At 63.1% G+C, this 57,671-nt stretch carries 48 protein-coding genes, 2 tRNA genes and 1 pseudogene (2 of these 51 only partly in view); 33 read left to right on the plus strand and 18 right to left on the minus strand.

What is annotated here, in order from left to right:
- On the minus strand, positions 1-276 hold the beginning of the coding sequence (locus AB0N72_RS11395; RefSeq protein ID WP_363930514.1) for a macrolide 2'-phosphotransferase. The gene continues 936 nt to the left of window position 1, outside the view; only the first 276 of its 1,212 coding nucleotides appear in the window; it begins with the start codon at positions 274-276; its stop codon lies off the left edge, out of view.
- A gap of 182 nt (positions 277-458) precedes the next feature.
- On the opposite strand from AB0N72_RS11395, the gene nudC reads away from it, so the two are divergent.
- From nudC to AB0N72_RS11410, 3 genes are read left to right on the plus strand one after another with little or no spacing between them, the layout of a single operon-like run.
- On the plus strand, positions 459-1,445 hold the full coding sequence (gene nudC, locus AB0N72_RS11400) for an NAD(+) diphosphatase (RefSeq protein WP_363930515.1): 987 nt from the start codon (positions 459-461) through the stop codon (positions 1,443-1,445).
- Positions 1,442-3,574: an ATP-dependent DNA helicase UvrD2 gene (locus tag AB0N72_RS11405; RefSeq protein ID WP_363930516.1), complete on the plus strand. Its 2,133-nt coding sequence runs from the start codon at positions 1,442-1,444 to the stop codon at positions 3,572-3,574. Before nudC ends, AB0N72_RS11405 begins: the two co-directional genes overlap by 4 nt.
- Positions 3,574-4,194: a M48 family metallopeptidase gene (locus tag AB0N72_RS11410; protein WP_363930517.1), complete on the plus strand. Its 621-nt coding sequence runs from the start codon at positions 3,574-3,576 to the stop codon at positions 4,192-4,194. Before AB0N72_RS11405 ends, AB0N72_RS11410 begins: the two co-directional genes overlap by 1 nt.
- A 55-nt stretch (positions 4,195-4,249) precedes the next feature.
- Here AB0N72_RS11410 and AB0N72_RS11415 read toward each other — a convergent pair whose 3' ends face one another.
- Positions 4,250-5,677 carry a zinc-dependent metalloprotease gene (locus AB0N72_RS11415; RefSeq protein ID WP_363930518.1) on the minus strand — a complete coding sequence of 476 codons (1,428 nt, stop codon included), beginning with the start codon at positions 5,675-5,677 and terminating at the stop codon, positions 4,250-4,252.
- A 213-nt stretch (positions 5,678-5,890) separates the two neighbouring features.
- Here AB0N72_RS11415 and AB0N72_RS11420 point away from each other — a divergent pair, with 213 nt between their 5' ends.
- The 5 genes from AB0N72_RS11420 (at position 5,891) to AB0N72_RS11440 (ending at position 11,610) form a co-directional block, all read left to right on the plus strand.
- Complete coding sequence (locus AB0N72_RS11420) at positions 5,891-7,045, plus strand: S16 family serine protease (RefSeq protein ID WP_363930519.1); 1,155 nt, start codon at positions 5,891-5,893, stop codon at positions 7,043-7,045.
- 126 nt (positions 7,046-7,171) lie between these two features.
- Complete coding sequence (locus AB0N72_RS11425; RefSeq protein ID WP_363930520.1) at positions 7,172-10,162, plus strand: UPF0182 family protein; 2,991 nt, start codon at positions 7,172-7,174, stop codon at positions 10,160-10,162.
- Between the two features lie 131 nt (positions 10,163-10,293).
- Positions 10,294-10,367, plus strand: a tRNA-Met gene (locus tag AB0N72_RS11430).
- A 223-nt stretch (positions 10,368-10,590) separates the two neighbouring features.
- Positions 10,591-10,664 (plus strand) — tRNA-Met (locus AB0N72_RS11435).
- A gap of 133 nt (positions 10,665-10,797) precedes the next feature.
- A complete protein-coding gene (locus AB0N72_RS11440) occupies positions 10,798-11,610 on the plus strand; it encodes a GntR family transcriptional regulator (protein WP_363930521.1) in 813 nt (270 codons plus the stop codon).
- A gap of 77 nt (positions 11,611-11,687) precedes the next feature.
- Here the strand turns inward: AB0N72_RS11440 and AB0N72_RS11445 are convergent, their stop codons facing one another.
- Together AB0N72_RS11445 and AB0N72_RS11450 are read right to left on the minus strand one after the other, a co-directional pair.
- Positions 11,688-12,476, minus strand: a complete 789-nt coding sequence (locus AB0N72_RS11445; protein ID WP_363930522.1) for a PspA/IM30 family protein — start codon at positions 12,474-12,476, stop codon at positions 11,688-11,690.
- 99 nt (positions 12,477-12,575) lie between these two features.
- Positions 12,576-14,648 carry a TPM domain-containing protein gene (locus AB0N72_RS11450; RefSeq protein ID WP_363930523.1) on the minus strand — a complete coding sequence of 691 codons (2,073 nt, stop codon included), beginning with the start codon at positions 14,646-14,648 and terminating at the stop codon, positions 12,576-12,578.
- Positions 14,649-14,968: 320 nt separating this feature from the next.
- On the opposite strand from AB0N72_RS11450, the gene AB0N72_RS11455 reads away from it, so the two are divergent.
- The 6 genes from AB0N72_RS11455 (at position 14,969) to AB0N72_RS11480 (ending at position 21,454) form a co-directional block, all read left to right on the plus strand.
- Complete coding sequence (locus AB0N72_RS11455) at positions 14,969-16,648, plus strand: trypsin-like peptidase domain-containing protein (RefSeq protein ID WP_363930524.1); 1,680 nt, start codon at positions 14,969-14,971, stop codon at positions 16,646-16,648.
- Between the two features lie 228 nt (positions 16,649-16,876).
- A complete protein-coding gene (locus AB0N72_RS11460; protein ID WP_363930525.1) occupies positions 16,877-17,680 on the plus strand; it encodes an electron transfer flavoprotein subunit beta/FixA family protein in 804 nt (267 codons plus the stop codon).
- A 15-nt stretch (positions 17,681-17,695) separates the two neighbouring features.
- On the plus strand, positions 17,696-18,649 hold the full coding sequence (locus AB0N72_RS11465) for an electron transfer flavoprotein subunit alpha/FixB family protein (protein WP_363930526.1): 954 nt from the start codon (positions 17,696-17,698) through the stop codon (positions 18,647-18,649).
- A 5-nt stretch (positions 18,650-18,654) separates the two neighbouring features.
- Complete coding sequence (locus AB0N72_RS11470) at positions 18,655-19,434, plus strand: PIG-L deacetylase family protein (protein WP_363930527.1); 780 nt, start codon at positions 18,655-18,657, stop codon at positions 19,432-19,434.
- A gap of 74 nt (positions 19,435-19,508) precedes the next feature.
- Positions 19,509-20,054, plus strand: a complete 546-nt coding sequence (locus tag AB0N72_RS11475) for a gluconokinase (protein WP_363930528.1) — start codon at positions 19,509-19,511, stop codon at positions 20,052-20,054.
- Complete coding sequence (locus AB0N72_RS11480; protein WP_363930529.1) at positions 20,051-21,454, plus strand: gluconate:H+ symporter; 1,404 nt, start codon at positions 20,051-20,053, stop codon at positions 21,452-21,454. The genes AB0N72_RS11475 and AB0N72_RS11480 overlap by 4 nt, the downstream gene beginning before the upstream one ends.
- Positions 21,455-21,535: 81 nt before the next feature.
- Here AB0N72_RS11480 and AB0N72_RS11485 read toward each other — a convergent pair whose 3' ends face one another.
- From AB0N72_RS11485 to AB0N72_RS11500, 4 genes are all read right to left on the minus strand, one after another.
- Positions 21,536-22,366 (minus strand): anti-sigma factor, encoded by an 831-nt coding sequence (locus tag AB0N72_RS11485; RefSeq protein ID WP_363930530.1) that lies wholly within the window; start codon positions 22,364-22,366, stop codon positions 21,536-21,538.
- Position 22,367: 1 nt separating this feature from the next.
- Complete coding sequence (gene sigK, locus AB0N72_RS11490; protein ID WP_363930531.1) at positions 22,368-23,084, minus strand: ECF RNA polymerase sigma factor SigK; 717 nt, start codon at positions 23,082-23,084, stop codon at positions 22,368-22,370.
- 77 nt (positions 23,085-23,161) lie between these two features.
- Positions 23,162-23,629: a tRNA (cytidine(34)-2'-O)-methyltransferase gene (locus AB0N72_RS11495; RefSeq protein WP_363930532.1), complete on the minus strand. Its 468-nt coding sequence runs from the start codon at positions 23,627-23,629 to the stop codon at positions 23,162-23,164.
- A gap of 51 nt (positions 23,630-23,680) precedes the next feature.
- Positions 23,681-24,622, minus strand: a complete 942-nt coding sequence (locus tag AB0N72_RS11500; protein WP_363930533.1) for a J domain-containing protein — start codon at positions 24,620-24,622, stop codon at positions 23,681-23,683.
- 164 nt (positions 24,623-24,786) lie between these two features.
- Between AB0N72_RS11500 and AB0N72_RS11505 the strand changes: the two are divergent.
- A pseudogene (locus AB0N72_RS11505) lies at positions 24,787-25,673 on the plus strand (diacylglycerol kinase family protein).
- 66 nt (positions 25,674-25,739) lie between these two features.
- Positions 25,740-26,414: a hypothetical protein gene (locus tag AB0N72_RS11510; protein ID WP_363930534.1), complete on the plus strand. Its 675-nt coding sequence runs from the start codon at positions 25,740-25,742 to the stop codon at positions 26,412-26,414.
- On the opposite strand, the gene AB0N72_RS11515 is transcribed toward AB0N72_RS11510, so the two are convergent.
- A complete protein-coding gene (locus AB0N72_RS11515; protein ID WP_363930535.1) occupies positions 26,411-26,854 on the minus strand; it encodes a hypothetical protein in 444 nt (147 codons plus the stop codon). The two genes, AB0N72_RS11510 and AB0N72_RS11515, sit on opposite strands and share 4 nt — an antisense overlap.
- Before the next feature lie 91 nt (positions 26,855-26,945).
- Between AB0N72_RS11515 and AB0N72_RS11520 the strand changes: the two genes are divergently transcribed.
- Together AB0N72_RS11520 and AB0N72_RS11525 are read left to right on the plus strand one after the other, a co-directional pair.
- Positions 26,946-27,650, plus strand: a complete 705-nt coding sequence (locus AB0N72_RS11520; protein ID WP_363930536.1) for a helix-turn-helix domain-containing protein — start codon at positions 26,946-26,948, stop codon at positions 27,648-27,650.
- A gap of 4 nt (positions 27,651-27,654) precedes the next feature.
- Positions 27,655-28,878, plus strand: a complete 1,224-nt coding sequence (locus AB0N72_RS11525; protein ID WP_363930537.1) for a cysteine desulfurase family protein — start codon at positions 27,655-27,657, stop codon at positions 28,876-28,878.
- Positions 28,879-28,897: 19 nt separating this feature from the next.
- Here the strand turns inward: AB0N72_RS11525 and AB0N72_RS11530 are convergent, their stop codons facing one another.
- On the minus strand, positions 28,898-30,133 hold the full coding sequence (locus AB0N72_RS11530) for an FAD-dependent oxidoreductase (protein WP_363930538.1): 1,236 nt from the start codon (positions 30,131-30,133) through the stop codon (positions 28,898-28,900).
- A gap of 178 nt (positions 30,134-30,311) precedes the next feature.
- Between AB0N72_RS11530 and mnmA the strand changes: the two genes are divergently transcribed.
- Positions 30,312-31,433, plus strand: a complete 1,122-nt coding sequence (gene mnmA / locus AB0N72_RS11535; RefSeq protein WP_363930759.1) for a tRNA 2-thiouridine(34) synthase MnmA — start codon at positions 30,312-30,314, stop codon at positions 31,431-31,433.
- A gap of 93 nt (positions 31,434-31,526) precedes the next feature.
- Positions 31,527-33,152, plus strand: a complete 1,626-nt coding sequence (locus tag AB0N72_RS11540) for a hypothetical protein (protein ID WP_363930539.1) — start codon at positions 31,527-31,529, stop codon at positions 33,150-33,152.
- Between the two features lie 17 nt (positions 33,153-33,169).
- On the opposite strand, the gene AB0N72_RS11545 is transcribed toward AB0N72_RS11540, so the two are convergent.
- A complete protein-coding gene (locus AB0N72_RS11545) occupies positions 33,170-33,997 on the minus strand; it encodes a caspase family protein (protein WP_363930540.1) in 828 nt (275 codons plus the stop codon).
- A gap of 248 nt (positions 33,998-34,245) precedes the next feature.
- On the opposite strand from AB0N72_RS11545, the gene AB0N72_RS11550 reads away from it, so the two are divergent.
- The 4 genes from AB0N72_RS11550 to AB0N72_RS11565 all read left to right on the plus strand — a co-directional run bounded on the left by AB0N72_RS11550 (position 34,246) and on the right by AB0N72_RS11565 (position 39,824).
- Positions 34,246-35,874 (plus strand): ABC transporter substrate-binding protein, encoded by a 1,629-nt coding sequence (locus tag AB0N72_RS11550; RefSeq protein WP_363930541.1) that lies wholly within the window; start codon positions 34,246-34,248, stop codon positions 35,872-35,874.
- A gap of 127 nt (positions 35,875-36,001) precedes the next feature.
- A complete protein-coding gene (locus AB0N72_RS11555) occupies positions 36,002-37,093 on the plus strand; it encodes an ABC transporter permease (RefSeq protein ID WP_363930542.1) in 1,092 nt (363 codons plus the stop codon).
- Positions 37,094-37,095: 2 nt separating this feature from the next.
- Complete coding sequence (locus AB0N72_RS11560; RefSeq protein ID WP_363930543.1) at positions 37,096-38,121, plus strand: ABC transporter permease; 1,026 nt, start codon at positions 37,096-37,098, stop codon at positions 38,119-38,121.
- A complete protein-coding gene (locus tag AB0N72_RS11565; RefSeq protein ID WP_363930544.1) occupies positions 38,118-39,824 on the plus strand; it encodes an ABC transporter ATP-binding protein in 1,707 nt (568 codons plus the stop codon). Before AB0N72_RS11560 ends, AB0N72_RS11565 begins: the two co-directional genes overlap by 4 nt.
- Positions 39,825-39,895: 71 nt before the next feature.
- Here the strand turns inward: AB0N72_RS11565 and AB0N72_RS11570 are convergent, their stop codons facing one another.
- Entirely contained in the window at positions 39,896-40,552 is a 657-nt protein-coding gene (locus tag AB0N72_RS11570; RefSeq protein WP_363930545.1) for an NAD(P)-binding domain-containing protein, read from the minus strand.
- 92 nt (positions 40,553-40,644) lie between these two features.
- Here AB0N72_RS11570 and AB0N72_RS11575 point away from each other — a divergent pair, with 92 nt between their 5' ends.
- On the plus strand, positions 40,645-41,034 hold the full coding sequence (locus tag AB0N72_RS11575) for a chorismate mutase (RefSeq protein ID WP_281451158.1): 390 nt from the start codon (positions 40,645-40,647) through the stop codon (positions 41,032-41,034).
- A gap of 3 nt (positions 41,035-41,037) precedes the next feature.
- Positions 41,038-42,072, plus strand: a complete 1,035-nt coding sequence (locus AB0N72_RS11580) for a hypothetical protein (protein WP_363930546.1) — start codon at positions 41,038-41,040, stop codon at positions 42,070-42,072.
- Between the two features lie 11 nt (positions 42,073-42,083).
- On the opposite strand, the gene AB0N72_RS11585 is transcribed toward AB0N72_RS11580, so the two are convergent.
- The 6 genes from AB0N72_RS11585 to AB0N72_RS11610 are packed head-to-tail and all read right to left on the minus strand — an operon-like array spanning position 42,084 to position 48,358.
- Entirely contained in the window at positions 42,084-42,803 is a 720-nt protein-coding gene (locus tag AB0N72_RS11585; RefSeq protein WP_363930547.1) for a DUF4166 domain-containing protein, read from the minus strand.
- Between the two features lie 24 nt (positions 42,804-42,827).
- Positions 42,828-44,120: a DUF58 domain-containing protein gene (locus AB0N72_RS11590; protein WP_363930548.1), complete on the minus strand. Its 1,293-nt coding sequence runs from the start codon at positions 44,118-44,120 to the stop codon at positions 42,828-42,830.
- A 29-nt stretch (positions 44,121-44,149) separates the two neighbouring features.
- The gene (locus AB0N72_RS11595) at positions 44,150-45,244 is read right to left on the minus strand and encodes a MoxR family ATPase (protein ID WP_363930549.1); all 1,095 of its coding nucleotides are present in this window, start codon (positions 45,242-45,244) and stop codon (positions 44,150-44,152) included.
- Complete coding sequence (locus AB0N72_RS11600; RefSeq protein ID WP_363930550.1) at positions 45,241-46,440, minus strand: DUF4350 domain-containing protein; 1,200 nt, start codon at positions 46,438-46,440, stop codon at positions 45,241-45,243. The genes AB0N72_RS11595 and AB0N72_RS11600 overlap by 4 nt, the downstream gene beginning before the upstream one ends.
- Positions 46,437-47,129 carry a DUF4129 domain-containing protein gene (locus AB0N72_RS11605; RefSeq protein WP_363930551.1) on the minus strand — a complete coding sequence of 231 codons (693 nt, stop codon included), beginning with the start codon at positions 47,127-47,129 and terminating at the stop codon, positions 46,437-46,439. Before AB0N72_RS11605 ends, AB0N72_RS11600 begins: the two co-directional genes overlap by 4 nt.
- Entirely contained in the window at positions 47,126-48,358 is a 1,233-nt protein-coding gene (locus AB0N72_RS11610) for a glycerophosphoryl diester phosphodiesterase membrane domain-containing protein (RefSeq protein WP_363930552.1), read from the minus strand. The genes AB0N72_RS11605 and AB0N72_RS11610 overlap by 4 nt, the downstream gene beginning before the upstream one ends.
- A 221-nt stretch (positions 48,359-48,579) precedes the next feature.
- Between AB0N72_RS11610 and mtrA the strand changes: the two genes are divergently transcribed.
- From mtrA to secA, 7 genes are all read left to right on the plus strand, one after another.
- A complete protein-coding gene (gene mtrA, locus AB0N72_RS11615; protein ID WP_024817376.1) occupies positions 48,580-49,254 on the plus strand; it encodes an MtrAB system response regulator MtrA in 675 nt (224 codons plus the stop codon).
- 133 nt (positions 49,255-49,387) lie between these two features.
- A complete protein-coding gene (gene mtrB / locus AB0N72_RS11620) occupies positions 49,388-51,184 on the plus strand; it encodes an MtrAB system histidine kinase MtrB (protein WP_363930760.1) in 1,797 nt (598 codons plus the stop codon).
- On the plus strand, positions 51,181-52,899 hold the full coding sequence (locus tag AB0N72_RS11625; protein ID WP_363930553.1) for an LpqB family beta-propeller domain-containing protein: 1,719 nt from the start codon (positions 51,181-51,183) through the stop codon (positions 52,897-52,899). Before mtrB ends, AB0N72_RS11625 begins: the two co-directional genes overlap by 4 nt.
- An 83-nt stretch (positions 52,900-52,982) precedes the next feature.
- On the plus strand, positions 52,983-53,945 hold the full coding sequence (locus AB0N72_RS11630; protein ID WP_363930554.1) for a phosphoribosyltransferase family protein: 963 nt from the start codon (positions 52,983-52,985) through the stop codon (positions 53,943-53,945).
- A gap of 189 nt (positions 53,946-54,134) precedes the next feature.
- Positions 54,135-54,863, plus strand: a complete 729-nt coding sequence (gene raiA, locus AB0N72_RS11635) for a ribosome-associated translation inhibitor RaiA (protein WP_363930555.1) — start codon at positions 54,135-54,137, stop codon at positions 54,861-54,863.
- 26 nt (positions 54,864-54,889) lie between these two features.
- On the plus strand, positions 54,890-56,179 hold the full coding sequence (locus AB0N72_RS11640) for a crosslink repair DNA glycosylase YcaQ family protein (protein WP_363930556.1): 1,290 nt from the start codon (positions 54,890-54,892) through the stop codon (positions 56,177-56,179).
- Between the two features lie 42 nt (positions 56,180-56,221).
- On the plus strand, positions 56,222-57,671 hold the 5' portion of the coding sequence (gene secA / locus AB0N72_RS11645) for a preprotein translocase subunit SecA (protein ID WP_363930557.1). The gene runs 1,292 nt beyond the window's last position; only the first 1,450 of its 2,742 coding nucleotides appear in the window; its start codon is at positions 56,222-56,224; its stop codon lies off the right edge, out of view.

The raw sequence follows: 57,671 nt of genomic DNA on the forward strand, positions 1-57,671 counted from the left end.
CTGCCGGACGGTACCGGCAATGGTGGGAACGTGGAAGGGCAATTCGGCGCGGATTGCCGGGGCGAAGGCGCGGAGCACCATGAACTCGGTTTCCAACCGGGTGCTGGCTTCGGGATGTCGCGGAGAACGGACCCGCCAGCGCTTGCCCTCCGCGTCCAGCAGCAACGCAGAATCGAAGTCGGCGTCGTCGTCGGGGGAATAGGCTGTAGCCGTCGGCGCCAAACCAGGCACCGCCGCAGTTGCTATAGCGGCCAGTTCGAGCGGTGTTCTTCTCACCTCTCCACGGTAGATTGAGTGTGGCCTGTGGCCATGATGCAGTGCGGCGAGTCTTCAGATCTCCAGCAAATCCACAGGGGAAGAGGCCAAAAGGGGAGTGTATTTGCGCCTCCGCCCGCCGTCGTCCACAGGCGGAGACCTTCCAAATGTTTTTTGTCGGTGCGAGTCAGTACGGTAGATACATGAGTCATACGGAGTCGCCGGCGCTTGCCAACCACCTGATGGACACTGTTCTTCCCGTCCGCCCTGCCATGGTGGACCGCGGCTCGGGCGTCCGTATGAAGCCGGGCATGGTCCAGGACGTCATCGCCTCTGGTACGGCCAAAGCCATGGTTATTTCCCAGCGCAAGGCGTTGGTGACAGCCGATGGTCTCTGGTTCGGCGACGCCGCCGCCCTCTGGGCCGCCCTCCAAGGGCCCGACGCCGGTGCCGCCGCCATCTATCTGGGGACCACTTTGATGTCGTCCTCGTTGCCGGAAGGAACGCCGGTCCTCCTGTTCACCATCGCTGAGCCGCCGGCTGCGGGCCCCGCCACGATCCCTTCGGACGCACAGTGGGCGGGATTCCGTGACGTCGCGGCCACGTTGGACGCCATGGACACCGCCCTGTTCATTGAAGCAAGCGCTATCTCCAACTGGCATGCCACCCACACACATTGTCCGCAGTGCGGCACCCCAACGGATGTCGAGGCCGGCGGCTGGGTCAGGCGTTGTCCCAAGGACAATTCCGAGCACTACCCGCGCACGGATCCTGCAATCATCGTCACCGTGGTTGGACCCGACGGTCGCCTGCTCCTGGGCGGCGGCGGGCCGGTGGATGCCAAAAACTATTCCACTCTGGCCGGGTTCGTTGAGCCCGGTGAATCGCTTGAGCAGGCTGTGGTCCGGGAAATCGGGGAAGAGGTGGGTGTCCGCGTGACGGCCTGCCAGTACCTCGGCTCGCAGTCCTGGCCGTTTCCCGCTTCGCTCATGCTGGGCTTCACCGCCACCACGGACGACGCCGTTGCGCGGCCCGATGGCGTCGAGGTGACCCGGGCACGGTGGTTCAGCCGGGATGAGCTGCAGGACGCGGTGCTCAGTGGCGAAATCACCATCTCCACGCGGCTTTCGATTGCGCGTTCCTTGATCGAGCATTGGTATGGCGGCGTCATCGAAGACCTCCAGCCGTGACAGAAGTGTTTTTAGACGCCGAAGGCTCTCTCGAGGAGCGCATCCTCGGTGGCTTGGATGACGAACAACGTGAAGTGGCCAGTACCCTGACGGGTCCGATGTGCGTCCTGGCCGGCGCTGGTACAGGAAAAACGCGTGCCATCACCCACCGCATCGCCTATGGAGTCCACTCCGGGGTGTACAGCCCGCAGCGGTTGCTGGCCGTGACGTTCACGGCAAGGGCCGCCGCCGAGATGCGCAGCAGGCTCCGCGATCTTGGCGTGGCAAACGTCCAAGCCCGCACCTTCCACGCCGCCGCCCTGAGGCAGCTGCAGTTCTTCTGGCCTCAGGCGATCGGAGGAACCCTGCCGAATCTGTTGGACCACAAGGCCAATATGATCGCCGAAGCGTCCCGCCGGCTGCGCCTGAGCACAGACCGCGCCTCCATCAGGGACCTCGCGGCGGAGATCGAATGGGCAAAGGTGTCCATGCTGACGCCCGCCAACTACCTTGAGAACGCACAGGGCCGTGGTACGCCGGGCGGCTTCGATCTCACGGCCGTTTCCCGGGTGTTCCAAGCCTATGAGGACATCAAGACGGATCGTAACGTCATCGACTTCGAGGACGTTTTGCTCATCACCGTAGGCATTCTCCAAGAGGACCCAAAGGTCGCGGCCACCGTTCGTGAGCAGTACCGGCACTTTGTGGTGGATGAGTACCAGGACGTTTCGCCGCTACAGCAGCGGCTCCTGGATTTGTGGCTTGGCGGCCGCGACGAGTTGTGCGTGGTGGGCGATGCGAGCCAGACCATCTACTCCTTCACTGGAGCGTCCCCCAAACACCTGCTGGGTTTCAAAGCGCAATTCCCGGGAGCAACCGTCGTCAAGCTCATCCGCGACTACCGGTCCACGCCACAGGTGGTGAAGCTTGCCAATGACCTGCTGGGGTCGAGGCGAAGTGGCGGACCGGTCGCCGATGCCGCCTGGGCGCCGCCCCTGAAGCTTGTTGCCCAACGTCCGTCCGGTCCGGAGCCAAAGTTCATGGAGTGCCCGGACGACGAAGCCGAAGCGGCCGTCGTGGCGGGCAGGATTCAGGAACTGCTGAACGCCGGGGTCCAGGCCAGCGAAATCGCCATACTTTTCCGCACGAACGGCCAGTCCGAGGCTTACGAACAGGCGCTCGCATCTGCAGGTATTGGCTACCAGCTTCGGGGTGGTGAGCGATTCTTTGCACGGAAGGAAGTCCGCGACGCCATACTGCAACTTCGGGCCGCGACCCGTGCCGTGGCGGAGGGTCCCCAGGAGCCACTGGGGCAGATTGTTCGGGACATCGTAGCGTCCCTTGGATACACCGACTCTGCTCCCCACAATGGGGGAGCGCTGCGTGAGCGGTGGGAGTCGTTGGCAGCCCTTGTCGCCCTGGCCGATGAGTTGGCCGTCAGCCGCGGTGAGTCGTTCACCTTGGCTGAGTTTGTCAATGAGCTCCAGGAACGTTCGGTGGCCCAGCATGCCCCCACGGTCCAGGGTGTCACGCTCGCTTCCCTCCACTCGGCCAAGGGCCTCGAGTGGGACGCGGTGTTCCTGGTGGGCCTGAGTGAGGGACTGATGCCCATTTCGTTCGCCGATTCCCCTGAGGACGTGGATGAGGAACGCCGCTTGCTCTACGTGGGCATCACACGGGCACGGGAACATTTGAACCTGTCCTGGTCAACGGCACGTACCCCTGGCGGGAGGGCAAACCGCAAGCCATCCCGTTTCCTTGACGGGCTTCGCCCGGACTCCGTGGCGTCCGCAAACGCCCGCAGCAAGTCAGGTCCGGTGCGCCGAAAAGCCGCAGCGCCGGCGTCGTGCAGGGTGTGCGAAAGCATGCTGGCCACAGGAGCCGAACGGAAGGTGGGACGCTGCAACCAATGCCCGCCCTCCTACGAGGAGCAAACCTTTGACGCCCTGCGGCAGTGGCGCAAAGACGAGGCAAAGTCCGCCGATGTCCCGGCGTATGTAGTGTTCACCGACGCCACCTTGACCGCAATCGCCGAGGCCAAGCCGAGCTCCCTGGAGGAATTGGCATCCTTGGCGGGGATCGGACCGTCCAAGCTTGAGCGCTACGGCGAGGCGGTCCTGGCGGTCCTGGCCCAGAGCGCTGTTCTCTGATGGCGGGTCCACGGGCGGGGGATAGTGGCATTCCCCAGATGACCGAGGACGGTGCTCCGGTCGTGGTGCGTCGATCAAGCAGGCGCCGGCGTACCGTCGCCGCGTTTTGGGAAGACGGCAAGGCCGTGGTCGCTATTCCAGCGAGCTTCACCAAGTCCCAGGAACGCGAATGGGTACAGCGCATGCTGGCCAAGCTCAAGAAGCAGGGCGAGCAGCGGGCGGGCAGGAGCAAACGCCGCCCGGCCACCGATGATGCCCTCGCTGAGCACGCTGCCCATCTGTCCCGGACGTATCTTGGTGGCAGGGCCGTCCCCACATCGGTCCGATGGGTTGGAAACCAGAACTCGCGATGGGGTTCGGCGACGCCTGCAGATGGCAGCATCAGGCTCTCCAACAAACTCCAGCCCATGCCGCAGTGGGTTACGGACTACGTCCTGGTACATGAGCTGGCCCACCTGCTGGTTGCCGGACACAACGCGGATTTCTGGGCGCTGGTTGATGCCTACCCGGAGACCCAGCGTGCCAAGGCTTTCCTGGAGGGGGTGGCCTTCGCGACGTCCAGGGGTCTCGCAGGAGAATCCGGCAGCCAGTCCGGGCCTGGGGCGGAGCTGACCGATTAACCCAGCAACGGCCGCCACTCGTGGCGACCGTCGCTGATTCGTTCTCCCGGAGGCTTTACTTGGTTGGCGCCTGGGGATCGGTGTCGTCCGAACCAGGCTCTTCAGCCGGTGAATCCGGGGATCCGGCGTCAGGGGTGTCTTCGTAGCCGCCGTCCAGGAGCTTCTGGAGGGCATCATCGACTTCACTTTCGCTGGCTTCGGCCAGCCGGCGGCGTTCGGAGAAGCCCTTCGGATCATCCAGATCCTCGCCCGTAGGCAGCAGATCCGGGTGGTGCCAGATGGCGTCACGTCCGGCAATGCCACGCTCTTCCTTAAGGGTGGCCCACAAGGTGGCTGCCTCCCGAAGGCGGCGTGGGCGCAACTCCAGGCCCACCAGCGAGGAAAAAGCGTGCTCGGCTGGTCCGCCTGTGGCGCGCCGGCGTCGGACGGTTTCCCGCAGGGCAGTCGCGGAGGGCAGCACTTTGTCGGTTGCTTCAGCGGTCAGTTCATCAACCCAACCCTCAACAAGGGCGAGTGCAGTCTCAAGCTTTTCCAGGGCAGCTGTCTGGACCGGGGTGCGCTCCGGGGTGAAGACGCCTTGGGACAGCGCTGCCTGGATGCCTTCCGGGTTGCTGGGATCAAGGTCCCGTGCCAGGTCTTCGATGCGGGACATGTCGATGTGGATGCCGCGGGCGTAGGCCTCGATGGCCCCCAAAAGATGGCCGCGCAGCCACGGAACCTGTACGAACAACCTGGCGTGCGCTGCTTCACGGACTGCCAGGAACAGCCGTACGTCGTTCTCCGGCAGGCTGAGGCCTTCACCGAATTTGGCAACGTTGGCCGGCAGGAGTGCCATTTCGAGGTCCGCCAGTGGGACTCCGATGTCCGTGGAGCTCACCACTTCGGCGGACAGGGCGCCGATGGCCTGGCCCAACTGCATGCCGAAGATTGCGCCGCCCATGTTCTGCAGCATCGACGAGGCACCGCCCATCATGGACTTCATTTCCTCGGGCATTTGCTGGGTGAGCGCATTGGACAGGGCGTTCGCGATGCTGTTTGCCACCGGTTCGGTCAGGCGTTTCCAGGTTCCGAGGGTCGCCTCCACCCATTCAGCACGTGACCAGGCACGTCCAATCAATCCGGTGGCCGAGAGGTCGGTAACGGGGTCGAGCCAGAGTTCGGCAAGCCTCAACGCTTCGTCCACTTCCCTGGCCTGCTGGGCGTTGACGGAGGGGTCGCTCCCGGCGGCTGCCACCCGCCGGGCATTCTCATGCGCCAGCTGCCAGTTAACGGGTCCCTCGGAGGTGGAACTCATCATGGCCTGGACCTGCGCGAACATTTGCTGCAGGAGCTGGGGGTCGTTGGGGAGCCCGGCAGCCTTGGCCAACTCAGCGGGATCGATGTTGCCCATGCCCTGGCCGCCCATGAGGTTCTGCAGCATTTCCGCCAGCGGATCCTTGGGGGTCTCGTCGTCGTTGGACGGGTTGTTGGGGTTGGAAGTCATGGTGCCGCCGATCGTCGAACTGGCTGGTGATCCCTTTCACCGTACCGCGCTGCCGGAGGGCTGTCTGCCCGGACCCGGCGTCGTTCGCTGTAGGCAAAGCAGGACGGCAACGCCTGACCGCGTAGTGTTGATGCTTGGTATGTACTGCCGCTGCGGCTGCGGCGGCAGTAGCCACAGGAACCGGTCACGCCATGCCGGAAAAGAGAGGCCTCAATGCTTACTTCGCCCAGCCCCGAGGGCTCCTTCGCGTCGCGCCAGAACCAGGAGCAGGGCCAAGTGTCCGACGCCGATCCCGCCTTGGTGCCTCCGGCACCTCCGCATAACGGGCGGTACATGATCATGGTGATCTCAGGACTTCTGGCGCTGGGCCTTGGCATTGGGGCGGCGGCGTTGCCTGTCCCATATGTCATCGAGTCAGCAGGTCCGACGTTCAATACGTTGGGTAAGGACGGCGACAAGCCTGTCATCAGCATTTCCGGACACGAATCGTTCCCAGCCAAAGGTAGCCTGGATCTGACCACCGTTGTCATGACAGGTGGCCCCAAGACTCCTGCCACGATTTTCGACGTGTTCCGGGCCTGGCTGGACAACTCCAAGGCGATCTACCCCGAGGAACTGATCTACCCCAAGGGCACCACCGCCGAACAAACGGTCAAGCAAGGCGAAGTGGACATGGAAACGTCCCAGGAGAACGCCGTGGCCGCTGCATTGCGGCAGCTGGACATTCCCTTTGAGCAGAGGCTGGATGTCGCCGGCCTGTCGGACCCCTCGCCGTCCACCGGGAAAATCAAGGAAGGCGACCGCCTGAAGTCCATCAATGGAAAGGCCATCACCTCCATGGGCGTGGTGCAGGCGGAACTTGCGGCAGGGGCGGGAGCTCCTGTGACCGTGGAGGTGGAGCGGAATGGGGCCCTGGTCACCGAAACCGTCACCCCCACCAAGAACCAAGCTGACCGCTACGTTCTCGGCGTGCTGTTGGCGAGCGATTTCACCTTTCCGTTCGACGTCAGCATTTCACTGGACAACGTGGGTGGGCCGAGCGCCGGAATGATGTTCGCCTTGGGAATTGTGGACAACCTGACTCCGGGGGACCTCACCGGCGGCAAACACGTAGCCGGGACAGGCACCATCACCGCCGACGGTGCCGTGGGCGCGATCGGTGGCATAGCCCAAAAGATGATCGGTGCACGCCAGCACGGGGCCACAATGTTCCTTGCTCCGGCGGCGAATTGTTCCGATGTTGTGGGGCACGTCCCGGATGGCTTGCAGGTTGTCAAAGTGGAAACCTTGGCCGACGCTACCGCTGCCGTGGAACGGTTGGGGTCCGGACAAGACACGGCGGGCCTTCCCACCTGCACAAACAACTAGACTGGCGGTGGAACTTAGCTCCACCGCCACTCGTGGCATATATGACGGCCTCCGCCATATCCCAGCGGCAGAGAATGTCAAGTACTCGCACACCGACTGTTCACTGACACCAATGAGGTACAGAGTTTGTCCCGTCCCGCCAGCTCCAACCCGCCCGGAAGATCACCGCTGAGACGAGGTGCCCTTACTCCGACGCTCATCGTCGTGGCAGTGGTCGTCGTCGGGTTCATTTTCTTCGCCAATGTGTGGACTGATGTCCTTTGGTATCAGCAGCTCGGTTTCTTCGAAGTGTATCTTCGCGAAAACCTCGCCCGGATCATCACCTTCCTGGTCGGATTCGCCATGATGTTCGCGGCCGTCTACTTTGCCATCAGGATCGCCTACCGTTCCCGGCCCGTGTATGCCCCGGATGCGGAGTCCCGGGACAACCTCAACCGCTACCAGGCGCAGCTTGAGCCCGTGCGCAGGGTAGTAATGATTGGTTTGCCCATCCTGTTCGGCCTCTTCGCAGGCAGTGCAGCAGCAAGTCAATGGCAAAAGGCCCTGTTGTTCTTCAACCAGGAGCCTTTCGGCCAGACAGACCCCCTGTTCAAGCTCGACATCAGCTTCTACCTGATGTCCCTGCCGTTCCTGGGATTCGTCACCGGGTTCCTGATCAGCATCACGGTGGTGGCCGGCATCGCCGGTATCCTCACCCACTACCTTTACGGCAGCATCCGGCTCATGGAACGTGGCATCTTTACCAGCCGTGCAGCGCAGATCCACATTGCCGTGACAGGCGCCCTTTTCCTGATCCTGCTGGGCGTCAACTTCTGGCTGGACAGGTACACCACCGTCCAGAGCAACTCGGGCCGCTGGGCCGGTGCTTTGTACACCGATGTCAATGCCGTAGTGCCCACCAAGGCGATCCTCGCCGTCGCCGCTGCACTGGTGGCAATCCTGTTTATTATTGCTGCAGTGATCGGTCGCTGGCGCCTGCCCGTCATCGGCACCGCGATGCTGGTTATCACTGCCATCCTCGCAGGCGGCGTCTACCCGTGGGTCATCCAGCAGTTCCAGGTGCGACCCTCGGAAAACACCCTCGAACGGGAGTTCATCGACCGCAACATCTCAATGACCAGGGCTGCTTACGGCTTGGACAAGATCGACGTATCGGCGTACAACGCCACCACGACGGCTACGGCGGGTGCGCTGGCGGCTGATGCCCAGACTGCAGCCAACATCCGGCTTCTTGATCCCAACCTCATCTCTTCCGCGTTTGCCCAGCTTGAGCAGTTCCGCCCGTATTACCAGTTCCCGCAAACCCTGAACGTTGACCGCTACACGGTAGACGGCAAGGTGCAGGACACTGTGATTGCCGTACGCGAACTGAACCCCGATGGCCTCAGCGCCAACCAGCAGACGTGGGTCAACCGCCACATCGTGTACACGCATGGTTATGGGGTAGTTGCCGCGAAGGGCAACAAGTTCACCGCTGACGGCAAGCCTGAATTCCTGCAATCCGGGATTCCGTCCAACGGCGTACTGGGCAACGACACCACGTACGAGCCACGGATCTACTTTGGCGAGAACTCGCCTGAGTACTCGATTGTCGGTGCACCCGATGGCGCCCCGAACCGCGAGCAGGATCGTCCGGCAAGCCGCGACGGCGGGGGAGAGACCCAGTACACGTTCGGCGGCAATGGTGGACCGAACGTGGGCAACTGGCTCAACCGGATTCTCTATTCCATCAAGTTCCAGTCTTCGGACCTTCTGCTTTCCGATGGCGTCAACGCCGAGTCGCAGATCCTCTACGACCGCAATCCACGCGAACGCGTGGAGAAGCTTGCCCCATACTTGACCGTTGATGGCAATGCCTACCCGGCCGTGGTTGACGGCCGCGTGAAGTGGATTGTTGATGGCTACACCACCAGCCAGTACTTCCCCTATTCGCAGCCACAGCAGTTGCAGAATGCCACAGCTGATTCGCAAACGAGCGCGGGGCGTACGGTTGCCCTTCCGAACAGCTCCGTGAACTACATCAGGAACTCGGTCAAGGCCACGGTGGATGCCTACGACGGTTCGGTGAACCTTTACGCCTGGGACGACCACGACCCCATCCTGAAGGCATGGCAGAAGGTCTTCCCGACTACCATCAAGCCCTACTCCGAGATGTCCGGCGACCTGATGAGCCACGTCCGCTACCCGGAGGACCTTTTCAAGGTCCAGCGCGAACTGCTGGGCCGCTACCACGTCACTGATCCGGACAGCTTCTACCAGAACAACGATGCTTGGAGCGTTCCGAACGATCCCACGGTCTCCGAGGCAGTCAAGCAGCCACCGTTCTACATGTCCCTGCAGATGCCGGACCAGGAGAAGCCGGCATTCCAGCTGACGTCCTCCTTCATTCCGCAAACGGTGAACGGCAACGCACGGAACATCCTGTACGGCTTCCTCGCCGCGGATTCGGACGCCGGCAATGTCAAGGGAGTCAAGGCGGACAGCTATGGGAAGCTGCGGCTCCTGCAACTCCCGACAGATACCCAGGTACCTGGTCCGGGACAGGCCCAGAACAAGTTCAACTCGGACCCCACAGTGTCACAGGCGTTGAACCTTCTGCGCCAGGGTGCATCGGACGTCCTGAACGGCAACCTGCTCACACTGCCTGTTGGTGGAGGCCTGCTGTACGTCCAGCCTGTCTATTTGAAGTCCACAGGCGAAACCTCGTACCCCACGCTCCAGCGCGTCCTGGTAGCTTTCGGTGACAAGATCGGTTTCGCTCCCACGCTCGATGCCGCTCTGGACCAGCTGTTCGGTGGTAATTCCGGGGCAACCGCTGGAGACTCGGCCAATAATGGCCAGACTCCGGCTACGCCTCCGGGCACCACCACCCCGCCTGCCGGACCGACGGACGCCAAAGCCGACCTGAAGGCAGCCCTCGACGCGGCCAACAAGGCAATCGTGGACGGGCAAGCAGCCCTGGCCAAGGGTGACTTTGCCGGTTACGGCGATCAACAGAACAAGTTGTCCGAGGCATTGAAGAAGGCACTGGACGCTGAAGCCAAGCTTGGTACGACGTCGACGCCGAGCGCTACTCCGAGCGCGACGGCGACGCCGTCGCCCTCGCCCAGCAAATAAGTCCCAGACTGAGTGAAGGGCCGGCACCCGCTCCGATCGGAGCGGGTGCCGGCCATTTCCGTGGGGGAGACGGACGTCACGTAGCCAGGATTTGGTCTGACATTCACCGGGCGGTAATGTTGTTCTTGCGACGCGGGGTGGAGCAGTTCGGTAGCTCGCTGGGCTCATAACCCAGAGGTCACAGGTTCAAATCCTGTCCCCGCAACTGGAGAAAGGTCCGGATCAGTAATTACTGATCCGGACCTTTTGTTTTTGCCGCCGAGTCCATCCTTCATGCGTCCATCCTTCATGCTCCGTGCCCATGGGGAATCTTCAGTCACGTCCAGGGTCCTTCCCTTGGGAGTATTAGGTCTTGGCGTGATCTGCGGCACGTTCCACGCCTTATGGTCAGGGGCACCCCCAAGGGTGGGGTAGAGTTGTTCTTGCGACGCGGGGTGGAGCAGTTCGGTAGCTCGCTGGGCTCATAACCCAGAGGTCACAGGTTCAAATCCTGTCCCCGCAACTGGAGAAAAGATCCGGATCAGTAATTGCTGATCCGGATCTTTTGTTTAACAGACCGCTAAGGAACGCCCTTCCAACAAGCGGGTGCTAGCATCGAATCCGGATTTGATGAGGCAGGAAGACGGGACGTCCCAATGGTCAATGACGACACCAACTCAAGCCCCGGTCGCCAAGCCCTGCAGAGGGACAGCCCTATAGCCGTTTACCAGCAAGTGGCGGACGTCCTGACGGACCATGTAAGCCGCCTGGAGCCGGGTGCACGCATTCCCACTGAAGAAGCACTCATGGAGGAGTACGGCATCAGCCGCACTACGGTCCGGAAGGCGATTGAAACCCTTGTGGTGAAGGGCCTCCTGGTCCGCCGGCAGGGAAAGGGCACTTTCGTGATGGCCCAGCGCCCCGTGAAGATGCTGAACCGCCTGGCTCCGTTCATGGAGACATTCACTGCGGCAGGAATGAAGACCGTCAAGGGCCTCATTGAGTACAAATGGATGGAAAAGGACAGGACTGTTCCCGCCAAGCTGGTCTCCGATGACAACCTTGTCCTCGTCATCCGGCGTTCCTACTCAAGCGCAGGATGGCCGTACGCCATAGCCGAGATCTTCATTCCGTCACACATCGGACGCCATATCAGCTTGGCTGACGCCGAACGCAACTCCATCTACCAGGTCATCCAGGACAGGACTTCCAAGCCGCTGCAGCGTGCAGAAATCACCGTCACCATGCATGCACCTCCCGAGCATCTGGCTGACGCCCTGAACGTCCGCGGGTTCGCCATGGTGCCCAGACTGGAGAGGACGACGCTGGGACCTCATGGAGAGGTTCTGGAGTGCACAGTGACCTACTTCCACCCAAAGGGCTTCGAGATCCGTGCCGAAGTTGCAACGGATGCCAGTCCGGGGCAGGAAACACCGCTCCAGCCTGCGGGCCCGGTGGCAAACGCTTAAAAGCCGAGTGGGCAGGATTCCTTGGAATCCTGCCCACTCATCTGTATGCAGTACCTGGAGGAAACCTCCAGCGGTTTCTAGAGCTTGTCGAAATCTGCTTCGTCAACGGTTGCTTCCGAGGAAGAGGCCGACCCTGCCCCGATAGCGGGCTTCGCGCCGCCGGACTTCAGCGCAGCAAGCCGGGCTTCGATCTCGGTCTGCTCGCCCAGGTCCTCAAGCTGGTTGAACTGGGCGTCCAGGCTGGAGCTTGCCAGTTCCTGCTGGCCAAGGACCTTGGCTTCTTCGCGTCGGATCTTTTCTTCGAACCGGCCAACCTCGCTGGTGGGATCCATGATGTCGATGCTCTTGAGGGCATCGTGCACCTGGGACTGTGCCGCTGCGGTCTTGGAACGGGCAACAAGTTCATTGCGCTTGGCAGTGAGCTGGTTGAGCTTGTTCTTCATTTGGTCAAGCCCGTTCTTGAGCTTGTCCACAACTTCGGTCTGGGAGGCGATGCTCGGCTCGGCAGCCTTTGCCTCGGACTCCGCAGTCATCTGGCGCTGGATGGCCACCTTGGCCAGGTTGTCGAACTTCTGGGCGTCAACGGTGTCACCGGCGGCGCGGTACTCGTCGGCCTTCCGTGATGCTGCCAACGCCTTGTTGCCCCAGTCCTGGGCGTTCTTAATGTCCTCGTTGTAGTCAGCCTGCAGCATGCGAAGGTTGCCGATGGTCTGGGCTACGGCGGACTCGGCCTCGGCGATGTTGTTCGTGTAGTCGCGGACCATCTGGTCCAGCATTTTCTGCGGGTCCTCAGCCTGGTCGAGCAAGGCGTTGATGTTGGCCTTTGCCAGCTGCGAGATCCGACCGAAAATGGACTGCTTAACCATGGTGTTGCCTTTCGTCCTGCTCAGTGGAGCCCACTGAAATCAGTGATCAGTTGTTGTACCGCGTCTATGTGGAGCAAGGACCCCACCTAGTTTGTAGATCTAGAAGCTGCCGGAGTCGCCGCCGCCGAAATCGCCGCCGCCTCCACCGAAGTCGCCGCCGAAGCCGCCACCACCGGAGTCGCCGCCGAAGAAGCCTCCGCCTCCGCCGCCGTCGTTGTGGCCACCGCCCCAACCGCCGCCGCCGCCGTTCAGGATGGAATTGATGAGGATGCCACCAAGGATCGCGCCGCCGAGGCCGCCGCCTCCGCCGCCCCCGCCGCCCCCGCCAAACATTCCACCGCGCCCATAGCCTTGGTCGGCGTAGCCAAACTGGTCAACGTCCGCCTGCGCGAGCTGGGCTGCCTGAGCCGCGAGGGAGTGAGCCTGTTGTGCGTAGGTCAGCGCCGTCACGGGGTCGTTGCGGGAGATGGAGAGTGCGTAGTCCAGGTTGCGCTGGGCTTCGGCGAGCCTTGTCCGGGCCTCCGTGCCGACGCCACCGCGGCGAGCCGTGATGTAGTCCGAGGTCGCACTGATCTGGGCCTGTGCTGCCATGATGGTTTGCTGCAGGGAAGCCTGCGCGCGGCGGGCCTGTTCCTGCTGGTCGCGAATGCCCGACAACGACTGGTCGAGCGCCTGGTGGGCTGACTCAACGCGGCTGAGGGTGGCGATGGGATCGATCTTTCCACCCTGGATCTCGGTCTTCACCTGCGCCAGGGCCGCTTCCACGCCTGCTACCGGGCCGGCGAGCTCAGGATGGGCACCTGATTGAATCATCGCCCGGGCCTGGGCAAGGTCCTGGCTGGTCTCAGCTACCGCGCTGTCGAGCGAGGCGCGGGCCTCATCCAAACTGCCGGCCGTCTTGGAGATTGCCTCGATCAGGATGTTGGTCTGGTGCAGGCTTTCCTCTGCGGCGCGGACAGCAACAGCAGCCATGCTGTTCTCGCCGGCGGCCAGCTTCTCCTGTGCGGTGGTAGCGGCGTTCTGCACGAACGCAAGGCGCTCCTTGGCCTGCAGGATGTTGTCCGAGACCTGGGTCAAAGCGGATTCGGCGTACTTGTTCCGGAGTCCGTCAAGGGATTGCTCAGCGTTGGCGATCCTGGCGTCTGCGTCCTTGGCCCCGGCGGATACTGCGGCCAAGGCCTGGGGAGCGTTCTTTTCCAACTCGCGCAGGGAGTCGAAATCGGCTTTCTGGTCACGGAGCGACGACAATGCAGCCTCCGAGCGCCGAATGATTTCACCGAGCCAGGTGCGCTGTTGCTCTTCCGTGTCCGGGATATGGTCGTCGAGCTGCTGTTGCAGCTTGAAGGACTCCGTCATGTGCGCCTTGGCCTCGTCCAGGGCCTTGGTGAAGTTGCCTACTGCGGAATCACCGTACTGGGCCTGGGCGAAGCCCAATTCCTGCTCGCTGGACCGAATGGCATCGTCTGCCTCAATGAGGAGCGAGCCGCTTTTCTGGCGCAATTCGGGGATGCTCATGCCGGCCAGCGGATCAAGCTGTTCGCCCTGCGGGCCGTAGCTGGCGCTGACCGCCTTGCTGCCCTTCTTGCGACGGTTGCGGAGGTAGAGATAGGTTCCCGCGCCGCCGGCAACCACTACGCCCGCCCCGACGAGCACGCCGACTCCGGCGTTTCCGCTGGGAACAGTTCCGCTGCCACCGCCGGCGGCATCCCCAATCGCGGCTGCTGTGTCGATTGCAGCCTGGGCATAGTCTTTCTTGCCTCCGGCGAGGTTTGCGACGATGGCGTTCTGGGTGATGTTGGAGCGCTTTGAGTAGATCGCGGAGGCTGAGTTCGGCGCAAAGTAGTACTGGCCCGCAGTGGAAATGGCCAGAATGACATCGGCCTTGCCCATCTTCTTATTCGCCGCTACCGCCTTCGCCCATTGCTCCGGGTCTGACGGGTTGTCGAAGGAGTTCACCGTAACCACATAGAGGTTGTACTTGTGATCCTTGAGCGTCTTTTGGATGGCGTCCTGTACTTCGCCCTTCCGGGCGCCAAAGACATTGGCATCGTCGACGATGTTTTGGCCGGATGGGATCGTTACTGGATCAGCAGCCCAAGCCGCGCCGGCCGGGAGGGCCAACAATCCAGCCACGCCAATGACAGCGAGTACGCGTTTAAATATTGACCGCATGTGCAACCCTTCAGCACGTCTGCGACTGGAACAAGGCGTGCCAATCGTCACAGAATGCTCAGCGCCCCCACGCATGGTGTAAAGCCGCAGGTCGCTGTGGCAATTCCTCTTGATTCTATGGTGCACCCCATGACCCGTCCACAGGGGTGAATATGCCACCAGCGAAATATAGGAGAAACATGGATTGTTGTGTCGTTGAGTGCCATCCGGCGGCCTGCAAATCGCGGCACGGCGCCATTCAGGAAGCTCCCAGCGAACGTCCCCTTTTGTTCCAGTTATTGGGTACATAGTTGATGAAGACGAGGACGAAAGGAAGACCCATGACGGAGAACCCAGCGCAGGGCAACGCACCGGAAAACAGGGAGCCAACCCAGCCGAACGCACCATCGGGGCAGCACAACGATGCCTCCCGGCACAGCGATGGCTCCCAGACGCAGCAGCCTGCCTGGACTTCAGGGCAAGACCAAGGCGCAGGAAATGATGCCCAGCCCACCACGCCTTTGCCGGCCTACCAGCCGCAGGCCCAGGCCCAGCCGCACACCCAGGCCCAGCCGCACACCCAGACACAGCCGAACACGCAGGCCCAGCCGCAGCCGCAGGGTCAAGGCCAGGCACCGTACTATGGCAATCCGCAGCAAGCGGACCCGGCCCAGCGCCCCAACTACCCCCAGCACCAGCCTTTCTATGGCGGCGGAGCCAACCCGGCCGGCAATACTCCCGGCCAGCAGTTCCAGCAAGGCCAGGGCCAGCAGGCGCCGGGAATGCACCAAGCACCCGGCCACTCGACGGTAGCCACCAAACGCAAGCCTGTGTTCGGCGTGGGAACCCTCGTGGCGAGCATGCTTGCAGCGGGGCTCATCGGTGGCGGCGTTGCAGCCGGCAGCAATGCCCTTTGGGACAACCCGGCCCCGGCAGCATCCACGGGCGGGCAGTCCAGCACGGTCATCGTGAACAACAAGGACGACGTCAACGTCATCACGGCCGCTGCAGCCAAGGCATCGCCCAGCGTTGTCACCATCAAGGCAACCAGTGGCAACGAAGGTGGTACCGGTTCCGGCGTCATCCTGGACGACCAGGGCCACATCCTGACGAACACCCACGTGGTGACCCTGGATGGAGCGACTTCCAACGCCGCGATCGAGGTACGTACCAACGACGGCAAGGTCCTCAAGGCAACGGTGGTGGGAACAGACCCGTTGTCGGATCTGGCAGTCATCAAAGTCAGCGATGCCTCCGGCTTGGTTCCCGCAACCCTGGGTGACTCTTCGAAGATCAACGTGGGGGACACCGCCGTCGCAATCGGTTCGCCTTTGGGCCTGACCGGCACGGTAACTGACGGTATTGTCTCCACGCTCAACCGCACCATCAGCGTGGCGTCGTCGGCAGCCCCCAAGGAGGCCCCTGATAACTCGCAAGGCGGTGACCAGGGGTTCCAGTTCGCGCCTCCGAATGGTAGCCAGGGCCAGTCCACGGCCAACGAAGGTTCCATCGCCATCAACGTGATCCAGACTGACGCCGCGATCAACCCGGGCAACTCGGGCGGCGCGTTGGTCAACAGCAAGGGCGAGATCATCGGTGTCAACGTAGCGATTGCCTCGGCTGGCAGCGGCACGTCCGATTCTTCAAGCGGCAACATCGGTGTCGGATTCAGCATTCCGATCAACCACGCCAAGCGGGTGGCCCAGGAGATCATCGACTCAGGCAAGGCCAGCCACGGACAGTTCGGTGTCTCGGTCCGGGCAAAGTCGGCTACCAGCAGCGATTCGGGATTCTCGGTAGGAGCTGAAGTCGCCTCCGTGACCAGCGGTTCCGCTGCGGCCAAGGCCGGCATCAAGGTGGGCGACGTCGTCACCAAGTTCGGCGACTACGCTGTCAGCGATCCCAACCAGTTGACTGCAGCGGTCAGGGAGCAGCCGGCCGGTGCCAAGGTCAAGGTCACCATCCAGCGCGGTGGCCAGAGCCAGGAAGTCGAGGTAACCCTCGACGCCGCACAGCAGTAGGCTGCGGACAGCAAACGCGCGACGGCGGGTTGCACCTTAACGGTGCGGCCCGCCGTCGCGCGTTCCCGGCATTCCGGGAAGCGAAACAGGGCTTAACGCTGGGAGTGGTTTTTTGCGGGCAATATGCTTAGCTAGGACGAGCCCACGCGCTGGGCAATTCACGGCCACGCTGTTGCGGTTGGCCGTCCACAAGCATGGAAGGCTGCTTCGAAGACAGTGGAAGAGACATTGAAGATTGTCGTTCTGGTCAAGCACGTCCCGGACGCGCAGTTCGACCGGCACATCACCGGTCCTGCCAACACAACCGACCGTGAAGAGAGCATCTTGTCCGAACTGGACGAGTATGCCTTGGAGGCAGCGCTGCAGCTGGCCGAAGAACGCGGTGGACCTAAGGCCGGCAATGAGGTCATAGCCTTGAGCATGGGTCCGTCCGGTGCCGTCAATGCGGTGAAGAAGTCGCTGCAGATCGGCGCGTATTCGGGCGTCCACCTCAGCGATGACGCTCTGGCAGGCTCGGACGCTGCCGCCACATCCCTGGCACTCGCTGCGGCGATCCGGCACCTCTCTGCAGACGGACGCCCCGTGGACCTGGTCCTGACGGGCATGGCGTCCACAGATGGCGAGACATCGCTTATCCCGGCGCAGCTCGCGGAGCGTTTGTCGCTCCCGCAGGTGACTTTTGCCTCCAGCCTCGAGGTTGCAGGAAGCCGTGTTACGGCTCGTCGGGACGCGGGTCCCTACTCCGAGACCGTGGAGGCTTCCCTCCCGGCAGTGGTCTCGGTTACTGACCAGATCAACGAACCCCGCTATCCCAACTTCAAGGGCATCCTGGCTGCCAAGAAGAAGAAGATCACCTCCCTCACCTTGGCGGATATTGGTGTGGACGCCTCGCAGGTGGGCCTTGCGGGGTCCTGGACCGTGGTTGAGTCAGCCGAGGCGCGGCCGCCGCGCACTGCCGGCACCATCATCACTGACGAAGGCGACGCCGGCATCAAGCTTGTCGACTTCCTTGCCGCCCAGAAGCTGCTCTAAAGGGGATTCCAACACATGGCAAATGCACTTGTTTTCATTGACAACCCGGGGGCTGCTCTCAAGAAGAGCAGCCTGGAGCTCCTCACCATCGCCCGCTCCTTGGGGGAGACCGCCGTCGCGCTCACCGGTGAGCTGACGGACGACGTCGCCGCTACCTTGGGTGCCTATGGCGTCACCACGGTTTACCGTCCGTCCACGGACGACCTCGACAACTATCTGGTGGGCCCGAAGGCTTCCTACCTGGCTGCCGCTGCGGGAGCATCCGGAGCCACTGCGGTTCTGGTCGACAACTCCCCGGAGGGCAAGGAAATCGCGGGCAGGCTTGGCATAAAGCTGAACGCGGGAGTCATCACCGACGTCGTGGGAGTGGAGCCTGACGGCACCGCGCACAAATCGGTCCTGGCCGGTTCCTACAACACTTCGGCCAAGGCCACCACGGCCGTGACGGTTTTGTCAGTCAAGGCAAACAACGTCGAGCCGTCACCTGCCGGCGCCGAGGTTGTTCCCGCCACGGAAACGGTTGAGGTTCCGGGCGACGCTGCCGCAACTTCGGCGCGGATCGCAGCCCGGACGGAGAAGCCTGTCAGCGGCCGGCCGGATCTCGGCGAAGCCAGGATTGTGGTTGCCGGCGGCCGGGGCGTCGACGGCGACTTCGGACCCCTGGAAGAACTGGCCGATGCCCTCGGCGCGGCGGTGGGCGCTTCCCGCGCAGCCACCGACGCCGGGTGGATCGGCCACGATGCCCAGGTGGGCCAGACCGGCGTGACGGTCTCGCCGCAGTTGTACATCTCCGCCGGTATCTCCGGTGCAATCCAGCAGAAGGCCGGCATGCAGACCTCCAAGGTGATCGTCGCGATCAACAAGGACGCAGAGTCGCCGGTCTTCGAGATCGCCGACTACGGCATTATCGGTGACCTGTTCAAGGTCATCCCGCAGGCAACAGCCGAAATCAAGAAGCGGAAAGGCTGATCTCCTTGCCTACTGACGCCAAGTCAGCGAAGAGCCCGTTCGATGCCTCCACGGAGCGCGTCGAGCGGGTGCTTTGTTTTACCGCCCATCCGGATGACATCGACTTTGGTGCCGCCGGGACCATCGCGGCGTGGACGGCCGCCGGCGTCCAGGTCAGCTACTGCATCATGACCGACGGCGACGCGGGCGGCTTTGACCCCGTGGACCGTGCCCGGATTATCGAGCTCCGTGCCGAGGAGCAGCAACGGGCTGCGGCGCTGGTCGGTGTAACGGACATCCATTACCTCCATGAGCGCGATGGTTACCTGGAACCGTCACACGGCGTCATCAAGCAGGTGGTGAAGCTCATCCGCGAAATCCGCCCGGACATCGTGTTGACCATGCACCCGGAACGCAACTGGGACCGTCTCCAGAAGAGCCACCCGGACCATCTTGCTGCGGGGGAGGCTGTGACCCGGGCCGTGTACCCTGCCGTGGAGAATCCGTTTGCCTATCCGGAGCTGGCCGAGGCCGGGCTTGAGGCATACAAGCTGCCATGGCTGTGGTTCATCTCCAGTCCTGAGGCCAGGGAGAACCATTTCGTGGATGTCTCGGCCCATGTTGAGGCCAAGCTTGACGCCATTCGGATCCATGCCAGCCAACACCCGGATGTTGAGGGTATGGAGCGGGTGGTCCGCGGCATGATGCTCGGCAACGGGGAGCGCTGCGGCCTTCCTTCCGGAGCCAGTGCCGAGGCCTTCCAAGTGGTGTCGGTGAACGGATCCAGCACTATCGCCGGCTTCTGACATTGCCCTGATGTAACGCGTGTCATATGCTTGATCTCGGTTAAATCATATTTATTCGAGGAAGGCAGACTTTGATGGCGAAGACTGCGCAACAACCCGTGCTGGTGATTATGGGAGTCTCCGGCTCTGGAAAGTCCACTGTGGCAGGCGTGCTGGCCGGAAGGCTGGGATGGGATCTGGCTGAAGGCGACGATCTGCACCCCGAAGCGAATGTAGCCAAAATGCACTCGGGACAAGCGCTCACTGACGAGGACCGCTGGCCGTGGCTTGGCATCATTTCAGGATGGATCCGGGAGCACATCGACGCAGGCGTGCCCGCGATCATCACCTGCTCGGCACTGAAGAAAAAGTACCGCGACGTACTTCGCGCCGAAGGCGTGGTCTTTGTGTTCCTGCAAGGGAGCAAGGACAAGATCTCCGACCGGCTGGCATCCAGGCACGGCCACTTCATGCCCCCGTCCTTGCTTGAGTCCCAGTTCGAGGCACTCGAGGAACCTACCGAGGACGAGAACTACATTTCGCTCTGCGTCTCCGCGTCGCCGGCAGAAGAAGCCGACGAAGTCATTGAACGCCTCGGGCTGCACCCGGTAACCGGGGACGCCGAAGCAGGCACCCGGTGATCGCCCTCCAAGCAGCAACGCAAGCCGGGGAATGGACCGGTCACGATACCCAGCTCCTGGTAGTTGCAGCGCTGGGCATCGCCCTGATTGTGGTGCTCATCGCCAAGCTGAAGCTTCACCCCTTCCTGGCACTGGTCCTCGGCTCGGCCTTTGTGGGACTGGCCTCGGGCGTGGAATTGGGCAAGGTCATTACCAACTTCGAGGACGGCGTGGGAGGTGTCCTCAAGGAAGTCGGGTTGTTGATTGCCCTCGGCGCCATGCTGGGCAAGCTCCTGGCGGACTCGGGCGGAGCGAACCGGGTAGTTGACACCTTGCTGGCGAAGGCCAGCGGCAACAAGCTGGTCTGGATGATCACCCTCGTAGCCGTCATCATCGGGCTGCCGATGTTCTTCGAAATCGGACTCGTCCTGCTGCTCCCGGTGATTGTGCTGGTGACGCAGAGATCCAAGATGAAGCTGATGCGGATCGCGATCCCGGCCCTGGCCGGCTTGTCGGTGCTTCACGGCCTGGTGCCCCCGCACCCGGGACCGTTGATCGCCATCAGCGCTGTGAAGGCCGAACTCGGGACGACCCTCGGACTGGGCATTCTGGTCGCCATCCCCACGGTCATCATTTGTGGCCCGCTGTTTTCCCGGCTGGCAGCACGTTGGGTTCCCGTCGACGCACCGGCCGTCGCCGGCGGCATCGACACCCAGCACACGGCCGATCTCAGCGAGGTCAAGCGCCAGCCCTCGTTCGTGGTCACGCTGCTGACCATCATCTTCCCCGTGGTCCTGATGCTGTTGAAGGCCCTGGGTGGAATTATCTGGCCGAATCCCGAGACGGCACCGGCCATCCGGATCTTCTTCGACTTCGTCGGCCAGCCGTTGGTCGCCATGACGCTGGCGGTACTGGTGGCAATCGTGACGTTCGGTTATGCCGTTGGCTTTACGGGCAGCCGGATCACGGCCAAGCTCGGTGAGAGCCTCGGGCCGATCGCCGCAATCCTTTTGATCGTGGGTGCGGGCGGTGGTTTCAAGCAGACCCTGATCGGTGCCGGCGTAGGTGACGCCGTAAAGAAGTGGGCCGAAGGCGCCAACATGTCAGTCCTGGTGCTCGGCTTCATCGTGGCCGTGGCGCTTCGCCTTGCCACTGGCTCGGCCACGGTGGCAACGGTGACTGCGGCAGGCATCGTGGCACCCCTTGCCAGTTCCCTGAGTCCAACCCATGCGGCCCTGCTGGCGTTGGCAATCGGTGCGGGCTCACTGTTCCTCTCCCACGTCAATGACGCCGGGTTCTGGTTGGTCAAGGAGCTGTTCGGACTGACGGTGGGCCAGACCTTCAAGACGTGGTCGGTGATGGAGACGCTGATTTCCGTGGTCGGATTTGGCTTCGTGATGCTTCTGTCGCTCGTGTTATAGCCGCGGCTATTCCTCGACAAACAACGACGGCGGCCGTCCCCATGGTGGGACGGCCGCCGTCGGGCGTTAATTCCTTGCGGTTCAGGCGCTCAGCGCCACCACCAGGACCGGTGCGCTGGTGGGAGCGCGCGATCCACCGGTGGGCTCTACCGTAATGGCTACCGAGGAAGCCGTGGACAGGCCCTTCACTACGGCGGGCTTGGAGAGTGTCTGGGCGTCCATGGTGCCTTGCGGTACCGGGGCGGAGCCGTCCTTGGGCAGCGTCCACAGCTGGTAGACCTTGCCCTCGGGAGCGGGTGCCACACCGTCCATCAGGACAACGAAGGAGTCCTTGGCCGAGGATGCGGAAATCGTGGCCGTACCGCCACCGGGCACCGGTGCTGACTGCTTCTGCACGTCCTGTGCCTGGAGGACCTGGTTGACGGGATCGTTCTGCGCAGAGACGTAGGCTCCCACGCCGATCCCGCCAAGGGCAATCACCGCAGCAGCTGCCACCCCAATGATCCAGCGGCGTGCGCCACCGGCCCGCTGCCGCTCATCGCGTTTTGTCCTTGCCATCGCGAGGTCGTCGACGGCGGGACTCACCGCCGGGGCGGCCGGTTCCGCAGCGGGCGCGGCCGCTGCCTCGCGGGTGATGCGTTCCATGACGTTGCCGAAAAGGCCCGCGGGGGGTTCATCCTCGGCGGTGAAGCTCACGGCCAGGGTTTCGCGCGCTTCACGGACCCGTTCAAGGAATTCGGGGCCTTCAGGGGCGTCCTTGACGTAGTCGTCGATCAGGGCGCGTTCGTCGTCGCTGATGGCGTCGAGGGCATAGATCTCCGCGAGTTCAAGGACCCGGCCTTCAGCCAGGTCTGTTGCGATGTCATTGGCAAACATTCTGCGGATAAAGCCTCCACCGGCATTTTCGGTCATGTCAGCCCACCCCCAGGCAGGTCTTCAGGCGCAGCAGTCCATCCCGGATGCGCGATTTGATGGTTGGGACCGCGGCGCCGAGATGTTCAGCGACCTCGCGGTAGGTCAAGCCACCGTAGTAGGCGAGACGAACGGATTCGCGTTGGGTGTCCGTCAGGGTGCCGAGGCAGCGGCTCACGGCTTCGGCCTCAAGATTGGTATCGGCTTCCTCGGCTACGAGGTCCCGGTCCAAGTCCTGGCTTGCGGCACCGTAGCGGGCTTCGCGGTCCGTGGCCGCCTGTACGGCGCGGACACGGTCGATGGCCCTGCGATGGGCGATCGTCATGAGCCAGGCGAGCGGTGTTCCTGCTGCACGGTCGAAATTCGCTGCGCCTTGCCACACCTGGAGGTAAACCTCCTGGGTGGCGTCCTCGCTGAGGTCGGGGTCTATGAGAACGCGCTTGGCCATGCCAAAAACGCGCCGCGAGGTCAGTGCATAGAACTCGGCGAACGCCTGCTGGTCTCCTGCTGCCACGAGCTCAAGCAAGCCGGTCAACTGCGTGTTGAGGTCAGTGGCAGTGCCGGCAACTTCAAAGACCGGGGGGCCGGGGTTGTTGGGGGTGTCCATTAGTGTCCAGCATATGTTGTCCCGTTTGAAACCGGCAGCACTGCGGGGTTGCGTTGCGGCCGCGGCGGCACGGCCGTGCGGTGCCAAGGCTTTGGTCTGCAACGCGCTCACGGAAGCTCCCTCGATGAATGTCCCTGACAGGGTTGTCCCTGCATAAGGTATTCGGTGCGGTGGCCTCAGCGGATGGGCTACACTTTGGCGCCGGCGAAACCGTTCTGCCGCCAGGCTTCGAAAACGGCGATCGAAGCGGCATTGGCGAGGTTCAGCGAACGCAGGGACGGCCGCATGGGGAGGCGGACGCGCGCAGTGACATGCGGATCCTGCTTGAGCCACCCGGGCAGGCCCACGGACTCCGGTCCGAACATCAGGACATCGCCCGGGCGGTAATCGATGTCCGTATAGGACGTCTCGCCATCGGAAGTGTAGGCAAAGACCCTTTCGGGCTGCAGGGCCTCCCAGGCAGCCTCGATGTCCTTGTGCACCGTGACCACCGCGAGGTCATGGTAATCAAGGCCGGCCCGGCGGAGCTTGGCATCGGAAAAGTCGAAGCCGAGGGGCTCCACCAAGTGAAGCTCGGCGCCCGTAATGGCGGCGAGGCGGATGGCGTTGCCCGTGTTGCCCGGGATTTCTGGAGTGTGGAAGAGGATGCGGAACACTGTCCCATCTTAGTCAGCCCGGTGCGGGCCGTCCGACGGGGACCGGGAACGCTAGTGCATTCCACGGAGCAGGCGGGCGAGCACCGGGACCACCACGGTGTTCGGTGCCGGTCCGGAACCGAGGAACTGCTTCAGCCCCCGGACAAGTCCGGCGCCATTGACGATCTCGATACCGTTTCCGCTTTGGCTCTTGCCGTAGTGGTCGATGACGGGTTCATGGAGGTTGCCGTCGGGTCCGTGGAGGACCACCCAACCGGTGACGTTCAACTCGGGGAAGATGTCCTGCATATGGCGGACAATGTGGGCCAGCTGCGGGGGAGCAACAGACCGCCCGCCATGCCTGAGTGATTGGCCGTCCCAGGCATAGGCGCCCTTGGGCAGCAACATGGAACCGACCAGGGCCAGCCTGTACCCCGACAGGACGGCGTGGTCGATGTGGTTGTTGTCCGACGGCGAGCGCAGGCCATTGATCAGCCGGGCGGCCGGTATGGCGGGAAGGACCTGCCGGCTGATCAGCTGCACTGTGCGCATTTCGCGTTGGATGCGGGCCTCGGCTCCGAAGATTCCCCGTTTGCGGGGGAGTCCGTGGACCTGTTGGGCCGCTTCGGCTGCCGAAATCAGTGGTACTTCATGGGGATCGTCAAAGGCTGGTACGTAGACGGGAGGGTCACCTGCTGTGTTGCGTGGTGCTTGGCCGCGCTTGACGTTCGTTGTCGCGGTAGGCCCTGGTGCTGCCGCGCCTGCGTAGTCGCCAGGCCGGGGCTGGCCGGGCCTGGCGGTTCCGCTGGCGTACCGGCGGTCGTACTCGGCCCTGCGCTGGGGGTCAATGAGTGTCTCGTACGCGAGTGTCACGCGTCGGAACATTTCCGCTTCTCCGCCATGATCGGGGTGGGCTTTCCGGGCAGCCTTGCGGTAGGCCACTTTGATCTCTTTGTCCGTCGCGGTGACGGCGACACGGAGTACCTGATAGTGCGAACTGCTGCCCTCGGCCAAGCACGGGCCCTTCTCTAGGATGATGGCCGCTCCGTAGGGGCGGTACTGGCAAGTTTATCCAGCACTTGTGTCAACGACGACACGGGGCCGGCTGGTTCCCTGCTGGCATAATTCGGGCTGTGACTCCTCCGGATTCTTCCCAGTCCACACTCCCGCAGGGGCAGATGGTGCTGGCCATCAACCGTGCAGCTTCGTTTGGCCGTTCCCGTGGTGTTGGGGACAATGCCGCAGCATATTTCCGCGCCGCCGGCTGGGTCGTCGTCGTACTTGAGGCTGAGGGGTATGCAGCCCTTGAAAGCTTGGTAAAGCGGACTCTTGCCTCGGAGACCCGGGTTGCAGCACTCGTGGTGGCCGGCGGTGATGGCATGGTCCATCTGGGCGTGAATGCGCTCGCCGGGTCCCAGGTGCCGCTCGGCATCATTCCCAGCGGCACGGGCAACGATGTGGCCCGGCTTCTGGCTTTGCCTCTGGATGACCCCGCACAAGCCTGCCGGCGGGTCCTTGACGCGCTGGGGTCCGGGGGGCGGAGGATCGACGTCGGCAGGGTCAGGGCAGGTGGACGGACCACGTATTTTGCCGGGGTGTTGTCGGCGGGGTTCGATGCCGCCGTGAACGAACGTGCCAACTCCTGGCGATGGCCGCGGGGGAAGAGCCGTTACAACCTGGCGATGCTGCGAGAGCTTGGCTCCTTCCGCCGGATCGACTATACGGTGGTAGCTGACGGGGTGCGTTGGAGCCAGCCTGCGCTGCTGATTTCCGTGGCCAACGGACAATCAATCGGTGGTGGCATGCGGATAACACCGGACGCACTGCCGGATGACGGGCTGCTTGACCTTTTCGTGGTGAAGCCTTATCGCGGCTGAAATTCCTGTCCATCTTCCCGAAGGTCTTTGCGGGCAAGCACACGGGCCAGCCCGAGGTGGACATCCGCCGGGTACGGAATGTGCGTTTGGAAGCGGAGGGCGTGGTGGCCTACGCAGACGGTGAACGGTTGGCGTCGTTGCCCGTGGACGTCGACGTCCTTCCATTGGCCCTGCGTGTCCTGGCGTGATGGACGGTTAGACTCGGACGCGGTAGGGCACAGGCATGCTGCAGGACTCTAGGGTGGGAGCAACAGGTGGCGGTTAATGGTCGACGGCGGCTGGCGGGGTCGGTTGCTTTGGGAACCGTCGGCTTCGTGTTGGCTGCCTGCAGCGTAAACGTTCCCGACCCCTCGGCGCCTAAGTCGTCGCCGTCGGAGTCCACTCTTGCCACCCCCACCATTACGCCCGGGCATGATGCCGAGGCCGTCGCCGCGAAAGACCTGCCGTTGGCCGCCGGTGGCACGCTGGCTCCGGGCGAGCCGGTGACTGTTGGGAGCAAGCTGGAAGAAGTGCCGGGCTGGACGGTGGTGCACTCCGGCCTGCAGGGCGAGGTCCTGTACAGGAAATCGGACGGCTGCACGCTTGCGGCCCGGGTCAGCGTCAATCAGGGACCCTTGGTTGTTGCCGGTGATGACGCTGCGTCCACCAAGGCACTCTTTCACTACCTGGATGCAGGAATCGACGTGGAGAACCTCAAGCCTGCCTCGTTGAGGTGGGGCCAGGACTCCGACAAACCGCAGCACAGCGTGGAGTTCCTGGCTTTGGAATCTTCCGCCGCTTCGGGGGCCAAACCGGTTGTGGTGTTGGCCAGGCTGTTCAGCGCTCCCGCGTCCTCGGTGTACATCTCCCTGGCTTGTCCGGATGACGCTGCCCAGGCGAAGGCCCGCGGCGAGGTCGAGGCGAAGCTGGCCGTTATTCCGCCGTCCTAGGAAACACCGCCTTTGGTGCGGGGAGCAGCCGTTTGATTTCCGCGGGACGTTGCCAGGCGGTTCAACGCGAGCGCGCCGACCAGCAGGCCGAAGTCCCGCAGGGCGACATCGAAGTATGAGCCCAGCACCAGAAGATTGACGATGATGCCCAGAAGCCAGGCAGCCACTATCAGGGATCCCCAACGTGGACGCATCGCCACCATGATGCCGGCGATGATCTCAACGACGCCCACTCCGTACATGAAGGTCTGGGCTGGAACGGGAACCACAGTGGTGGCCACGGGGGCCAGATAGTTGGTCCAGTCGGTGAGGATGTTGGTGAATTTGTCCACTCCAAAGGCCACCGGTGCAACCGTGAACACTGTCCTGAGGAGGAGGTATGCCTGCCCGGCGGGTTCCTGGAGCGTTGGGGCCTTTGACGTGGCTGATGCTGTGTACATGATGCTTCCCTTCTAAAAGTAGGTTCCTTAATTTTAGAACCCGAACGAGTACTAAAGCAATGGATCTTGTTTTTAGAGATATCCTGTGTAAATGAACACCTCCGGTCTTTCGTGGACGCGAAGAATCGCAGCCGTGGCTTCCCTTGGCGACGAACACCGACGCCGGCTCTTTGAGTACGTCCTTGGCGCCGCGTCTCCTGTGGGCCGTGACGAGGCGGCCGCTGCAATGGACCTGCCGCGCAGCACCGCATCCTTCCACCTGGACAGGTTGGTCCGCGAGGGAGTGCTGCGGGTGGAGTTCCGGAAACCCGCGAACAAAGCCGGCCCCGGTTCAGGGCGGCCCGCAAAGCTCTACAGTCCGGAGCTCCAGGAAGTGGCCGCCTCCATTCCCGAGCGGAACTACGACCTCGCCGGGCACCTCATGGCGGAGGCGATCTCCCGGTCCGCAGTGGCTGGGATCCCTGTCGACGAGGCCCTGGCTGATGTCGCCGGGGACAGGGGCCGGGACTCTGGAAAGCCCGGTGACTTGCCCGGTGCCCTTCGGGAATTGGGCTACGAGCCTTCCCCGGACGGCTCCGGGGGATATCGCCTGCTTAACTGCCCCTTCCATCGCTTGTCGCAAGAGCATCAAGATGTGGTGTGCACCATGAACGGCGCCTTCCTGCGGGGAGTGGCTTCGTCCTCGGGTTCGCCGGCCGAGGCCGTAGTGCCCGATTCGTCCGCCGGACACTGCTGCGCGCGGATCACGGACGTGGGGGATGGCACCGGGCGCCAGGCTCCGGGATCGGTAGAATGACAAGGTGCCTGTATACCTTGACCACGCCGCCACCACGCCGCTTTCGGCTGAAGCGTTAGCCGTCATGACGCGTGAGTTGGCGAGGACCGGAAACCCGTCCTCCCTTCACGGTGCCGGCCGCAGGGCGCGGCGGGCCGTTGAGGACGCCCGTGAAGCCCTCGCCGCCGCAGCCGGTGCCCATCCGTCGGAAGTCATCTTCACATCGGGCGGGACGGAAGCGGACAACCTGGCCGTCAAGGGCCTCTACTGGGCCCGCCGCGACGAAAACCCGCGCCGGACCCGGATACTTTGTTCCGCCGTCGAGCATCACGCTGTTATGGATACTGTCGAATGGCTTGAGCGCCATGAGGGAGCGGAAGTCACCTGGCTTCCGGTGGACAGCGAAGGCGCGGTCCAGCTGGACGTCGTCCAAAGCGAAATCGACCGGGACCCTGACTCGGTTGCCCTGGTTACGGTGATGTGGGCCAACAACGAGGTCGGCACCATCCAGCCAGTGGCGGAAATTGTGGAAATGGCCAAGCGGCACGGCATTCCTGTCCACTCCGATGCGGTCCAGGCTTTCGGGTCCGTGGCCGTCGACTTCCGCGGTTCCGGGCTTTCGGCCATGTCGGTTTCGGGACACAAGCTCGGTGGTCCCGTGGGTGTTGGAGCACTGTTCCTCGGCAGGTCGGTGAAACTCACTCCCGTCCAGCACGGCGGAGGCCAGGAGCGCGACGTGCGCTCGGGTACCTTGGATACTCCCGCCATCGCCGCCTTCGCCGCGGCAGCTCAGGCCGTTACGGCAAAGCTTCCGGAGGAACGGGAAAGGCTGGCACGGTTGCGCGATCACCTCATCGCTGGAGTTCTGGAGTCGGTTCCCGACGCCGTCCTCCGCGGCGCCCCTGGTGCCCGGCGGCTCCCCGGAAACGCGCACTTCACGTTCCCCGGATGTGAAGGCGATTCATTGCTGTTCCTGCTTGACCTGGCCGGCGTCGAGTCCTCAACTGGTTCGGCGTGCACGGCGGGCGTGCCGCGGCCCTCGCATGTCCTGCTGGCCATGGGGCTGGATGAGGATACTGCCCGCGGCGCACAGCGCTTTACCTTGGGGCACACCTCGACCGAAGCTGACGTTGATGCCCTTCTGAAGGCACTTCCGGATGCCTGCTCCAGGGCGCGGCAAGCCGGCATGGCGGGCCACGAGTCTTCCATCCAGACAGCTGCAACCGTGGCCCGGCGGGGCGTGGCCTAGGCCCTGAGTCAGGTGCCAGCTATCCGGGCAACAGTTCTTCCAAGGGAACGTCAGGGTCTGCGAGTCGTCGGGCATCCACTACGACCCGATGTGAAATCAGCGCCTTGATGGGTTTTTGGACACGCCGCTGGTTGACGCTCATACCGGCAACCACCTTGTCCTGTTGGAGCCAAAAGGCGATGAAACTTCCCTCCTCAAGTGAGCCGCGGATCAGCGGCGATGAACCTGAGGCCAAGGACGGGTAGCCCGAATACTCCATGCTGACGCTGAACTGGTCCGTGTAGAAGTACGGCACCACATCCAGCATCGCGTCCTGCCCCAGCATGGATTTTGCGGCCACTTTGCCACCATTGAGGGCGTTCGCCCAGTGTTCGCTTCGATGATGCTCCCCGGTGAAGGGATGAAGCGCGTTGGCGGCGTCTCCTGCGGCCAGGACGTCGGGGGCGCTGGTGTTCAGGCCGGCGTCCACCAAAATACCGTTCTGTATGGCCAAGCCCCCAGCCTCCGCCAGTGCAGTGTCCGGGACCACGCCCACGGCGATGATGACGACGTCGGCAGGCAGGCTTTCGCCCGAACCGGTACGGACCGCTGTGAGACGCCCGTCCCGGCCTTCGATGGCGGCAGCGGTGGCGGGGAGCCGGAAGCTGACACCTTGTTCTTCGTGCAGCTGGCGGAAGAAGCTCCCGAGTTCCGGTCCAATGGCCGTGCTCAAGGGAATGTCTTCCAGGCCTAGAAGGGTTACGTCGTTTCCATACGTCCGCGCTGCGGCGGCCAGTTCCATGCCGATCCATCCGGACCCGATCATGACCACGTTCCTGCCTCCGTCTGCGAGGAGGGCACGAAGGTTCAGGCTGTCTTCGAAGGTACGGAACGTCATCACGCCCTTGAGATCCGCTCCGGGGAAGGGGATTCTGCGAGGCTGCGCTCCCGTGGCGACCAACAGCTTGCTGTAGGAAAGGCGTCTGCCGTCGCCCAAGGCGACCACGTGGCCTCCGGGATCCAGGCCGGTGGCCGGAACGCCGAGGAGGAGTTCGACGTCGTTTTCCCGGTACCAGTCCTCCGGCACCACTTCCACGGACTCCTCCCCGGCCTTCCCCAGGAGGAAATCCTTGGAAAGGGGAGGCCTGATGTATGGTGTCCGCGCTTCGGATGCCAGCAGGGTGACCCTGCCCGCGTAGCCTTCGGTCCGCAGCGTCTTGGCGGCTGTTGCGCCTGCCAGCCCGCCCCCGGCAATAACTATTGCTTGGTTTGCCATGTCAGCTCGATTCTAAAACCAGTAAATTTGACTTTAGAAGCACGCGGTGGGTCAGTCAAGGGAATTTAGGGAAGGCGTGGTAACGGGCGCTAGAATGGACGGGCATCAACGGCTGTTCAGTGCCGTAGAGGTGGCCCATCCCTTGACCCAGAAAGCCAGCATGCGAGTACTTGCAGCAATGAGCGGCGGAGTGGACTCCGCCGTGGCAGCCGCCCGCGCCGTAGAGGCAGGGCACGACGTCGTGGGGGTCCACCTCGCGTTGTCGCGCATGCCCGGGACCCTTCGTACGGGAAGCCGCGGTTGCTGCACCATCGAGGACTCCCGTGACGCCTGGCGGGCCTGCGACGTCCTGGGAATTCCGTACTATGTGTGGGATTTCTCGGAGCGGTTCAAGGAAGATGTGGTCCAGGACTTCATCGATGAGTACGCCGCCGGCCGTACCCCCAACCCCTGCATGCGCTGCAACGAGCGCATCAAGTTTGCTGCCTTGCTGGAGAAGGCCATCGCCCTGGGCTTCGACGCCGTATGCACCGGGCATTACGCCAAGGTGATCGAGGACGCCGACGGCAACCGCGAACTGCACCGCGCCGCGGACTGGGCAAAGGACCAAAGCTACGTTCTTGGCGTCCTGACCCATGAGCAGCTCAAGCACTCGATGTTCCCCCTCGCTGACACCCCCTCCAAGGCCGAAGTCCGTGCTGAGGCTGAGCGGCGTGGCCTGTCCGTGGCCAACAAGCCGGACAGCCACGACATTTGCTTCATTTCCGACGGCGATACCCGGGGCTGGTTGGCTGAAAAGATCGAAATGACCACCGGGGACATCGTCGATGAAACAGGTGCCAAGGTAGGGGAACATCCCGGAGCCAATGCCTTTACCGTGGGGCAGCGCCGTGGCCTGAAGCTGGGGACCCCTGCCGCTGATGGCAAGCCCCGGTTCGTCCTTGAGATCCGCCCCAAGGAAAACAAGGTGGTTGTGGGCCCCGAAGCCCTCCTGGCAATCGACGAGATCCGTGGCATCAAGGTTTCCTGGGCCGGTCTGCCCATAGCCGAGGTCGCTACGGGAGCCGGCTTCGACTGCCACGCCCAGGTCCGCGCCCATGGCGAGCCTGTTCCCGCCGTGGCACGGGTTGAAGCCGTCGTGGACGAGTCCGGCGTCGAAAGGGCGGAGCTGGTGGTGACCCTGACCGACCCCCTGCGCGGCGTGGCACCCGGCCAGACAGTGGTCCTCTACCAAGGCAGCCGCGTGTTGGGGCAGGCAACCATCGACGCCGCCCGCTCACTTCAGCGGGTGGCCCTCTAGGAGCCATTGCCTCCGGATTGCGCCACCTCCATACTGGCCTAAGCAGCGCTTCCGCTGCGGTGTGTGGGGTCCGCATTCGGGACGGCGATGACTGTGGCATTTCCAAAGAAGGGCCCGGGAGACATCAAGGCCGGGCAGATGGTCTCCCTGACTGTCCTTGCCGAAGGCCCCATAGGTTCGGCAGGTGCTCCACCGCTGACGGCGCAGGTCCGCATCCCGGTTGAACGGTTGCGACGGGGCCCCACGGGTCACCGCTACGCCATCCATATCCGCAAGTGGCGGGGCACTACGGTGTCTCCGGTAAGCCTGACGCTGCCCGGTGATCCCTGGCAGTTGATCTCCGAACCGCCACCTGCCGGCCTGCGGGAACTCCTTGACGACACCCGCTTCCTGGCCCAGCACGTCTACGGCGTGGCAATGAGCACCCTGGAAATTTTCGAATCCACGCTTGGCCGGCGCATGCCGTGGAACCCCGAGGGGCGGGTTGTGCTCAAGGCCCGCGACCTTGTGACAGCTACCGACACCGGATATGAGCGCGGGACCAACATCATCCGCTTCGGATCAGTGGACAGGATGGGTTATAAAGTTCCCACTGCCCTCTACCGGGATATCGTGGCGCACGAGGTGACTCACGCGATCCTGGACGGGTTCAGGCCGGCCTGGGCCGACCAGATGGCGACCATGGAGCAATTAGCCATGCACGAGGCGTTGGCGGATATAGTCGCCATCCTTTCAGTGTTCTCCTCCAAGGAAGTCGTTTACCGGCAGCTCGAGGCGGCTGCCGCAGGCTTCGAAGCGGGGCAGACAGTTGATGACCCCGTCCTGATGCGTTCACTCTTCGACTTTGCCCGTGACCTCTTTGCCCGTGGGCCGCTGCGCGAGCCGTTTGTCGGTGCCGTAACGGAAGGTTGGCAACAGCTCCCTGAGCCACATGCCCGCGGCGCCGTGGTGGTGGGTGCAGTGCTCCGCGCCGTCCAACGTTTATGGTCCGAAAGGAACGCCCGTTACGGGGAGTTCCACAGCCTGCAGCAGAAGGCGGAATCGGGCTCGATCGTGGCGATCAGGATCCTCCGCATGGTGATCCGTGGCCTGTCCTACATGCCGCCCGTGGACGTCTCCTGGCGCGACCTTCTCCGCGGCATCATTGCCGCGGACCTGGACATGGTTCCCGACGACATCTACGGATACCGGGAAGCACTGCAGGCCGAGTTCTCGGCAATCGGCATACGGCGGGTGTCCTTGAACAACATCAGCGGGGTGGAAAACTACCAGGGGCTCCGCTACCCGGTCCGCCTGTCGGCCCTGGGTTCGGATCCCCAGGAAGTACAGCGTTTCGTCTGGGAGAACCCGCGGCTCCTGGAAGCAGCCCGTCTGGAGCGGCGGACGCCCCTGAGCTCCACAAGGGTCCGTACCTCCGAGCGTGTATCACCGGACGGATTCATCATCTCCGAGATCGGTGCCTCGTTCATCCAGACGGTGCGGATGAGCCGAAAGGAAGCTTTTGTTCGCCTGGGAGTGAAAACCCGGCGCGACTACGTCGATGTCCGCGGGGGAGGGTTGTTGAGGTTCGACGCCGGTGGCCGCCTGGTGTACGCGGCGCTTAAGCCGGTGATGGACAGGGACCGCCAAAGCCAGTTGTTCGGCTCGGACCAGCAACATGAAGTGGAGGAGGCGGCGACGTCCGGAGTGCGTAACAAGTTCCACGGCACGGGAGATTAGGGCCGGGGCAGGGCGGCTCAGGCCCCCCAGGCAGCCTTGCGGGCTGTCCTCGAAGCTTCCAGCTGCGCTACTTGGTCAAATCCGCCGGCCTTCAGCCCCTTGCTGACCTGTTTGAGGAGGTCGCCACGTCCCAAGGTTCCGTCACTGCGAAGGCACTTGACCAGGTTGTAGGTAAAAGCGCCGTTGTACCGGCCGTCCATCAGGGCATCAGCGGCAGTTTGGTCGGATCTGCAGGCGGCCATGAGGACCGGCGTCGATAACTTTGCCGACTTCACCATGTCCCGCAACGTGCGGGTTTCCAAGTCCTTGTTCGCCATCACGGCTCGCGGCGTTGGTGCAGGCAGGAAGCGGGGACGCCGCCCGGGAATCAAGTCCAAGGACTTCAGGCCGGTCCCGCTGTGGCAGGTATCAAGCAGCACATCCATCAGGACGCCGTCGGGAAGGCGGGCGAACACTGCCGCCAGTTCGTCGTCGGAAATGACCGTGTCAGGGTCCCAGGAATCGCCGGAATTGTTGATGTCGTAGCAGGCGAAGGCTTCGTCCAGGCTGTCGTCTTCGTCTCCGCTGGTGTCGGGGATCTGCGTGCCGTGGCTCGAGAATGTGAAGACGAGCTGCTGGACCGTACCCGCCGCGGCCGCGTCCACCAGCTTGTTGATCCCGCCCAGGACCGCCTTCTTGGTGGCCTTGGCATCGGTCAACAGGGTGATCCCGGAAGCCGGGAAACCGTAGCTGTCCGCGAGCAGTGCTGCCAGGTCCTCGGCGTCATTGACGCAGCCGTGAAGCCAGCTGGACTGTGGAAGGTACTTGAATTTGTTGATCCCCACACACAGGGCTGCCTTGTCCATGAGCCTGACTTTCGACGTGTGATACAGCGGTTGAGCGCCCGGGATAAACCATATTCCCGTCCCACCCTTCCGGCAATGCTTCTGCGGGCCCTTGGCAGAAGCTACTGGAAAGTAAATTTTGTGTCTCAAATCACCAAAACGGGGGTTCGAGGGCTTCGAAGTCTGATTGAATCGAGGCACTAAGAGTGTGCTCCGTCACAAATATCCCACGGCGGAGCATCGAATCCATCGAACAGAAGGTTCACCAGATGGCACTGAACAAGAAGGCCCTGCACGGCGTTATCGCGCTGGCGGGCATCTCCGCATTCGCCTTAACGGCATGCACGGGCCCCTCCGGCGGCGGCTCCTCGTCTGCTCCGGCCGCCGCAGGCCCCGTCGCCTACGGCACAACAGACAAGGTCACATCACTGGACCCCGCAGGATCCTATGACAACGGTTCATTCATGGTGATGAACCAGATCTATTCCTTCCTCCTCAATTCCAAGCCTGGCAGCGCCGAACCCGTACCGGACCTTGCCGAGTCGTCGTCCTTTACGGCCCCTTCCGAATACACGGTCAAGCTCAAGTCCGGCCTCAAGTGGGCCAACGGCCACACCTTGGATTCAAAGGACGTCAAGTTCTCCTTTGACCGCCAGGTGGCCATCAACGATCCCGCCGGACCGGCATCGCTGCTGACCAACATCGAGAGCGTCAGCGCCCCTGATGCCACCACCGTGGTGTTCAAGCTGAAGAACGCCAATGATCAGACCTTCAGCCAGATCCTGAGCAGCCCTGCCGCCCCGATCGTCGATGACGAGGTCTTCCCGGCAGACAAGATCCTGCCAGATGACGAGATCATCAAAGCAAACGCGTTCTACGGCCAATACACCATCGACAGCTACAAGAAGAACGAGCTCGTCAGCTTCAAGGCTTTCGCTGATTACAAGGGCGTCCTTGGGAAGCCTGCCAATGATGCAGCCACCATCAAGTACTACGCCAGCCCCACCAACCTGAAGCTGGAAATCCAGCAGGGCGCCATTGACGTCGCCTTCCGTAGCCTGAGCGCTACGGACATCGACGATCTCCGCAAGGATTCGAAGGTCAAGGTACTGACAGGTCCAGGTGGCGAAATCCGCTACATCACCTTCAACTTCGACACCATGCCGTTCGGAACCAAGGCAGCGGGCGCAGACCCGGCCAAAGCCCTGGCAGTCCGCCAGGCAGTGGCCAACCTCGTGGACCGCCAGGCCATCGCCGACCAGGTTTACAAGGGCACCTACCTGCCGCTCTACTCCAACGTTCCCAACGGATTCCTCGGCGCCAACGAGTCGTTCAAGGACGCTTACGGCGACGCCGGCAAGCCGAGCCTGGATAAGGCCAAGAAAGCCCTCACGGATGCGGGGATCACTGACAAGGTGGCCCTGAACCTGCAGTACAACCCGGACCACTACGGCGGATCATCCGGTGACGAGTACGCCATGATCAAAGAGCAGCTGGAAAAGTCCGGCCTCTTCACGGTGAATCTCCAGTCCACCGAATGGGTCACCTACAGCAAGGCCAGCCGTGCCGATGAATACCCGCTGTTCCAGTTCGGGTGGTTCCCCGACTTCAGTGATGCCGACAACTACCTCACTCCGTTCTTCCCCGAGGGCGGCTTCCTCAAGAACCACTACAACAACCCCACCGTGAACGACCTGATCGGCAAGCAGCTCACCGAGGCGGACAAGACCAAGCGCGAAGCGGACATCAAGGATGTCCAGAACGCGTTGGCCAAGGACATCTCCACGCTGCCCCTGCTCCAGGGCGCCCAGGTGGCCGTGGTCGGAAGTGGCGTGAACGGCGTCGACAAGACGCTGGATCCTTCCTTCAAGTTCCGTCTCGGAACAGTGTCCAAGTAACAGCGGAGTCTGTGATGGGGGAGGCGGGACACTGATCCAGTGTCCCGCCTCCCTTGCTGACCACCATCGTGGCCGGCACGTATCAGCCAATCCCGCGCAATCCACGGGCAGGAAATACAGGTAACAAATGACAACAGTTATAGAGGTACCCGAGGCGGAGCCCGGGCTGGTTGCTCCCAAGAGCAAGTCCAAAGGCGGGGGAGGACTTGGCAGGTACATCGTGATCCGGTTCTTCCTGATCATCCCCACCGTCTTTATTCTGGTAACACTCGTTTTCTTCCTGATGAGGGTCATCGGTGATCCCATCACGGCAGCCCAAGGCGGCCGGCTTCCGCCGGACGTCCTGGCCCAGAGGATCCACGACGCCGGTTACGACCGGCCGGTAGTGGTGCAGTATTTCGAATACCTTGGCCAGTTGATCACCGGCAACTTCGGCACCACCATCACAGACCGGCGACCGGTAGTGGAGGTGCTCACCACCTTCGGCGCGGCCACGCTGGAGCTTTCCATCAACGCACTGATCGTCGCCTTGGCCGTCGGTATCCCCTTGGGGCTTATCGCCGCCCAGCGCCGCGACAAGACGGCCGATGCCTTCCTGAGGTTCTTCGCGATCCTCTGCTACGCAACGCCGGTGTTCTTCTCGGGCCTGCTGCTGAAGCTGACCTTCTCCGTGTGGCTCGGATGGTTCCCTGTTGCGGGACGCGCCTCAACGCGGACTGAACTGACCATGAGCAGTCTCGCGGCGCCGTCGGGAATCTACTGGCTGGACGCCATCCGCAGCGGCAACTTCACCGCCCTCGGCGACGTCGTATCCCACGCGGTCCTCCCGGCCATCGCCCTTGGCTTGCTCACCGCCGGAGTCTTCCTGCGGCTTGTCCGCACGAATGTCATCGGGACCCTGGGCAAGGACTACATCGAGGCAGGGCGCTCAAGGGGCGTCAGCGAGTTCCGCCTCGTGACCAAACACGCCTACAAGCCGGCACTCATCCCCATCATCACTGTCATGGGCCTGCAAATCGCGCTCATGCTCGGAGGCGCGATCCTGACGGAGACCACCTTTGAATGGAAGGGGCTTGGCTACCAACTGGTCCAATACCTCAATGCCCGCGACTTCGTCGCGGTACAGGGCATCGTCGTCCTGCTGGCCATCATCGTGGCCGTCACCAACTTCATCGTGGACATCATCGCCGCGCTCATCGACCCCCGAGTGAGGTACTGACCATGAGCACCCCAACACTCACCCCGCCCAGGCAGCCGCTGTTCTCCAGGCTCCCGGTGATCTCCCACCTGAAGAAGAGCGTTGGCCTCCAACGCGGCATGCTCATTGTGGGCGTCGTCTTCAGCGGCCTGTTCGTGCTCACGAGCATCTTCGCGCCGTTGCTGGCACCCTACGGGTACTCCCAGCTCAGCGACGCCTCGGGTTCCTTCCCCACCCAGCAAGCTCCGGGCGGCAAGCACTTGCTCGGAACCACCGTTGGCGGCTACGACGTCTTGTCGCGGGTTGTCTGGGGATCCCAGACAGCGGTGACAGTCATTATCGTTTCTGTGGCCATGTCCCTTTTCCTCGGGGTGGCGCTTGGCCTCCTGAGCGGGTACTTCGGTGGCTGGCTGGACCGGATCCTGGTAGTGGTGGCGGACGCCATCTACGCCTTCCCCACTTTGCTCCTGGCGATCGTCATTTCCATTGTCATCAGCCGTGGCCAGTCCAGTTTCTGGGGAGGCATCTTCTCCTGCGCGTTCTCCATCACTGTGGTCTTCGTGCCGCAGTACTTCCGGGTCATCCGGGCCGAGACCATCAGGCTCAAGGCCGAGCCGTTCGTTGAATCCGCCAAGGTGCTGGGCGCCTCCAGCATGCGCATCATCAGCCGCCACATTTTCAAGAACGCCACCCGTACTTTGCCCCTCATGTTCACCCTCAACGCCTCCGAAGCGATCCTCACGTTGGCCGGCCTTGGCTTCCTTGGCTTCGGCATCGAGCCAACATCCGCCGCGGAATGGGGATTCGACCTCAACAAGGCGCTGGCAGACACCTCCTCCGGTATCTGGTGGACCGGAGTCTTCCCGGGCATCGCGATCGTGCTCACCGTCCTTGGCCTCACGCTGGTTGGCGAGAGCATCAACGACCTCAACGACCCCCGGATCCGTGGACGCAAACGCGCCGGCGGAGCCGCAGGAAGTCCGGCAAGCACAGCAACTACGCCAACACCAGGAACGCCGTCCGCACCGGCAGAGGCAGGTAAGCCATGACCATCAACCTTGGACATGTTTCGGACCAGGCACCCACAGGGCAGCCGGTCCTGACCATCGACCGTCTCCAGGTCACCTTCGCCACCGACGGCGGGGACGTCCACGCCGTCAAGAACGTCAGCCTGGAGGTAAGACCCGGCGAAGTCGTCGCAATCGTGGGGGAGTCCGGTTCCGGCAAGACGGTCACTGCAAAGACCATCCTCGGCCTGCTCCCGGAAACAGCCATCAGCTCAGGCGCCGTGGTGATCAACGGAAACAACGTAATCAGCGTCAGCAAATCAACTCTGCGCAAGATCCGTGGCCGTGACGTGGCCATGGTGTTCCAGGAGCCCTCCACCGCTTTGAACCCGGTCTTCACTGTGGGCTGGCAGATCGCCGAAGGCATCCGTGCGCACGCCAGCGATGGTCGGCGCATCTCGGCCAAGGAAGCAAAACAGAGGGCCACCGAAGCCCTTCGCAAAGTGGGCATCCCGGACCCCGAGACGCGGGTCAACTACTACCCGCACCAGTTCTCCGGCGGGCAGAAGCAACGCGTGGTCATCGCTGCGGCGCTCGCCTTGGACCCGGGCCTGATCGTGGCGGACGAGCCCACCACAGCCCTGGACGTCACGGTCCAGGCGGAGATCCTTCAGCTGCTGCGGGAGCTAAGGGACAACTATGGGACCTCGATCGTGCTCATCACGCACAACATGGGTGTGGTGGCCGACCTCGCTGACCGAGTGGTGGTCATGTACCAAGGCGACGTAGTGGAGGAAGCTCCCTCCAAGGTCCTCTTCGCCGAGCCACGGCAGGAGTACACCCGGAAGCTCTTGGCCGCGGTGCCCCACCTGGGCCGCCACTCGGCCTCCGAAGGTGCCCGTGGCAGGCTCCACCAGGATGGCAAGGTCCTGGTGGAGGCGAAGAACCTGACCATCGAATACCCTGGCCGGTTCGGCAGGCATGGGTTCAAAGCCGTGGACAATGTCAGTTTCACCGTCTCGGAAAACGAGGTCTTCGGCCTGGTGGGCGAGTCCGGCTCCGGCAAGTCCACCATCGGGCGGGCCATTGCCGGATTGAACCGGACGACCGGCGGAAGCCTTAAGGTCCTGGGCTACGAAATGCTGGACTTCAAGGAGCGTTCCTTCCGTCCGCTGCGCAAGGAGATCGGCTTCGTTTTCCAGGATCCGGCAGCGTCCTTCAATCCGCACCTCACCATCGGTGAGTGCGTCGCCGAGCCGCTGATGATCCACACCAAGCCGGGCGCGGCTGAGGCCCGCAAAAAGGTTGGTGAGTTGCTCGAGTCGGTCCAGCTGCCGGCGTCGTACGCGCAGCGGTACCCGCACGAGCTCTCCGGTGGACAGCGCCAGCGCGCCTCCCTGGCGCGCTCCCTTGCGCTGAACCCGCGGCTGCTCATCGCCGACGAACCAACATCTGCCCTGGATGTATCGGTCCAGGCGAAGGTCCTTGACCTGTTCAAGGACATCCAGGAGCAGTTCGGTTTCGCGGCCTTGTTCATCAGCCACGACCTCGCGGTGGTGGACATGTTGTCCCACTGGGTTGGCGTCCTTTACAAGGGCCAGCTGGTGGAGCAGGGGATCGGCAACCACGTGATGGGCTCGCCGCAGCACGAATACACTAAGCGGCTGATCGCCTCCTTGCCGGTGCCGGACCCCGAGGAACAGGCTCGACGGCGGGAAGCGCACCGGGCGCTGCTGGGCGGCTGACTTCCGCCGCCGAAGCTGCAGAAAGGCACGTCCCCATCTTGGGGGCGTGCCTTTCCGCCGTGATCGCGCCGCTATTCGGAGACGATGGCGATGTTGAACATCTTTCCCTGCGGTTGCTGCATGAAAATCCGCAACCACAGTGGCAACCACATCTCCATGCCCCTGGCCGCGTCCAGCCCACCAAGATCCCTGATATGCCCGGGTTCCCAACCAAACTCCTGCAGCAATGCCGAAACGGCGGACTTGGCACCGGCGTCATTACCCGCCATGAAGATGTCATGCGCGCCGGGAAGGCGTCCCGGATCGACCATCACCGGTGCACTGACCGTGTTCAGCGACTTCACCACCTGGACCTTCGGGTAGCTCCGTTGGATGGTTTCGGCGATGCTGTCCGTGTTGCAGACCGTCAGCGACGGTGGGAAGCCCTTTGAGCCATCCAGCGGGTTCGATACATCCAAAAGGATCTTGCCGTTGAGGTTGTCCGCTCCGGCCTCTGCGAGGACGGCAAGGCTGACCGTTCCCGGCGTGGCATTGATGACCAGGCTGGACCGTGAGCACGCTTCGGCGAACGAGCCCGCATGCCCGAGGGGACCGGCCTGTTCTGCCCATTGCATGCCTTTGGGGTTGCCTGACTCGCGGGACCCCATGGTCACCTCATGGCCCAGTGCCACCAACTTGCCGGCCAATGCATGGCCCACCATCCCCGTGCCCAGAACAGCGATTTCCATGAAAGCTCCTTTGCCGAAACTGCAGTGATGGTGCCATTGTGCTCCGCTTCATGCGAGGAAAACACTGCGCGCCACACCATAGACTGGGAGGCATGACCGAGCAGAACAATGCCCTTCCCCATGATGCAGATTCCTTCAACCCGGCCGCGAGCTCCCTGGCCGGCCACGTTGACCGCACCGTGATGGATGAGCTGCTGTCCATCCGGTCCAGCATCGACAACATCGACGCGACCCTGGTGTTCCTGCTCGCAGAGCGGTTCAAGGCGACCCAGAAAGTGGGCGTGCTCAAGGCAACCCACAAGCTGCCGGCGGGGGACCCTGGCCGTGAAGCTGCCCAAATTGCCCGCCTTCGCCGCCTTGCCGAGGACGCCCACCTGGACCCTGCCTTTGCCGAGAAATTCCTGAATTTCATCATCAGCGAAGTGATCCGCCACCACGAGGCAATTGCCGAGGATCACCAGATTTCCAGCCAGCAGGCCTGATCCATGTCGTTGGTGAGTGACCTTCGCGCCAGCGCGACCGCTTTGGGGCCGTGGCCGGGAAACGATCCCGCCGAGGCCATACGGACCATCCGCGGCGAGCTTGGTGACCCCCATCTTCCGTTCCTGCCCGAACTGCCGGCCCGCGGTGTGGGTTCGGACGCCACCGGCCGCACGGGATCCCTGCTGATGGATCTGGATATCGACGTGCAGCCGTACGGCTGGCGTTTGGTGGACCGGCCAGGCAAGGATGCCCGCCGTGCCCGGTCGGCACTGGCAACGGACATCAATGTCCTGGCCGATGTGGCTGGGGCCGAGGAGGTGTCAGCTAGAGAGCTCAAGGTTCAGTTGCTCGGACCCTTGAGCCTGGCGGCAGGCCTCCACCTCCACAACGGCGAACGAGCGCTGCTTGATTACGGCGCCAGGCGGGACATTGCCCAGTCACTGGCGGCCGGCGTGGCTGAACATCTCCTCAAGGTCTCAGCGGCCGTTCCGGGTGCCCGGATAGTTGTCCAGGTGGACGAGCCGGATATTGCTTCAGTCATGGCGGGAACCATCCCGACGGCGAGTGGTTACCGAACGCTGCGATCCATCCACGGCGAGGAAGTGACAGGAGCCTGGCGGTTGGTGATCGAAGCACTCACGGCCGCGGGCGCCGTCGAGACCGTCATCTCCGTACCGGAAATCGAGGCACCCATCGACCGCGTCCTCGCCGCTGGTGCCGACGGCGTGGCGGTACCGCTTAAAGCCCTGACCACCCGTCAATGGGAGCAGCTTGCCGGGGCCGTGGAAAGCGGGAAGCGCGTCTGGGCGGGTGCTTTGCCCACCGACGATCCCCGGGCGCAGCTGCCCAGGACCGCTGAGGTTGTGGAGAGTATCTGGAAGCCCTGGCGCCAGCTTGGCCTGCCGGCTTCCGGCCTGGCGGGGCTGCGGGTGACGCCCTCCACGGGACTCGGGGACTTTACGCCGTCGGCGGCGAAGGATGTGCTCGCGAAGTTGACGCAAATTGCCGATGGGTTGGACCAGCTGGCACAGGGCTAGCAGGCCGGGGGCTAGATGCGCTTTTCCCAACGGTCGGGTTCGGCGTAGCGCGGAAGTGCATTGCCCTGTACGGCTCCCGGCAGGTAAGGCGCCAGCCGGTAGTCGAAGCGTCCGGCGTAGACCAGCATCAGGCCGATCTGCGGCTGGATCACTTTGACCTGGATGCGGTGCTTGCCTTCGGCCGGGTCCCACCATTGTTCTGCGTAGGCCCTGGCATCCAAGGCCCGCGGAAGGGGAATGCGCAAGGGCCCCAGGAACAACCGGCTCGCCTTCGATACACCGCGAAGGCGGCCTTCGGCGCTAACCGTGACATCCAGGTCCGTGACCAGCCGGCGATAGCGCCCGACATGGTCCACCAAGCGTGCCCGTTCGCCGTTTTCGCGTCCCGACGGCAGGATGGCGCTTGTGGTGTCGTGGAACAGCCTGGTGCCGCGTGGGAAGTAGATCTCCCGCCGGGCCGTCAGGGCCGGGCGGCCGAACGGATCAACATGGGCGTGGTTTTCTATGCGGAACGGAATGGACTCACCGTACTCCGGGAAGAACGCTTCCTCGCTCCCCGTCAGGGCGAGAAAGGGCCGAAGCCATTTCTGGCGGCACCCCACAACGTCGAATACGCCTTCCCCGATCCCGTAGGATCCAGAGCCGGCGGTCAGGGAAAAGTAGTCCTGCAGTTCCGGAGCCAACCTTGTGAAGTCCTCGCCGAGGGCGAGCTGGTAAATTGGCGCGTTCATGGGTGTCCTTCCTGGATCGGGTAACTAAAGGCGACCGGCTGCTTTGAGCCTGATGTAGGTATCAGCCAGCAATGGTGGGACCTCAAGCGGTTCGGCGTCCACCACTTCGGCTCCAAGCTGCCGGAGTTGGGCAGTGACTGCGGCCCGCTCAAGAAGTGCGCGCTCGGCCGCCGCTGCCCGGAAGACCTGACTGGCCGTGGTGCGTTCGGCCTTCATTTCCGAAAGAAGGGGATCGCGCACCGAAGCCACGATCACCACGTGTTGGCGGGACAGTTGTGCCACGGTGGGGAGCAGGCCTTCTTCGGGGGCGCCGCCGTCGAGCGCCGTCAGGAGGACCACAAGTGATCGGTGCGCCGAAACGGCCCGGACCTGCCCTGGAATCTGCTGCCAGTCCAGTTCAATGAGTTCTGCCTCCAAGGGCGCCGTGGCTTGTACAAGCTGCCCCAGCAGGTTTCCTTTGGAAGCGGACTCCACCCGGGCGCGAAGCCGCCGGTCAAAGGCAAGGAAGTCCACGCGGTCCCCGCCGCGTTCTGCCAGCACCGCAAGCAGCAGCGCTGCCTCGATCCCCGTGTCGAGCCGCGGTTCGTCCTCGATCCTGGCGGCCGCTGTGCGTGAGGTGTCCAGAACGACGACGACGCGCCGGTCCCGTTCCGGGCGCCAAGTCCTGACTACTACGGAAGTCCGGCGTGCCGTGGCACGCCAATCGATGGATCGGACGTCGTCGCCCCGGACGTAGTCGCGAAGTGAGTCGAACTCGGTTCCCGCACCACGGATCTGCACCGCCGCCTTGCCGTCCAGTTCCCTGAGCTTGCGGAGTTTGGAGGGAAGATGACGTTTGGAATGGAACGGAGGCAGGACCCGCATCTGCCCGGGAAGTGGCCGCGTGCGCTGCCTGGCTGCCAGGCCCAGCGGACCCAGTGAGCGGATGGTCACGTGCGGACTTTCCAGGTCCCCGCGCCTCCCGGGCGCCAGGGTCACAGTCATCCGGCGACGTTCGCCCGCAGCCACTGCCACCCGCTGTACGGCGTTTGTTGCCCCCGCCGACGGCTGCCACGCATCCCTGATCACAGCGTTCAGTTTCCGTCCGGTGGGATTGGTCACCGACACCACGGATTCGGCCCTTCCGGACAGGGTGACGTTCCCGGGTTGCTGGCGCTCGATAATGAGCTTTGCAGGGGAGGCCGCGAGGACCAGGTCAAAGACCAGCGCCAGCAACAGGACCACGCACACCAACAGGACGGTAATCCAGGCCGGAAACAGCACCAGCGGCACCAAGCCCGCAAGGGCAAGCACTACGAATCGACCCGTGATGGCCATTCAGGCCTCCCCTGGCCAGCAGGCACGGGTCACCGCGGCACCGGAACCGAGGCGAGAATGCTCCCCAGCACGTCATCCACCTGGATGCCGTCCATCTGGGCTTCGGGCCGCAACCCGACCCTGTGCCGGAGGCAGGGAAGTGACAGTGCTTTGACGTCGTCCGGGGTGACGAATGTCCTGCCCGACAACCAGGCCCAGGCTTTGGCTGTGTTGAGCAGCGCGGTGGCACCACGGGGGGAGACGCCGAGCTGGAATGATGGTGCGGATCTGGTGGCCCGGACGATGTCAACGATGTATGACAAGAGTTCGGGAGCCACAGCGACCTGTGCCACTGCAGCCTGTGCTGCTGCGAGGTCGGCCGCTCCCGCCACTGGCCGTACCCCGGCCGCGGCCAGGTCCCGTGGATCAAAGCCGTTGGCATGGCGCCGGATAACTTCAATTTCCTCACTCCGCCCCGGAAGCGGCATGGTCAGTTTGAGGAGGAAACGGTCAAGCTGCGCCTCGGGGAGGGGGTAGGTGCCTTCATACTCCACCGGGTTCTGGGTTGCCGCGACGATGAACGGGACGGGCAGCAGGCGCGAGACGCCGTCCACCGAAACCTGCCGCTCCTCCATCGCTTCCAGCAGGGAAGCCTGGGTCTTGGGAGGCGTCCGGTTGATTTCGTCCGCCAACATGATGTTGGTAAAGACCGGGCCTTCACGGAACGAGAATTCCGAGGAGTGGGAGTCGTAGACCAAGGACCCGGTGACATCGCCGGGCATGAGGTCCGGAGTGAACTGAACCCGCTTGGTGTCCAGGCTCAATGCGGTGGACAACGCCCTGACAAGGAGGGTTTTTGCCACACCGGGAACGCCTTCCAGAAGGACGTGCCCGCCGCAAAGCAGGGCAATCAGCATGCCCGTGACCGTGGGATCCTGGCCTACCACGGCTTTTCCCACTTCAGCACGGACGTTCAGGAGTGACTGGCGTGCCGGGTCCTCCGCAAGCGGGCGCTGGGCGCCTTGGCCGCTGGCCGCCGTCGGGCTGGCATCCGAAACCGACGCCGCCGCCTGCGTGGGCATCGGCGTCGCTCCGCCTGTGTACTGGCTGTTGGTGTCCGTGTAGCTGTTCGGCTGGCTGCTCATCGGGTCTTCGCCTCCTTTTCCATTCGTTCAAGTTCTTGTGCCCATTGCACCAGTTGTCCTTCGGTCCCCGGCATGAAGTCGACGAGGACTGACCGTATTTCGGGGGCCGGCCGCTCCAAATGCCGGGCCGATGCGTCCACCACTGCTTCCGTGGTGGCGTCAGCTCCGAGGTTGAAATGGCGGGCCAGCCGGGTCAAGGTCCCTGCCCGAAGGTTATCGGCCGCACGCCTTACAGCCCGCGCGTCCTGGTAGAGCCGGGCTCTTCCCTCGGCTGTTTCGGCCGCCTTGACCACGACGGGGAGAGGTTCGAAGACCAGGGGACCCATGCGCCGTCCACGCCAGGCGATGGCCAGCAGCGCCACGATGCCCAGCCATGGCCCCGCGTAGGCCAGCCATCGGGGGGCAAGCTCGCTGAGAGTGGGAGCGGTATCTGCTGCCGCGATGTCTTTCACCCCGGGCAGGTACCAGATGAGATCCGGGTTGTTCCCGAGCGTCCGGAGGGCCAGGGCGGCATTGCCTTGAACGGCCAGGTGCTCGTTATCCAGCAATTCGGTGCTTCCCAGGACGATCAAGCGGCCATCCGTTGACGCGGCATACAACCCGGGCCCATCGGCGCGGCTGGAGTAGCAGACTTCGGGTCCCGAGAAGATGGAGCCCTGCGCGGAAACCGGGCCCGCTGCGGTGGCATCCTCCACGGAACAGGCAGGTTCAATGACGGTTTGGCCTTGAGGAATGACGCCACCCTGCCGGAAAGCGGGACCAAGCGCATTCAATGTCTTAAGCCTCGGCTTTAACACCACTACGCGGTCTGCGGCGGCCGCGAGGTCCTTAACCTGGGAGCGGTCGAGATATCCGCGGGGGTCGTAGAGAAGGAGTGTGGTTTGTTCCTTGCCTGACAGGGCGGACATGGTGTCATCGTAGGAATCCGTGGCGGTTACGGCCACTCCATGCCGTCCAAGAATCTGGGCTGCGGCCATTGCCCCGTCCGGGGCAGGGTTGCGCGGGGACAGCGTCCGGGAGTCTGTCGCTCCGGACATGGTGGTGACAGCGAGGTAGGTCACCAGGCCTACCAGCAGGGTTCCGAGGGCAATCCAGGTGAGATGTTTCCGGAACCAGCCGGGAAAACCCCGCGCGGAGGACGGCTTGGAGGACGGCGCTTCCCGGTCCTGCGCCAGCTCGCTCGTGGCTGGAGTCATCGAGGCACCGCGAATCCGGTGTGGACAGCCCCGGCGAAGTCAGGCTTCATCGTCAGCAGTTCGGCATCGAGGTCGCGGGTGGACTCGTAGTCTGCCCGGGTGGCACCCTGATCGCCGTAACGCACGGCATCGAAGAGGCGCGCGGCTGCATCCAGCCGCTTTTGCGCCGGACTGAAAAACTGCCCCAGTTGCGCGGATGCTTCGTCGGCGGTCCTGCCGGCCCGGACGTCGATGATGTCCCGCTCTTCCGCCGAGCGGACCAAGGCGCGGAACTGATCGACGACGGCGGCCGTCCAGTCGCCGTCGTCAGCGGCTGTGGACGCGCGTTTCCGGTATCCCTCGGCATCCATGGTGCTGTCTGCGCCAAAGATGTCCTCTTTCCGGGATGCCCGGCGTGCGTTCAGCCGGGGGCGGACCAGCACAACGGCCACAATAATCAGGGCCACGGCCAGCACCACAATCACGGGCAGGGCAAAGTTGGCGTCGGAACCTGGGCCGTCTCCCTCCAGGGACGACAACCAGTCAAGGAAATCACGCCACAGCTTTTCAAACCATCCGGGCTGGGCATCGGGGTACTGGGGCTTCGAGAGTTCCTCGACGGCCCAGCGCCGGGCCTCCTCACGGTCCGGGGTCACCGGCGGTTCCATTGCCAGTAAAGGAACAAGGACGCCGGCAGGGGCTGCCGTCATGCCGGGGGCCAGGCGGCTGCACCCGGCTGGACCGAGGGGCCACCGGGTACTCCGTCAGGGTTGGCACCCGTTTCCAACATCCGCATCAGTTCAACATCCAGGCCGTCCCGGCGCATGCGGAGGTCCATGTAGATGAGTGCGGAGACGGAGGACTGGAAAGCAAAGGTGACCGATCCGACCAGTGCTTGGATGATTGCCGAGATCACGGTGGTGAGGACCAGTGTCGAGGTGACGGTATCGGCATCCGGATGCGGTGCCACGACTTCGCCGATGAAGGTGGCGGCAAGGGACGCGGGAATCTGGACAATCTGGGAGATGATGCCCAGCATGAGGGTCACTACGAGGGTGATCCCGAAAATGCGCCACCAATTGTTGCGGGTCAGTTGCCAGGACCGGAGGAGGCCGTCATAGACACCCGTCTGTTCCACCACGATGACGGCCGGGGCGAGCATTAGCTTCAGGCCGATCCAGACAAAGGCCACGAACGAGCCAAGACCCAGGGGCAGGACGATCAGCAGGGCGCCGGGTCCCATGGCCGTAAACAAGAGGACCGCGATTCCGATGACTGCGGCCGCTGCCAGCATTCCACCCAGGGTCAGCAGTGCCGCAACTCCCAGCAGCGGCAGGAGGCGCTTCCCGGCAAGTTTCCACATCTGCCTGAAACCCGTCCGACGGTTAAGGACGGATCGGGCCACAGGGACTGCCAGCACCCCCTGGAGGACGGAGCCCAGGAAACCGAGGAGGACCGAGACCCCGAGGATGCCTGCCATCATGGCAAAAAAGGGGCCCATTGCCTCGTTGAACTCGGCCCGGGACCCCGCGGACTCCAGCGAAGCCGTCAGCTGGTAGGTCAGGAGGGTGATGACACCTATGAAGACGGCGCCGAGTGCTTGTACTATCAGCGCCGAGCCGAACATCGAGGCCGCGTTCCGGCGGATGGTTTGGAAGGACCCATCCAGGATTTCGCCGAACTGCAATGGACGGAGGGGGATGACCCCGGGTTTGGGTGGGGCTATGTACTGGGGCTGGCCGTAGGGAGGTCCGGCCGGCCACCCTGGACCGGGCTGGCCTTGCCAATTCTGCCCATGGGCTTGCGGAGCCGGCCACGCCGGTGGGCCGCCCCACTGCGGCTGGTTTCCCCACGCTGGTGGGCCGCCCCACTGCGGCTGGATTCCCCACGCTGGTTGACCGCCTGGTGGCGGGTTGTGGCCGGGCTCGGGCTGTGACACGTTTCCTCCCCATGAGGTCCGGTCCGCCGACATTCGACGTCCCCCATGCGGACCTTCGCACCCAGCGTATAGTCCCGCCGTCGTCCCTCATAGCCCGCCGCACGGCCGGCGTCTGCGGGCGTGCGGCAGCGTTGTGCAGTACGGTGGAATTGCCCCTTGGACGCCATGCCGTGCGCAGCGCCCAACAGGACAAAGACTTGGTGATAAGGGAATATATAACTATGAAGGCACGCATTCTGGTAGTTGACGACGACGAAGCACTCGCAGAGATGATCGGCATAGTCCTGCGCAATGACGGCTTCGAACCGGTGTTCTGCGCAGACGGCGGCCAGGCCTTGGACGTGTTCCGGTCATCCAAGCCGGACCTGGTGCTGCTGGACCTCATGCTGCCCGGTTCTGATGGGATCGAGGTTTGCCGCCAGATCCGTGGAGAGTCCGATGTCCCCATCGTCATGCTTACGGCCAAGTCGGATACGTCGGACGTCGTTCGCGGACTCGAATCCGGTGCCGATGACTACGTTCCCAAGCCCTTCAAGCCCGCTGAGCTGGTTGCCCGCGTCCGCGCGCGACTGCGCCCGGGCGACCAGAAGGCCCCCGAAACCCTGCGTATCGCGGACGTGACCATCGACGTCGCAGGTCACTTGGTGACCCGCGGCGGCGAACGTATCTCCCTGACCCCCCTCGAGTTCGACCTCCTGGTTGCCTTGGCCCGCAAGCCATGGCAGGTCTTTACCCGCGAATTGCTCCTGGAACAGGTGTGGGGATACCGGCACGCTGCTGACACTCGCTTGGTCAATGTGCACGTCCAGCGTCTGCGCTCCAAGATCGAACGTGATCCTGAAGCGCCCGAGGTCGTTTTGACGGTGCGTGGTGTCGGATATAAAGCAGGTTCCTGAGTCCCCGGCCGGAGAAACCGGCGAGCCGGGTCAAGGCCCGGGGCCAACAAACCCTGAAGCGAAAGCCGTGGAGACCGGGACCCCGGTCCCGCCCGTCGACCCCCAAACGGAGCCTCCGCGGCCGGTCCGTAACCTGCCGTGGTTCCTTTCCCGCGCGCGGATCTGGACCCGGCGCGCGCTGATCCTGGTCCTTCGGGTTTCCCGGCTGGTTTCCATTGGCGTGCGCCAGATCAGGCCCGGCCTGCGCTTCCTGTGGCGGTCGATTCTCCGCCGTTGGCGGCGTTCCCTGGAATTCCGCACGGTTCTCACCACCTTGCTGCTGGCTGTGACCTCCTTCGCGATTGTCGGCGCCTACCTGTCCAACCAGATCGCCAACAACCTCTTCCAGGAGCGCCTGGCCCAGGCCGAGTCCGAGTCGCGCTACAACGTCAAGCAGGTCCAGGACACGTTCGACGGCGCGCAGGTCACCGACCAGTCCAGCGTCATCACGCTCGTTTACGACACCCTGACGGCGGTGGAAGGCCGGGGTTCGGTCATTCAGCGCAGGTATGTCTTTGAGGCGGCGCCGGAACAGACGAAGCCCCGAAACCGTTGGGTGGAGTCGCGTGCCTCGGACCAGCTGACCATCCGGGTCATTCCGGCCGACCTCCGCAAAGCCGTCCAGGAAGGCGGCAAGCAGCAGTTCTGGGCACCCACCCAATTCCCCGTGGGCAACGAGGACCGCCCGGGTATCGCGGTTGGCAACAAAGTAACGTTCAACGGCACTGTCTACGAGCTTTACCTGATTTACGACCTCAATACCGCGCAGCAGACACTGGACGAGATCCAGAACGTCCTCTGGGCCGGTGGCGCAGCCCTGGTCCTCATGATTGGCGCAATTGCCTGGTACGTGACGCGCAACGTCGTCAGTCCGGTGAGCCATGCCGCCGTCGTCTCCGAGAAACTGGCCGCCGGCCAGCTGCAGGAACGGATGGTAGTGAAGGGCGAAGACGAGGTGGCCAGGTTGGGCGCCTCCTTCAACCACATGGCCGCCAGCCTTCAGGAACAGATCACCCAGCTGGCTACTTTGTCACAGATGCAGCAGCGCTTTGTCTCCGATGTGTCCCACGAATTGCGCACCCCGCTGACGACCGTCCGGATGGCCGCAGAGGTACTTTTCGACGCCCGTGAGGACTTCGACCCCATGAACAAGAGGTCGGCTGAGTTGCTCTACTACCAGGTTGAGCGTTTCCAGTCGCTGTTGTCGGACCTGTTGGAAATTTCCCGCTTCGATGCCGGTGCGGCCGTCCTCGACGCCGAACCCCAGGACATCTTCCAAGTAGTGGCCCATGTGATCGAAGGCGCGGCGCCCGTGGCCGAGGAGTACGGTTCGGAAGTCCGGCTCAACGCCCGGCAGAAGAGCATCATCGTGGAGATGGATTCACGCAGGATCGAAAGGATCCTCCGCAACCTGCTGCTCAACGCTCTTGAACACGGCGAGGGCAAGCCGATCCACATTTCCGTAGCTGCCAACCACGATGCCGTCGCCGTTTCAGTAAGGGACCACGGGATAGGCATGAGCCAGGCAGAGGCAGCCCGGGTCTTCGACCGCTTCTGGCGTGCCGATCCTGCACGTGCCCGGACCACGGGTGGCAGCGGTTTGGGCTTGTCGATCGCGGCTGAAGACACCAAGCTGCACAATGGCTGGCTCCAGGCCTGGGGCCGGAAGGGCTCGGGGTCGAACTTCCGCCTGACCCTGCCCCTCCGGCAAGGAGGCGCGATTGCCAAATCGCCGTTGCAGTTGGAACCGGCGGACATAGATTTTCCCGGCGCCCCGAGCGAGCACCAGGTAGTTGTGCTTGGCACCGAAACCGCAACCGTCCTGCCCGCACCCGCACCGGACGGTGAAGAAAAGCCCGCCGCGGATCGTGAACCAGGGGAGAAGCCATGACAAAGCCCGGACTCCGGCGCCGGAAGGCGATCCTGGCCTTGCTGGCCGTCCTCATGCTCGTGCTTTCTTCGTGTGCACAGATTCCCCGTTCCGGCCCTGTTGGTAAGAGCAAGGACGAGGGCGCCGGAAATCCCAATGCGCCGGTGTTCTTCCCGGCTGCGCCTCGTGCGGGTTCCAGTCCTGAGGCGATCATTGAGGACTTTTACATGGCTGGCAGCGGTTACGAGGACGACTACCCCGTGGCCCGCCAATACTTGACGCAAGCACAGTCGGTCACGTGGAAGCCGGACAAGAGGGCGCTTGTTTTCCGCAAGGCGGAAGTAGTCAAGTCACCTGCGGAAAATGAGTACGTTTATGTGCTCGACCTCGCCTATTCAGTGGACGCCGACGGCGTCGCAACGCAATACCCGCCCGGAACCAAGGAAACCATTCCGCTGACGCTTGAACAGGTTGAGGGGGAGTGGAGAATCTCCAAGGTGCCGGATGGGACAGCGATTCCGGAGGAGACGTTCAAGGTCATCTACGGCGCGTTCCCCATCTACTTCTATGACCCCACGTTCACGTACGCAGTGCCCGATTACCGTTGGTTCATCAAGAAAAACACGGTCAAATCCATGACCAGTGCCCTCCTCGCCGGCCCGGCACCCTATCTTCGGGGTGCGGTTGTCAGCGCCTTCCCATCCGGTATGAAGCTCGCACGCGAGTCCGTGCCGGTAGTTTCCGGTGCAGCGCAGGTGGACCTTTCCGCGAAGGAATTGTTCGACGCATCTGCTGAAGACCGCCAAAGGATGCAGAACCAGTTGGCTCTGACCTTCCGGAGCCAACCCGATGTCATCAACGTGCAATTGCGTGCAGACCAGGACCTGGTCCGGGTGGAAGACAACGGCACCGTCCTTCCGCCTGTGGTGGATAAGACCGTCCCGGCCCACCAGATCGCGGTGAACAACGGTGAGCTCGTAAGGTATGAAAACAACCGGATTTCGCCCCTGCCCGACATGCAGTCGGTGGCAGGGCTTGGGCCGCATTCCCCTGCAGAGTCACCCGCGTCCCAGACGGCCGCTTTCCTGAACGGGGACAAGACCACCCTCTATTCGATTGAACCCGGTCAGCCGGCCCGGCAACTGACCACCAGGAGTACGCTCACCGGCCCTTCCTTCAGCCCCCAGAACTGGGTGTGGACAGCGGGCCCGGGGGCAAACGGGGCGGCTGAGGTGGTTGCGTACAAACCCACCGGGGTCGCGCCGGGAACGGCAGTTCCCAATGTCACCATCACTCCGGCGTGGCTGGCAGGCCGGAGCGTGAAGGACTTCAGGGTTTCCAGGGAAGGGACCAGGGCGCTGGTTATTTCCGAATCGAATGGAAAATCCACAGTGCAGATCGCAGGCATCGTCCGGAGCCCCGATGGCGCACCCAAAGACCTCACCGCTCCTGTCACGTTGCTTACCACCGGAGCTGCAAGCCAGGGCGTTTGGGTAAACGCATCGACCGTTGCGGTGATGTCCGGTTCGGGGACGTCCACGGTGGTGCCCGAGTTGTTGTCACTTGCATCCGGTGAGGCGCAGCAACTGCCACCATGGGATGGCTTGACCAGCATCAGCGCCGGCAACGGCCCCGAGCAGATTTATGGACAGTCCGAAGCTGGCATCTTCCAAAGGGTTGGAAACGGCTGGGAGCTCCAGCTGAAAGGCCCTGTGGAGCCGGCCTTCCCTGGCTGACCAGGCCCCTGCTTCCGGTCAGGATGTCCACATAGGACGCCGAATGGCTTCTTTTCCCGCAGGGCTCGGTTCAGTCTGGATTGATGACCGTACCTCTGAGCAGCTTTTCCGACGACGGGCGGGGAGACCGCCGTCGCGTGGATCCGGATCTCGTTGCGCCCGATCCCGACAGGGCCCGTCGCCGGGGAACTGACCCCGGACGGCTGGGGCGCCTGGTGTCAGGCATTCAAGGCGCGCTCAAGGAACTTCGGGCCGTGGTGGTTCCCGTCGAATGCATTTGTTGCGGGGCGGAAGACACCGTGTTGTGTGCAGGATGTGCAAAGCGAGTGCGCCAGTTTTGCGCACAGCCGTTCCGTGCCGAGCAGCAATCGCCGGCTCTCGTGGCGGTGGACGGCGTGGCGAAGCTCGCGGTGGTCGCGGCCGGGCCGTACCGGGACGAACTGGCCCAATGCCTGCTGTCCTTCAAGCACTCCGGCCAATGGCGGGTGGGCGGTGTCCTGGCTACGTGCCTGGCCAGAGGCCTGGAAGCCGCCACGGGCGGCCAGCCCGGTTATTTTCTTGTGCCTGTCCCAACCAGCGGTGCCGCCTATCGTCAGCGCGGATTCAGCCCGGTCCACCTCCTGCTTCTGATCCTGCGTCTACGCCGGATGCAACCTCAATGCCGGCATCTCGACGTCCTGGAGAAAGTGCGGGTTCCATCGTTTCGGAAAGGACGCATCAGCTCGCTCCACGCCTTGTTATCGACGTTGTTCGACCTCGCGCCAGGCCGCGAAGGCAACGCTGGAGTGTCTGGACAAAAAGGGCTGGGGCGGGGTGAACGCGCCAGGAAAGTCCGGGGGTCAATGCGGGTCAGGAGGTCGCGGGCCAGATCAATCGAAGGCAGGCGATGCATCCTCGTGGACGACGTCCTCACCACCGGAGCAACACTCGCAGAGGCCGCACGTGCCGTGAACGCTGCAGGTGGCGTCGTCTGTGGCGCCGTGGTCCTGGCGGCCACGAGGCCACCAGCCTACGCCTCATTGAGAGCGGTAAGCGACCACCCATGAAGTCATTAAGACTCAATCAAAAAATAAGTGGCCAAAGGGTGAATAACGCGTGGCGATGAACTAACGTCGGTTGTGGGTACCAAGAAAAGATGTACCTGTCGATAGCGGCTCGGAAAGGGGCTCGACTGTCCGTCAGACCAGCCCCCACCAGTGCCGTTGTCGTGTCACCTGAGTTATTTGGAGGGCACCATGGAGTTCATGATCAGCGGACGAAATCTGACAGTTTCAGACCGCTTTCGCGAATACGCCGGCGAGAAAATCTCAAAGATTGAATCGCTGGGGGACAAGGTCCAGCGAGTAGACGCCAAGGTTTCCAAGGAAACCAATCCCCGGCAGACGCCGGGCCAGCTCACCGTTGAAGTGACAGTCCTGGGCCGCGGCCCCGTTATCCGTGCCGAGGCCACAGCCGCTGACAAATTCGCTGCCTTCGATCTCGCGTACAACAAGCTCCTCGAAAGGCTTCGTCGTGCGAAGGACCGGAAAAAGGTGCACCACGGCCGACACACACCCAAGGCCGTCAGGGAAGCTACGGCAACTCTTGAACCCGCAAGCCCCAATGAGCCTCTTTACGTCGAGGCCAGCAACCACCAGGAGCCCGAGGGGCAAGCAGAGGAACGTTCTCCCTACGAGGTTGAGAACGACATCCCGGCTGGCGACTCACCTGTCCTGATCCGCCGGAAGGTATTCCCGGCAGCATCCCTGACACTGGACGATGCCGTGGACAACATGGAACTGGTGGGACACAATTTCTACCTGTTCCTGGATAAGGAAACCAACGCACCGTCGGTCGTTTACCGACGCAGCGGCTGGACCTACGGCGTAATCACCCTCGATTCCACCTGCGAGCCTGGCGAAGACGCCGTCGAGGAAAAGATCATCGCCTACCGCTCGGACGACCAAGCCGCCAGCGCCAAGTAAGGCCAACATCTGACGAAGGGAGCCCAATGACCGCTTCGCTGAGCCTCTCACAGGCACGGCGGATCGCATTGGCAGCGCAAGGATTGGCTAAAGTCCGGCCCACTGGCCCCGTTTCACCGCGGGCAGTGGGCCGGACTTTTGCCCAACTGCAGCTGGTCCAGATCGATTCTGTGAACGTGGTTGCGCGGAGTCACTATCTCCCGTTCTTTTCCCGGCTGGGCAACTACGATCCAAAGATCCTTTCCACCATGGCCGCCCGCAAACCCCGGAAAATGATGGAGTACTGGGCGCACGAGGCCAGCTTCATCCGTCCTGAGCACTTTCCGGATCTGCTCCTGTGGCAGAAGCGCGCATGGGTGGGAGCGCACCGCCTGGATCCTGTCCTCCGCCGGAGCATGGAAGACAAGATATTGGCGGCCCTCGCCGACGGGCCTCCCATGACCGCGGCGGAACTTACTGCGAAGCTGGGACACACCTCCACAGCCGAACGCGACAACTGGGGCTGGAACTGGAACATCGTCAAGAGGGTGCTGGAGCACCTCTTTGAAGAAGGCCGCGTGTCAGCCGCTTCGCGAACAGCGCAGTTCGAACGCAAATACACCCTCACCTCAAGGGTGGTTTCCACGTACCCACTGCCTGCCGCCGAAGCCGGAGAAGCGCTCGACCGGCTCATCGATGCAGCAGCCCGGGCCCACGGCATCGGAACCGTACGGTGCTTTTCGGACTACTTCCGGACTCCACTCAAGGCCGGGGCGGACTCTGTCCGGCGGCTGGTGGATGCAGGTGTCCTGGAACCGGTGTCAGTCCAAGGATGGAACCGGGAAATCTTCAGGCATGCCAGTGCCAAACTCCCCAGGAAGGCCGAAGGGCGCGCGCTGCTGAGCCCCTTTGACTCGCTGGTTTTCGAGCGGCGCCGGCTTGAAGAGTTGTTCGGTTTCCACTACCGGATCGAAATCTACACTCCTGCCGCCAAGCGCCGTTTCGGTTACTACGTTTTGCCTTTCCTGCTCAGGGAGAGCCTGGTAGCCAGGGTTGACCTGAAGGCTGATCGCATGGCGGGCCAGTTGCTGGTGCGCTCAGCGTACGGTGAGCCGGACGCGCCGGAGGATACCGCCGTCGAGCTTGCTGCCGAACTTTTGCTCATGGCAACATGGCTCGGCCTGGACGGCGTGGTGGTGTGGCCGGTGGGGGATCTCGCCGGGAAGCTCGCTGAGGCGCTCACGGGGCAAGCCGGAAGCAACACCGTGGAACCGCAAACCGCTAGTCCGCTCAGAGGTGAACCCGGACACGCTGCCTTGGTCTCTCCCGTAGACTGAAACAGCCAGAATTCGGCAGCATGAGACTGGGAGCACTTTCACGTGGCATCACTAATCGAAAAACTTCTCCGCACGGGTGACAAAAAGACCCTGAAGCAACTGCGGAATTATGCCGATTCCATCAATGCCCTGGAAGACTCCTTCAAGTCCTTCACGGATGCCGAACTCCGGGCCGAAACGGATCGGCTCCGGTCCCGGCACCAGGACGGCGAGACGCTGGACGCCTTGCTGCCCGAAGCCTTTGCTGCTGTGCGTGAAGCCTCGTCCCGAACCTTGGGCATGCGCCACTTCGATGTGCAGCTCATGGGCGGCGCAGCACTCCACCTTGGCAACATCGCCGAGATGAAGACCGGTGAAGGCAAGACTCTGGTTGCGACGGCGCCGGCATACTTGAACGCCCTCACGGGCAAGGGTGTCCACGTGGTGACGGTCAACGATTACCTGGCTGAATACCAGTCCGAGCTCATGGGCCGCGTCTACCGCTTCCTCGGCCTCACCAGCGGTTGCATCCTCTCGAACCAGGACCCGACGCTCCGCCGGGAGCAGTACGCTGCGGACATCACCTACGGAACCAACAACGAGTTCGGTTTTGATTACCTCCGGGACAATATGGCCTGGGATGCCAGCGAGCTCGTGCAGCGCGGACACAACTTCGCGATCGTCGATGAAGTCGACTCCATCCTCATCGACGAGGCCCGCACGCCACTCATCATCTCCGGTCCCGCCCAGGGCGACACGAACCGTTGGTACAGCGAATTCGCAAAGGTCGTCCTCCGGCTCCAGCCCGACGTCGACTACGAAGTGGACGAGAAAAAGCGAACCGTCGGCGTCCTCGAAGCCGGTATCGAAAAGGTGGAGGACTACCTGGGTATCCAGAACCTCTACGAATCCGCCAACACGCCGCTCATTGGCTTCCTGAACAACGCCATCAAGGCCAAGGAACTTTTCAAGCGGGACAAGGACTACGTCATCCTCGACGGCGAGGTCCTGATCGTCGATGAACACACTGGCCGCATCCTGGCCGGACGCCGCTACAACGAGGGCATGCACCAGGCCATTGAGGCCAAGGAAAACGTCGAGATCAAGGCTGAGAACCAGACCCTCGCCACGGTGACCTTGCAGAACTACTTCCGTATGTACTCCAAGCTCTCCGGCATGACCGGTACTGCTGAGACTGAGGCGGCGGAGTTCATGAGCACGTACAAGCTCGGCGTCGTTCCCATTCCCACCAACCGGGACATGCAGCGCATCGACCAGTCGGACCTCGTCTACAAAAACGAGGTCGTGAAGTTCGACGCCGTCGTAGCGGACATCGCCGAGCGCCATGAGAAAGGCCAGCCTGTGCTGGTCGGTACCACCAGTGTTGAGAAGAGCGAATATCTCTCCAAGCTGCTGGCCAAGGAAGGCATCCGCCACGAGGTTCTGAATGCAAAGAACCACGCGCGTGAAGCTTCGATTGTTGCTCAGGCCGGACGCAAGGGCGCCGTGACTG

Source organism: Paenarthrobacter sp. NPDC089307, from assembly GCF_040685055.1.
Taxonomy (GTDB): domain Bacteria; phylum Actinomycetota; class Actinomycetes; order Actinomycetales; family Micrococcaceae; genus Arthrobacter.

Coding starts and splice junctions, on each gene's coding strand:
- nudC (WP_363930515.1), top strand. CDS start 459: ATGAGTCATACGGAGTCGCCGGCGCTTGCCAACCACCTGATGGACACT.
- AB0N72_RS11410 (WP_363930517.1), top strand. CDS start 3,574: ATGGCGGGTCCACGGGCGGGGGATAGTGGCATTCCCCAGATGACCGAG.
- AB0N72_RS11415 (WP_363930518.1), bottom strand. CDS start 5,677: ATGACTTCCAACCCCAACAACCCGTCCAACGACGACGAGACCCCCAAG.
- AB0N72_RS11420 (WP_363930519.1), top strand. CDS start 5,891: ATGCTTACTTCGCCCAGCCCCGAGGGCTCCTTCGCGTCGCGCCAGAAC.
- AB0N72_RS11440 (WP_363930521.1), top strand. CDS start 10,798: ATGGTCAATGACGACACCAACTCAAGCCCCGGTCGCCAAGCCCTGCAG.
- AB0N72_RS11445 (WP_363930522.1), bottom strand. CDS start 12,476: ATGGTTAAGCAGTCCATTTTCGGTCGGATCTCGCAGCTGGCAAAGGCC.
- AB0N72_RS11450 (WP_363930523.1), bottom strand. CDS start 14,648: ATGCGGTCAATATTTAAACGCGTACTCGCTGTCATTGGCGTGGCTGGA.
- AB0N72_RS11455 (WP_363930524.1), top strand. CDS start 14,969: ATGACGGAGAACCCAGCGCAGGGCAACGCACCGGAAAACAGGGAGCCA.
- AB0N72_RS11465 (WP_363930526.1), top strand. CDS start 17,696: ATGGCAAATGCACTTGTTTTCATTGACAACCCGGGGGCTGCTCTCAAG.
- AB0N72_RS11475 (WP_363930528.1), top strand. CDS start 19,509: ATGGCGAAGACTGCGCAACAACCCGTGCTGGTGATTATGGGAGTCTCC.
- AB0N72_RS11485 (WP_363930530.1), bottom strand. CDS start 22,366: ATGACCGAAAATGCCGGTGGAGGCTTTATCCGCAGAATGTTTGCCAAT.
- AB0N72_RS11515 (WP_363930535.1), bottom strand. CDS start 26,854: ATGTACACAGCATCAGCCACGTCAAAGGCCCCAACGCTCCAGGAACCC.
- AB0N72_RS11520 (WP_363930536.1), top strand. CDS start 26,946: ATGAACACCTCCGGTCTTTCGTGGACGCGAAGAATCGCAGCCGTGGCT.
- AB0N72_RS11530 (WP_363930538.1), bottom strand. CDS start 30,133: ATGGCAAACCAAGCAATAGTTATTGCCGGGGGCGGGCTGGCAGGCGCA.
- mnmA (WP_363930759.1), top strand. CDS start 30,312: ATGAGCGGCGGAGTGGACTCCGCCGTGGCAGCCGCCCGCGCCGTAGAG.
- AB0N72_RS11545 (WP_363930540.1), bottom strand. CDS start 33,997: ATGGACAAGGCAGCCCTGTGTGTGGGGATCAACAAATTCAAGTACCTT.
- AB0N72_RS11550 (WP_363930541.1), top strand. CDS start 34,246: ATGGCACTGAACAAGAAGGCCCTGCACGGCGTTATCGCGCTGGCGGGC.
- AB0N72_RS11555 (WP_363930542.1), top strand. CDS start 36,002: ATGACAACAGTTATAGAGGTACCCGAGGCGGAGCCCGGGCTGGTTGCT.
- AB0N72_RS11560 (WP_363930543.1), top strand. CDS start 37,096: ATGAGCACCCCAACACTCACCCCGCCCAGGCAGCCGCTGTTCTCCAGG.
- AB0N72_RS11565 (WP_363930544.1), top strand. CDS start 38,118: ATGACCATCAACCTTGGACATGTTTCGGACCAGGCACCCACAGGGCAG.
- AB0N72_RS11570 (WP_363930545.1), bottom strand. CDS start 40,552: ATGGAAATCGCTGTTCTGGGCACGGGGATGGTGGGCCATGCATTGGCC.
- AB0N72_RS11575 (WP_281451158.1), top strand. CDS start 40,645: ATGACCGAGCAGAACAATGCCCTTCCCCATGATGCAGATTCCTTCAAC.
- AB0N72_RS11580 (WP_363930546.1), top strand. CDS start 41,038: ATGTCGTTGGTGAGTGACCTTCGCGCCAGCGCGACCGCTTTGGGGCCG.
- AB0N72_RS11585 (WP_363930547.1), bottom strand. CDS start 42,803: ATGAACGCGCCAATTTACCAGCTCGCCCTCGGCGAGGACTTCACAAGG.
- AB0N72_RS11590 (WP_363930548.1), bottom strand. CDS start 44,120: ATGGCCATCACGGGTCGATTCGTAGTGCTTGCCCTTGCGGGCTTGGTG.
- AB0N72_RS11595 (WP_363930549.1), bottom strand. CDS start 45,244: ATGAGCAGCCAGCCGAACAGCTACACGGACACCAACAGCCAGTACACA.
- AB0N72_RS11600 (WP_363930550.1), bottom strand. CDS start 46,440: ATGACTCCAGCCACGAGCGAGCTGGCGCAGGACCGGGAAGCGCCGTCC.
- AB0N72_RS11605 (WP_363930551.1), bottom strand. CDS start 47,129: ATGACGGCAGCCCCTGCCGGCGTCCTTGTTCCTTTACTGGCAATGGAA.
- mtrA (WP_024817376.1), top strand. CDS start 48,580: ATGAAGGCACGCATTCTGGTAGTTGACGACGACGAAGCACTCGCAGAG.
- AB0N72_RS11625 (WP_363930553.1), top strand. CDS start 51,181: ATGACAAAGCCCGGACTCCGGCGCCGGAAGGCGATCCTGGCCTTGCTG.
- AB0N72_RS11630 (WP_363930554.1), top strand. CDS start 52,983: ATGACCGTACCTCTGAGCAGCTTTTCCGACGACGGGCGGGGAGACCGC.
- raiA (WP_363930555.1), top strand. CDS start 54,135: ATGGAGTTCATGATCAGCGGACGAAATCTGACAGTTTCAGACCGCTTT.
- AB0N72_RS11640 (WP_363930556.1), top strand. CDS start 54,890: ATGACCGCTTCGCTGAGCCTCTCACAGGCACGGCGGATCGCATTGGCA.